The sequence below is a fragment of the Aquifex sp. genome (assembly GCF_056494385.1).
This window is the reverse complement of record NZ_JBSLZM010000024.1, coordinates 1-48,654: the sequence shown is the minus strand read 5'-3', so window position 1 is coordinate 48,654 and position 48,654 is coordinate 1. Positions and strand designations below refer to the sequence as shown.

Here is a 48,654-nt window from a genome sequence, read left to right as displayed (position 1 = left end):
GCGAGTGCGATTCAGGTAGGAACTGCAAACTTTTACGACCCCCTTGCACCCCTTAAGGTTATTGAAGGAATTAAGAATTTTATGAAAGAGGAAAACGTTCAAAACTTTAAGGAACTTATCGGAGTAGTACACCATTTAAGCATCAATAACTCCTCTAAACCTTTCCGGTTTTAACCCCTTTCCAAGAGACGTGTACGGCTGTTGAAACTGTTCGTTCCCCTGCTTAAACCTTTTGCTTGCCTGCCCCATAAACACTTTGTTTCCAATTAACTAGTGTAATGAGTATATTAAGAATTTCTTATATATGATTAACGTAAGGGTTCATTTAAAATAACTTACACTATGAAAAAAGCTGAGGAGGTTCCGGCCATTACCGTATCTTTCAGTCTTAAGTTCCCCTTTATAATGTGGTTTAAACACTATGACAAAAGTAAGTTCATAAGGGACCTCATTGCCGGTATTACCGTAGCGGCGGTTTACGTTCCCCAGTCCATGGCTTACGCAATGCTTGCCGGGATGCCCCCCATTCACGGGCTATACGTAGCTTTTATAGCGACAATCGTAGCTGCTATTTTCGGAAGTTCAAGGTATCTGAATACAGGTCCCGTTGCTATGACCTGTCTACTTTCAGCTTCAGTTTTATACGGTATAGGTCTTGAACCCCAAACTCCCGAATGGATTAAGTATATGTCCCTCCTTGCCTTAATGGTTGGTCTGATAAGACTGACGGTAGGTTTATTTAAACTGGGTTTTATAGTTGACCTCATATCAAACAGTGTCGTTATCGGATTTACCGCTGCAGGTGCTATGGTGATAGCCCTTTCTCAGTTCGGACATCTCTTCGGATACAAGATAGAACGTTCAACGCACATATTTGACGTAGTTGTTGACCTAATAAGTAAGCTAGAAATGACAAATCCCTACACGCTCGGTATAGGTATACTTGCATATTTCCTAATATGGATATCAAGGAAGATTAGCGTATACATTCCCGGTGCACTGATAGCGGTTATAGTTACCTCGCTTATTGTTTATCAGTTCAAGCTATACAACTTCGGTGTTGCCATAGTCGGTGAAGTCCCTCAAGGTCTTCCGAATCCCGAGCCACCGCCCCTTGACTTTGCAACAATGAGTAAGATGTGGGGAGGTGCTTTCGTAGTAGCCTTCTTCGGTCTAATAGAAGCTGTGGCTATAGCTAAAACCCTTGCGGTAAGGGTGGGGGACAAGTGGGACCCTAACCAAGAGCTAATAGGCCAAGGACTTGCAAACGTTGCAGTCTCTTTCTTTAAAGGTTTTCCCGCAGGTGGGTCCTTTTCCCGTTCTTCTCTAAACTACACCCTCGGGGCTGTTACACCCCTTGCGAGCGTAATATCGGGACTACTTGTTGGACTTACTTTATTCCTCCTTGCACCTGCCTTTTATTATCTTCCCAAAGCTACGCTTGCTTCAATAGTCCTCTCAGCTGTTATAAACTTAATAAGACCTCAGGACATTATCAAGCTTTACAAGATAAACAAGATTGACGGAGTAGTTGCAGGGCTCACTTTTGCCTCGGTATTCTTCATGGATTTATGGGTCGCCATAACCCTCGGTGTTCTTTTATCATTGGGTAGTTTTGTTTACAAGACTATGTATCCCCGCATAGTTACACTAACCAGGGACCCGGTTACGAGAACGTTCGTTAACGCTGAGAAAAAAGGACTACCCGAATGTCCTCAGATAATGTTTATAAGACCGAACATGTCAATATACTTTGGAAACGCCCAATACGTTTACGACTACATACTGGGGAAGGTTGAGGATACCCTCTTTAACGGGAGACCCTTAAAGTTCGTTCTCATTGATATGGAAGCGGTGAACTACGTTGATGCAACAGGGGCTCAGACGATAGTAAGGCTCGTTAAAGACCTCAGAAATAAGGATGTAGAAGTAGCTTTTGCAAATATAGGTTGTGATGTGTATCCCATTCTTGAGAATGCAGGTTTTGACAAAGTGGTTAACCATGAACTTGTGTTTAACGCAAAAGGTGAAGCAATAGGTGAGCTCTTCAAGCGCCTTGACCACGAATACTGCAGGGACCACTGTCCCTACGCCGTGTTTGATGAGTGCTTCACGGTGAAGACCCCGGAAAAAGCAGAAGAGCTAAAAAGAAAAGTTGAAGAACTAAAGCGAAATGTCGCTTGACGGCCTTTTAAAAATCTTTTTTACATCACTTATTAGGTATATAGAACCTATTACGAGGATATCCTCTTTTCTGTCTACTATTTCCTCAGGACTTAACCTTTTTGTTCTCAGCCCGATACTTTCTGCAAAAGACTCAATATTCTCGGGCTTTTCCGCCCTGTAGTAATCTATCGGAAGTATGTATATTTCATCAAAGTAATTCTTTATAATTCTAAGACTCAGTTCCCACTCCTTTCCCTTTAAGCTTGAGAATGCAAGATTTATACTCGGAAAGTGTTTTTTAACTTCCTTGATAACCTTCGCAACCGCATAAGGATTATGGGAAGCATCAACCATAAGTAGAGGATTTTCCCTTAAAACCTCCATCCTTCCTTCCCAGATTGTTTCCGAGAGGGCCTTTTTCACTTTATCTTCCTTAAGTTTCGTAAAAAGGGAACAAAGGGTTAATGCAGTGGAAGCGTTATCTATCTGCCACTTGCCCCATAGGGATAACCCGACTCTACTTATAGAAAACTTTTCGGAGAAGTAGTTTTCAAGAAATGTTCTTGAACCTGAAACATTACCGGAATACTCATAGTCAATACCTGCAACGAATAGGCCCTTAAAGCCAAGCTCCAAAGCCTTAGTGTATAGGGGATAACGAGCGGTTCCGAGAACTAAAGGCTTTCCTTCCCTATACAGCTGGAGCTTCTCAAGGGCTATCTCTTCAACGCTACCGCCCAGCCACTTGGTGTGGTCCCTTTCTACGTTCGTTATACCTATCACTTCAGCATTTACCACCTTTGTAGCGTCCCACCTGCCCCCCATTCCCACCTCAAACACTCCAACGTCTACCTTTTCGTCCTCAAAGAACTTAACCGCTATGAGAGTTGCAGCCTCAAAGTATGTAAGGTTAAACTTTTCAAAAACTTTATTAAGCTCTTTAACGTAGTATCTGAGTCGCTCTTCTTCTATTTCCTTTCCGTTAATCCTCCATCTTTCGTTTTCACTCATTAAGTGAGGGGAGACGAACCACCCCGTTTTGTAACCGTGCTCCCTAAGTATTCTTTCCGTAAAGGCACAGGTTGAGCCTTTTCCGTTTGTTCCGCCCACAAGAATTGCGGGATAGTTTTTCTGAGGATTTCCGATAAACTCACAGGCTTTCTTTATCCTCTCAAGAGTAGGTTTAACGTCAAAGTCCCTTCCACTGTATAACTCCCATAAGATAGCCATAAGAGTATTTTAAGGATACAATTAGAAACAAAGCCCTTTCGGAGGTAAGGGAATGGAATACGACTTGATAATACTCGGTGCGGGAAGCGGAGGATACGAAGCGGGACTTTACGCCTTCAGAAGAGGAATGAAGGTTGCATTCGTTGAGCTCTCACCGGAAACCGTCGGTGGAAACTGTTTAAACAGGGGTTGTATTCCTTCAAAGTATATGAGGCACGGGGCTTACCTGCTTGACAAGTTTGAGAAGATGGAGAGATACGGGATAATTCCAAAAGGTTACGACCTTGACTATAAGAAACTCAAAGAGGGAAGGGACGACGTAGTCGTAACAATAAGGGAGAACTTTAAGAAGTTTGCCCAGCAGTTAAGAATTCCTATATACTACGGAAGAGGGGTTCTTAAGGACCCCAATACGGTTTTCGTAGAAGGTGCGGAAAAAGAGCTAAAAGCTAAGTATATACTCGTTGCAACGGGTTCTTCTCCCACCTCAATAGGAAACCTCGTTCCTGACGGAAAGTATGTTGTAGATACAGACCAGATATGGGATATAGACTATATACCGAAAAAAGTCTTAATAGTAGGCGGCGGTGCGGTAGGTGTTGAGTTCGCATATATATTCAGAAAATACGGAAGTGATGTCGTTCTTGTAGAGATTAAGGACAGACTACTTCCCTCTCCCGATATTCCGGAAGACAGCGGGAGGTATCTCGCAAGGAAGCTAAGGGAACTGGGGGTTGATATAAGAACGAGAACATCCGTTGAGAGCTGGGAAAAGAAGAACGGTGGTGTGAAGGCAAAACTCACCGACGGGACAGAAGTTGAGGCGGACTTTATCCTCCTCGGTGTTGGAAGGAAACCCAACACAAAGGGAATAGGTCTTGAGGAAGTAGGTGTTGAGCTTGACGAGAGAGGATTTGTAAAGACTAACGAGTATTCACAGACAAATGTTCCGAACATCTACGCGTGTGGTGATATAACCTCTCCCCTCATGCTCGCTCACAAATCAATGTATGAAGGAAAGATAGCGGTAGCCCATATGCTCGGGGAAAGAGACTGGAAGAAGAACGACAGAATTATTCCAAAGATCATATACTCAGCCCTTGAGGTTGCATCCGTCGGACTCACGGAAGAGCAAGCGGAAGACGAAGACATAGAAGTAAGGGTGGGAGTTGCATCCTTTGTCTCAAACCCCAAGGCTATGGACGACGGGGAGAACGAGGGTTTCGTCAGGATAGTGGCGGACGACGAGACCGGAGAAATACTCGGATGCCACATAGTTGGTCCCCATGCGGGAGAGCTGATCCACCAAGTTGTTCACATGATAAAGGACGCAAAGACCGTTGAGTTTGCCTCAAAGACCATGTATTCCCACCCATCCCTTTCGGAGAATATAGGAATCGCTTCTTCCGAGATTTATTACGGACCTATATCCTGGGTAAAGAGAAGGTAAAGAACTAAATTTAAAAACGGAGGTAAAGAGATGGCAGTTCAGGATATCATAGAAGCTCTGAAGAAGGAAACCCTACAAGATGTGGGTATAGATAAGAATCTCGCTCAACTTGTTAAGGACATAAAGATGAGCGGGAACGTTCTCACAATAGTTATGGAGCCTCCCAAGGAAGGGCTTGAAGATGTTATAAGGGCCAAGGCTATAGAAGTTCTGAGTGAAATTCCCGATGTTCAGAAGGTTGATATAAAGTTTTCAAAGCCTCAAGCGACTCAAATTCCCGTAAAGCAGGCACCACCCCAAGGTCAGCCTCAGCATCCGCCCCAACCCCAGCAGCCTATGTTTACGAGAAAACAGGTTCCCGGAGTGAAGCATATAGTAGCTGTAGGAAGTGGTAAGGGAGGAGTGGGTAAATCAACGGTTGCTGCGAACCTGGCTCTGGCACTCGCAAAGCTCGGATATAAGGTCGGCCTCCTTGATGCGGATGTTTACGGACCCAGCGTTCCAACACTTTTCGGCCTAAAAGGTGAAAGGGTTACCGTTGACCAGTTCCAGAGACTTGTTCCGATAGAGAAATACGGTATAAAGGTTCTCTCCATAGGCTTTATGCTTCCCTCCGAAGACACCCCCATAATCTGGAGAGGTCCCATGCTCATGAAAGCTATAACCGAGTTTCTCTTTAGCACCAAATGGGGAAACCTTGACTACCTAATAATGGACCTACCCCCGGGAACAGGAGATGTTCAGATAACACTCGCCCAGAACGTTGAGATGACCGGAGCGGTTGTCGTAACTACTCCCCAAGATGTTGCACTTGCGGACGTGAGGAAAGCGGTTTCTATGTTCCGGGAGGTTAACATCCCCGTTCTGGGTGTTATTGAAAATATGGCTTACTTCATATGTCCGAGCGATAAGCAGAAGTATTACATATTCGGGAAAGGAAAAGTTGCTGAGTTCGCAAGCACTTATAACTTAAAGATACTCGGATCCATACCCATAGACCCCGAAGTTGCGGAAAAGTCAGATAAAGGCGAGCCCATAGTTGTATCTCACCCTGATTCCGAAGTGGCAAAGGCCTTCATAAGCATAGCGAAAGTTCTCGCACAGGTGGTTCACCAAGGGGCTTAAGTGAATCTTTATCAAGGTTTTTACTGAAGGTAGGCATATCATTAAGAGAATAGTAAGGAGGTAAAGGGATGTTTAAAACGAAAGCGGGAAAGAGGGTAGTTTATGCAGACCATATAGCTACTACGCCGGTTGCGGAAGAAGTTCTTGAGGCTATGCTACCCTACTTCAGAGAGATATTCGGGAATCCTACATCTCTTCACAGCTTTGGCCAAGATGCTAAAAAGGCTATAGAAAGGGCAAGGGAACAGGTTGCCCAGCTCATAAACGCGAACATTCCCGAGGAAATAATTTTCACCTCGGGCGGTATAGAGGCTAATAACCTTGCGATAAAGGGTATAGCAAAGGCATACCAGAGAAGGGGAAGACATATAGTAACAACCGAGATAGAGCACCACTCCATACTCCACCCTTGTAAGACCCTTGAGAGAGAAGGATGGGAAGTTACCTATCTTAAGCCCGATAAATACGGATTAATAGACCCGGAACAGGTAAGGGAAGCGGTAAGAGAGGACACGGTCTTAGTTTCCATAGGTCACTCAAACAGGGAAATAGGAACGATACAGAACATAAAGGAACTTGTAAAGGCTGCAAAGGAGAAGAACCCCAAGGTTATATTCCACACGGATGCAGCTCCGAGCCTCGGACATTATCCTGTTGATGTTAAGGATTGGGGTGTAGACGCGGCATCATTCACCGCTCACCTTATGTATGGTCCAAAAGGTGTAGGAGCTCTCTGGACCAGAAAGGGTGTTAAGGTAAAGCCCCTTATAGAGGGGGGAACGCAGGAAAGAGGAGTAAGAGCGGGAACGGAGAATGTTCCGGGTATTGTCGGTTTCGGTGCGGCTGCTGAACTCGCAATGAAAGAGCTTGACGACAGAATGAAGAGACTTTCCCATTACAGAGATAAACTGAGAAAGGGTCTTGAGGAAAAAGTTGACTACATAGAGTTTACCGGACACCCCACACAAAGACTACCTCACCACCTCTCAATAATTGTTCACTTCGTTGAAGGAGAAGCTATGCTCCTCAGACTTGACCTTATGGGTATAGAAACCGCTTCCGGTTCTGCTTGTGTATCACTCGCACTTAAGCAGTCTCACGTTCTCAGTGCTATAGGAGTTCCTAAGGAAGTTTCTAACGGTTCTGTTGTGTTCTCCTTCGGTAGAGAAAATACGGAAGAGGATGTTGACTACATACTTGAGGAGTTTCCGAAGGTAATTAACTGGTTAAGGGAAGTTTCTCCCTTCAACCCCGAAAATTGGGAAAAATACGTAAAGTCAAGGGGATAGGATAAAATAAAATAGGTGGCCGGTATACACTTCTTCGTATACCTTTTTTTCTTTCTTTCTTTACTCGTTCTGTTTTTATATACAATTTCTTCCTTCGTTAAACCTATACTCTGGGCTATAGTTTTTGGAATAGTTATATACCCCCTCCACGGTATACTCAGAAAGAAATTAAAAAACGATACACTTTCCTCATTACTTTTAACCGCCCTGGTGTTTTTCGTAGTTCTAATTCCCCTTACAATAATAGCTTTTGTTACAACTCAACAGATAATCCTTTTCTCGGTGAAGGTTATAAACTTCATCCAGAGCCACAGTATCAACGACTACGTAAACATAATAAAGGAACACCCCTACATTAAGAACAACAGGGAAACCATGGAACCCATTATTGATTACATTCAGAGTGAAGAGTTCAGAAGGGCAGTTTTAAACACTGTGAATACAATTATAACCTTCATAGGGGATAAACTCAGGAATTACGTCTACACCGCGGGCACGGGACTGTTTAACGCTTTTGTATTCCTCCTTACCCTTTTCTTCATACTAAGGGAAGGAAATAAAATTCTCCATGAAGCGCTAAAGCTCATTCCTATGAAGGAGGAAGACCTTGAGGTAATTCTAAAAACTATATATAAAACGGTTCTCGCAGTCATTTACGGAACCGTAGGAACTGCCGTAGCTCAAGCTATTATGAGTTTTATAGGTTACTCCCTTGTGGGTGTGAACTTCGCTTTAATATGGAGTATTCTTACTTTTCTTGCCGCGTTTATTCCTCCCTTTGGTGCAGCTTTTATATGGATTCCGATGGATATTTATCTTTTTGCTACGAAAGGAATAAAAGAAGGCATTACGCTCCTCATCTTCGGAACTTTATTCATCTCAACTATGGACAACATAGTAAGACCCCTCGTAATGAAACAAGGTATAAAACTTCCCTACGTAGCTCTATTCTTTGCCACAATAGGAGGGCTTATAAAGTTCGGGTTTATAGGTATATTCTTGGGCCCGATAATTCTCACTACACTTCTCGTGTCGACGAAGATATACAAAAGGCGGGTGCTGGGTGATTAGGATTCTCCCTTCCTCTTTAGTTCCTTTTCGTGTTCCTCTATCTTTAGAACTACTTTCCACATTCCGAAGGGTATAAAGATGTAAACGAGGGTAGCTATGGTTATTAGCCACTTCCAGAAGGGGTCAAATATACCGTTTGTGGTAAGAATGTACGATGTGTAAAGCATACCTGCCAAAAATGCAAACATTAATTGCTTGTAGAGGTTCTTTCCGCTCATCTTAAATACGGTATAAGAAAAAGCATAGGCTCCGGCAAAGAGTATGTAAAAGAAGCCGGCGCCGAGAACAAAAAGCACTTCAAAGGGATTCTTTATCATGCCGGTTTCACCTCCGTAGCCTCAGATCTTCTTCCTATAGTAAGCATGTCGTAGACCAGAACGAAGTAGAAGAGGAAAAATAATATTCCAAAGCCGAGTCTCCAGTACATAGGAATTCTAACCCAGGGGTGCATCTGAGTCACTATGAAGTCCTGCCAGGTGGCACCTCCTACAGCTCTTTCAAAGAATGTTTGAGCAAATCCGGCAACTAATAGGGCTCCGACCATTCCAACCATTGTAGTAATCATCCCTATATATGCTATACGCCATAGCTTGCTGTCAAGTATGGGACCATGCGGCGCCCTGATGTACTGTAGGGCTATATACATTAGAACAAGGTTAGTTGCAACGTAAGCTCCGAAGAACGCAAGGTGCCCATGGGAGGGTGCCATCTGGGTCCCGTGGGAGTAGAGGTTAATCTGGGGTAGGGTGTGCATAAATCCCCAAACCCCTGCACCGAAGAAGTTTCCGAAAGCTTGGAGAAAGATGAAAAAGAGTGCAGGTCTGTTTACCGCTTGGAGCTTATGAACGCCCGCGTCGTAAACCGCGTGAACAATCATAGCAACCAGAGGCAGAGGTTCTAACGAGGAGAAAAATCCTCCTATACCGAGCCAGTATTCGGGAGTTCCGATCCAGTAGTAGTGGTGCCCGAGTCCGAGAATTCCCGTTCCAAATACGAGGAGAACTTCAAGGTATAACCATCCCTCTATTATTTTTCTCGGTGTTCCCAAGACGTGCATTAAAGCCCATCCCATAAGGACTCCTACGAGAACTTCCCAGGTTGCCTCAACCCAGAGGTGAACAACCCACCACCAGAAAAACTGGTCCACTGTTATGTTTGGTGTGAAGAACATACCCGCTACGTATAAACCCGCAAGAGCTATGAGGTCTATAAGTAGAACACCCAAGAGCCCCGTTATCTTCCTTGCTTTTAAAACGGTTGCAAGAACGTTGTAATAGATTATGCCCATTACCGCAACTATACCGAGGTCAGCCCATCTGGGGGCTTCTATGTATTCCCTTCCCTCGTTAATAAACCACATTGTAAAGAAGTTTCCCTTTCCTATCTGAACGAGTATGTAAACAAGAACCACTATTCCTACCGCTCCCGTGAGCAGGTAAAAACCTATCCTCCCGAGCTTTGCACCGACTACGTCCCTACCGGTTTCATCGGGAAGGAGCCAATAAATTCCGCCTATGAATCCCATTATGAGCCAAACGACCATAGCGTTTATGTGAAGAATTCTCGTTATGTTGAAGGGCATTACCGTGTAAAGGAAGTCCGGGTTAATATACTGGTAGGCGGCTATAACACCAAAGAGGAGCTGAGCGCCGAAAAGGACTATAGCAACGGTCCAGTACATAAGGGCTATTTTTTTACCTTCGGGAAGACCTGAGATGTCTCCCCAAAGTCTCGTCAAAAGCTTCTCCATAGCTTACACCTCCCTTTATCAGAACTTCACAAGCTTTGACTCACCAAAGTGGTCCGGAAAACCGTTCGTGTTTATTGCGGCCATCCACTTGAGGTATGCAACAACCGCCTTCGCCTCTTCTTCGTCAAGCCCGAGATTGGGCATCCTCCTGGTCCAAGTTGCGTATTTATCGGGATGCATAAGGAACTTAACCATAGCCTCTTCCTTAGTTTTTGACTGAGTTGCGGGAATCATTATCTTTTCCCACTTGGGGTCTAACCATGCCTTTGTAAGGTCAGGAGCGTAATAAGCTCCGTTTCCGAGGAAGGTATGACAGTCCATACAGGCCCTGCTTTGAATGACTAATTTCCCTTTGACTATGAGTTCCTCAGCCTCCTGTTCCGTATACTCCTTTCCGAATAAAAGCTCCTTTTCTGGACCTATTACGGGCTTGTAGTATCCCTTTTCCGGGTCAAACTTGTAGTCAATTTTGTAGTTAATTACCGTAGGTGGTGGAACCCTGTCACTTCCCATCTTTACCTTTGATAGTGTGTCAAAGGTGAGGATTATAAGGGTTAGGAACATGATGGAAGAGCCTACTATGGCGTAGCGCTTCCAGAACTCTGGGTCAAGCCAGTTCCTTCCGCGGGTCCATACAGCTCCGAGAACTATGGTTAAGAAAAGGGTTGCAACGGTAACCTCAAGCCAACCGAACTTCATTTTTCACCCCTCCTAATTATGAAAGTAAGCGTTTATTCACAAAAAGACAAGTTTTTAATAAATAACTCATAAAACTTGATAAAAAGAGGGTTTAAACCCACTTGGGCACCCTCCCCTGATACTTTATGTCTTCCGCCTTTACCTTATCGTCGTTCAGTATATCGGGAACCCGTTCCTTACTCCTGTCTAGGTATTCTTTCGCCTTTGCCCATTCATCGCTGTAAGAGAATATGAGCTCTGCTGAAAGAACCTTAGGAAGGCTCTGAATAGCCTTCATCTTAAATACCTCTTCTTTTACGTCTTCCGCCTCTATGACCACGACTATCTTTCCCGTATCGTCGTAAAAGTAAACGTCGCACATTCCTGAGTTCTCAAGGGATTCAAGAACCTCCTTTAAATTTTCAGGCTTGCACCTTACAACTACGCTTGATATATTCATCTTTTCACCTCCAGAATTTTTAGATTTCCGTTTACACATCCGACAGCGAGCTTATCCTCGCTTATAAACTCAAGGGTGTTTATAAAGCAACCGGTGTCCAGGGAAAGCTTATAGAAATCAGAAAGCCTAACGATTCTGATCGTTCCCCTGTCGTCGGGGGTGTAGGCCGCATAATGCTCTCCGGGAGATAGGGCTACTGCAAAAACCATAAAGTCCGTTTCAAAAACTTTTTCGGGAAAGAGTATAAATTCAAGCTTTCTGTTTATGAAAGGGGTTTTCAAGTTCTTGAGTAGGGAGGGGGCATCAAGCTTTTTCCTCCATGTTTCCTTACTTCTTACCTTTTGTCCCAAGTCATAGATAACCGTTTTTTTGTCTCTTCCTCCTGAGATTACCTTATTCCTCGCAAAGTTTACTTTAAAAATCTTGTCCTTATTTCCTTCGGTGGCAACGCCTATTAACTTTCCGTTCTCCGGGTTTATAAAGAAGACTTTTCCCGATTCATCCCCCCAGGCTATCAGGTTTCTTTCTTCGTTCATATCAAAGTCCGAAAAAACGAACCTGAATACGAGATACCTGTAAAGGGTTTTCCCCTCCTTTAGGTTGTATCTCCATACCTCGTTTGATATGGTTCCGACAATAATATCATGTTCTTTGTAAAACATAGCCTTTCTGGCGTCTGTTAGCTTCAAGATAGGTCTCAAACGGTTATTTTCATACAGGTAAACGGTGCTCTTTCCGAGGTTGTCTTCACATACGGCAAGAACCTTACCGTTGTAGAAGTCCACGCTAAATACTTTGGGTTTTTGTTTCTCTCCCATAAAGTCGGTAAACTCGGGGAACTCAACTTCAGAAAGCACTTTTAAGTTATCCGAAAGTATGTATAGCTTTCCCGCTTCGGTTCCAACTGCTATTTTTCCCTTGTAAACCGCTATATCGGTTATAGCTCCTTCAAGCTTAACGCTTAGGGAAAAAACTAGAAGGGGAATAAGGAGGAGAAGTATCATTTTCCTTTACCCGTTCCTTCAAAGATTACTTCGTGAAGTCTTGATCTTTCTTTGGCTTGTGGAACCCTGTACTCGGGCTTAAACAAGTTCTTTACCACGGGTTTTACGTTTGCCTGCGGTCTGTGGCATAGGAGACAGTTCCACCGTGCTTTATCAATATCACTCAGTTTAAGAACCTTTCCTTCGGGAAGATGGTAAAAGTCTATAAAGTGGGTGGGCGGAAGGGGTGTTGCTCCTATCTGTTTAGCGACATCGGGCATATGACAGCTGAGACAAGCGTTGTTCTTGAGAGTAATGGGAAACATTCCTTCTATACTGTGGGGTATCTGAGGAGGTGCGTTCTCGTAAGCCCTCCGGAACTTCTTGGAAGCTCCGGGGGGAGATTTCGGATACTCTACCTTTGGGGGGTTTACTACTTCCTTTTCAACGGGTCCTTTCCTTATTCCGAGCTCCTTGGGAGAAATAGCCTCCTTCGCAAAGAGAACCAAGGAAGAAGCAAGAACCAGGTAAGCAAACTTTTTAAGACGCATCTTTATCACCTCCCGACTTTTTAAACCTAAGGGTGTAGAAAAGGGCTTCCTCGGGGCATACGTCTATACACCTCCCGCAATTGGTGCATTCTCCGGAAAGAACGGGCTTGTTCTCCTTTCCTATCATCCAGAGGACCTGAACCTCGGGACACACCCTTTTACACTCCATACACTCGGTGCATTTCTTAAGGTCGTATCCTACCCTTACAAGGGAAGCCGGCTTTGAAAGGAGGGAGTAAAAAGCCCCGAGGGGACAGACGTGCCCGCACCACCCGTTCTTAACGACGAAGAGATCAAAGAGAAATATTGCAAGTATAACGCTCCACCCCAGCCCCATACCGAAAATAATTCCCCTATGGGTTATTGATACCGGACTGATAAACTCAAATGCGGGAACACCGAGAATGGGAGAAAGCAAAAGTCCCAAAACGAGAAACCAGTATCTTACATTACGGGGGAAGGGAATTCTTTTTTCTTCCCTGTGAAGTCCTGTCTTTACCCTGAGCCAGTTCGCTATGTCCGTAAATATGTTAACGGGGCACACCCAACTGCAGAAGGCCCTACCGGCTATCAGTCCGTAAAATATCGCTATTATTACCGCTCCGATTATCACGTCAGTTCCTACAAGCGTTCCCGCAAGAAACATCTGGAGAACAGCGTAAGGGTCCGAAAGGGGAATTACCTCAAAGAGCTTTGATGTGCTCAGGTTTCCCTGAAGAATCTTCCATCCGAGGTAGTTTCCGCCGAGGTAAAGTCCGATTATAGTAAGCTGGGATACCCTCCTGAGGATGAGATATCTATACCTCAGGAGAAACGCCTTTTCTCTTTCCTCTTCCTTTCTTAAAAGGGCTGTGCTACTCATTCAGAAGGTCCTCCGTATTCAAGTATTCTTCGGGACTCTTTGGGTGCCAGCCTTTTAGTTCTTTTTCCCTTTCTTTTATCTTTTCCTCAACGTTTTCCTCATTTTCCATCCATCCCCTTACGTAGTGCTTTCCTATCTTTCCGAGAGCTATATCCCTCGGGAGAACGTATATGGCGGCTTTATCTGTGGGGCACGCGTGCTCACACAAACCACAACCGGTGCAGTAGTCAGGGTCAACAACGGGAACGAGCATTGCGTGTTTTCCTGTCCTCTTATTCCTTCTTAGGTCGGCGTATATCGCCTTATGCATAAGGGGACATGCCCTTATACAGGCATCGCACTGGAGTCCCCAGTAGGCTATACAGCTGTGGTAGTCTATTACCGCAACCCCCATTCTCGCCTTGCTTACGTCCACTTCTCCTTTTTCATTTTTCAGAAGTTCTGTATCAAGGGCTTTTGTTGGGCAGGCATAGGTGCAGGGAACGTCTTCGCACATATAACAGGGGACTTCTCGGGGAATAAAGTAAGGAGTTCCTAAGGGTTTTCCGTCCCCGGGTGTAGCCAGCCTGAGCGTTACGAGTTTATTTCCCCTTTTATCTCTGGGAACGTTATCCCTGTTTGCACAGGCAACAACGCAAAGCCCGCACTTTATACACTTTTTTAAAAACTCCTCCTCCTTATGGGCTCCGGGCGGTCTGAGGACCAAAGGGTCACCTTTGTTCTCGTAAACTATAGCAGACCAAACGACACCTCCTATTAAGGAAAATCCAAAGCCCTGCAGGAAGCCCACAAGGAGCTTCCTGCGTTTGGAGTCGGGTTTTTTATCTGTCATAGCTTACCTCACACGGGGTAAATCTTTACAGCACACTTCTTGTAGTCGGTCTGTTTTGATATAGGACATCTGGCGTCAAGGGTTACCTTGTTGATGTAAACCCTTTCGTCAAACCACGGGACGAATACGAGTCCCTTAGGAGGCATGTTTCTACCACGGGTTGATACCCTTGCCTTTACCCTTCCCCTTCTTGACTCAATCCATACAAGGTCTCCATCCTTCACACCGAGCTTCTTAGCATCTTCCGGGTGCATGTAGCAGAAAGCTTCCGGCATAGCCCTGTAAAGTTCGGGGACCCTCATGGTCATAGTTCCCGAGTGCCAGTGTTCAAGAACTCTTCCCGTACAAAGCCAGAAGGGGTATTTTTCGTCGGGAACTTCCGGGGGCTCCATGTAGGGCCTGAAGAATATCTTTGCCTTGTTGGTAAGGTCAACGAGTTCTCCGAACTCAACTTTCCACTCTCCGTTCTCAAGTTTTGGCAGTGTTCCTTTGGGTATCTTCTTTAACGCGGGACCGTAAAAGGCAAACTCTTTTCCTTTTCCATATTTTCTTGCGTAAGGGTCATACTTTGCGTTAAACCTCCAGGGTGTTTCTTTTCCGTCAACAACCGGCCACCTCAGCCCTCTCACCTTGTGGTAGGTGTCAAAGTCCGCAAGGTCGTGCCCGTGTCCCAGACCGAATAGCCTGTATTCTTCCCACAGAGCCTTCTGAACAAAGAATCCGTATCCCTTCCAGGGTTTTCCATCTACACCTATAACCTTTCTTCCATCCCCTGCTGCGGTCGTGTTGGGGTGCAGCTTTCCGGTTTCCGGGTTGTAAGCTACGGGTTGGGGCCACCTCAGGTCAACGTGGGGTATTGTTCTCTTGAAGGCCTCTTCGGAGAATAGAACGTCGTATAAAGTCATTTCGGGGTCATATCCCATCTTCTTCGCTTCCTCAAGGACGTTCGGGAGAACCGTTCCGTCCCTTAATTTCCATTCCTTCCAGACTTCTTTCAGTTTAAAGAACTTTGAGAACTCTATAATCTGCCACTCGTCCGGCATAGCTTCACCGGGAGGTGTAACCTGTTGTCTCCAGTGCTGGGTTCTCCTTTCGGAGTTTCCATAAGCTCCCCACTTTTCGTATATCATCGCGGAGGGAAGTATCAGGTCCGCTACCTTTGCGGATATTCCCGGATAAGCTTCCGAGACCACTATGAAGTTATCCATCTCCCTCGCTGCTTTTATCCAGTGGTTTGCGTTTGCGGTATCTTGCCACGGATTGCAGACGTGAACCCAAGCCCATTTAATCTTTCCGTCTTCCAAATCCCTCATTATCTGGACTATGTCTGAACCAACCTTTGGATTTATAGTTCCCTTGGGAATCTTCCATATCTTTTCCGCTATCTCCCTGTGTTTCGGATTAAAGACAACCATATCCGCGGGGAGCCTGTGGGAGAAGGTTCCAACTTCCCTTGCCGTTCCGCATGCGGAGGGTTGTCCCGTCAGGCTGAATGCTCCGCTTCCGGGCTTTGCGTGCTTACCCAGAAGAAGGTGTATTGCGTAAACCTGTTCGTTTACCCACGTTCCCCTTGTGTGTTGGTTAAATCCCATAGTCCAGAAGGAAACAACCTTCCTTCCCTTCTCTATGTAGAGCTCCGCAAGGGTTTTTAATTTCTTCTTGAACTCCTCAAGGGGTTCGTCTGGGTCTCCCTTTGCAACCTCCGCGACGTAGTCAAGAGTGTAGGGCTCCAAGGCTTCCTTGAACTCCTCAAAGGTTATTAACCAGTGTTTGCCCGCCTGTTTTCTGTGTTTCATCTCAAGCTTGTCGCCTTCTTTCAGGCCGTAAACACTGAGGGCTTTTGCCTCATCCTTTGAAATTACCTTTACAACTTCTTTTATCATCGTTTCCTTTTCCTTTTTGCTGTATTTAGGATGGTCGGGGTTGTCCCTCATGCCGTAGCCTATATCTATGTATCCGGTCACGAAGGCACAGTAATTGTTTACGAAGTCCCAGTCTATTGCCTCGGGATGGTTATAGACTATCTCCCTGAGTATGTAGTTCTGTATGAGTAGGTCTGTCTGGGGCTTGAAAACTATGTCTATGTCCGCTCCGTCCATAGTCATATGCCTGAAAGTTGAGAGGACAACTATCCTAACCCTTTCGGGGTCCGAGAGCTTCCTGTCAAGAACCCTTGCCCATAGGACCGGGTGCATCTCCGCCATATTTGAACCCCAAACCACAAAGGTGTCAGTAAGTTCTATGTCGTCATAACATCCTGCGGGCTCGTCTATACCGAAGGTTTGTATGAATGCCGCAACCGCGGATGCCATACAGTGCCTTGCGTTGGGGTCTATGTTGTTGGAGCGGAAACCCGCTTTCATAAGCTTTGCGGCCGCATATCCCTCCATAACCGTGTACTGCCCGGACGCGAATATTGCCACACCTTCCGGTCCGAGCTCGTTATAGGCTTCTTTAAACTTCTTCACCATAACCTCATAAGCCTTTTGCCAGCTTACCGGCCTGAACTTCCCTTTCTTGTCAAACTCCCCTTTCTCGTTTACCCTGAGAAGGGGCTTCGTTAGTCTGTCTTCACCGTACATTATCTTTGCGGTAAAGTATCCCTTTATACAGTTAAGTCCCCTGTTTACGGGGTTAAGTGGATCTCCTTTTACCGCAACTATTCTATCGTTCTTCGTAGCTACCATTATCCCGCATCCGGTTCCGCAAAAACGGCATACCGCCTTATCCCACTGCCACCCGCTCTGGGCTTCTCCCGCGGCAGCCATAACCTCTTCGGGAACGGGAATTCCGACAGCGGTTGCAGCGGTAACCGCTGCGGTGAGCTTTAAAAACTCCCTTCTGCTCACCTGAACGCTTTTATCCTGCTTCATCTTCCACCTCCACTGACCAAAATCACCTGACGTTTCTCATATAACTAAATTTTATGTTAAATTGAGTTATAAATCAATTTTTATGAAGTTTTTAAGGTGAGTACTCTACTGAACATTACGGAGAAGAAAAGATATATTTATCTTTCATGGATATAGAAATAGTCTCTTCGGGAAAACACACACTCCACGGGCTTAACTTTTATCTCTCTTACTTTGATGACGTTGCAAAGGTTCTTCCGAGGGAGGATTACTGCTTTATAGTAGGCGGATGGGTGAGGGACAGGATACTGGGGGAACCCGTAGGTTACAACATAGACGTTGACTTTTTAACAACCGCGGACCCCGTTGAGGTTGCCAAGAAACTTGCACAAAGAATAGGGGGACACTTTTTCGTATTTGAGAAAAAGGGATTTCTCATAAAGAGACCTGTAATAGCAACAGTTGTTTTACACCTACCTCCCTACAGGTATCGTTTTGACTTCTCTCCTCTGAAGGGAAAGGACCTTGAAAAAGCGCTAATTGAGGATCTTAAAGAAAGGGACTTTACCGCAAACGCCATAGCTGTTAACCTTGACGACGTCCTCAGCATAGGAGCAAAGCAAACCATAGTATTTGACCCTACGGGAGGCATAAAGGACCTCGAGCAAGGACTTTTGAGACCGGTATCCCTTGAAAATCTGAAGAAAGACCCAGTAAGGATACTGAGAGGTTTCAGGATAGCTGTTGAGAAAAACCTCCAGCTTACGGAGGACTTCTACTCATTCGTTAAGGAAAATCCATCACTCGTAATGAAGTCCGCACCCGAAAGGATAACCCACGAACTCTTTAAGATAATGAAGGAGAAAACATCTTACAAAGTTTTCAGGGAGCTTTACGAATATGGGGTTCTACAGGCTATCATTCCCCAGTTCGGAAGGCTGAAGGAGATAAAGAACCAGGGAGAACACCACATATATCCCTTGGATGAACATACCTTTAAAACCCTTGAGTTCCTTGAGAAGGTAATTGAGGAAAGGGCAAGATATCTGAGCAGTGAGCTTCTCAAAGATTTCGGAAGGAAACGCTATCTCGGAGAGTTTACGGATGTTGAGCTTCTAAAGTGGGGAGCCCTATTTCACGACATAGGGAAACCTTACACCTTTAAGATAAGGGATGGCAAGGTAACCTTTTACGAGCACGATAAGGTCGGGGCAAATATAGTAAGGGAGGTAGGGGAAAAACTAAGGTGGGGAGACGAGGTAACGGAGTTCATAGCAAAGCTCGTAAGATACCATCTAAGACCTTTTTACCTTAGGGAAGCCTTCAAGAAGGGAGAGCTAAAGAGAAGGGGTATGGCCAACTTCTGGAGGGAGTGCGAAGATATAGCACCCCATTTATTCCTTCTTTCAATAGCGGACGCTTACGCCAGCGGGGACAAGGAAGAAGACGTAAAGGCTCTCCTTGAGACCATATCCGAGCTTGAGAGCTTTAAGAGAAACGAATACGATAAAAACGCCTTAAAGCCCCTGCTTGACGGAAACGAGATAATGAACATACTGGGCATAAAGCCCGGTAAAATCGTAGGAGAGCTCAAAAAAGCCTTAATAGACGCCCAGATAGAGGGAGAGGTAAGAACGAAGGAGGAAGCTGTTAACTTTGTTAAAAGAAAATACAAGGAACTCAAGAATTTATAATTTTCATACATGGCTAAATTCATCTTTGTAACGGGCGGTGTCCTGTCCTCCTTGGGAAAGGGTATAACCTCTGCTTCAATTGCCACGATTCTTGAAGAAATGGGATACAAGATAACCCTCCAGAAGCTTGACCCCTACCTAAATGTTGATGCAGGAACGATGAGTCCCTACCAGCACGGTGAGGTTTACGTGACAGAGGACGGGGCGGAAACAGACCTTGACCTCGGACATTACGAGAGGTTCACGAATGCGGTAATGACAAGGAATAACAACGTAACTGCGGGAAGGATATACTACAACGTTATAAATAAGGAAAGAAGGGGAGACTACCTCGGTGCAACCGTTCAAGTGATACCTCACATAACCGAAGAGATAAAAGAGTCCATAAGGAAGGTTGAAAAAGACAACGATATAGTCCTGGTGGAAATAGGGGGAACGGTAGGGGACATAGAGGGACTTCCTTTCCTTGAGGCGGTTCGTCAGCTTTCCCTGGAGCTCGGTAGCGGAAATTACGTATTTATTCATCTCACTTACGTTCCTTACATAAAGGCTGTAGGTGAGTTAAAAACAAAACCCACCCAGCACTCGGTAAAGGAGTTAAGAGCCATAGGTATACAGCCCGATATAATAATCTGCCGTTCTGACAGAGAGATTCCTAAAGGTATAAAGTCAAAGATAGCGTTGTTTACAAACGTAAAAGAGGATGCGGTTATATCCGCACCGGACCTTGAGTCCCCTTACGAAGTTCCCTTAAAACTCAAAGAACAGGGAATAGACAGGATCATAACCGAGAAACTCGGTTTAAAACGTAAGGAAGTTAACCTCGGAAGGTGGAAGAAAGTCGTAAACATACTCAAGCATCCCAACGACGAGGTGAACATAGCCCTTGTGGGTAAATACGTAGAGCTCAGGGACTCATACAAAAGCGTGATAGAGGCTCTTCTGCACGGGGGTATAGCGAACAAGGTTAAGGTTAATGTAATCTTGAAAAACTCTGAAGTTCTTGATGTCAAAGAACTTGAGAGGGACATACACGGGATTATAGTTCCGGGAGGTTTCGGGGAAAGGGGAATAAAAGGGAAGATAGAAGCACTAAAGTTCGGAAGGGAGAACAATATACCTACCTTCGGTATATGTCTCGGAATGCAACTGATGGCTATAGAGTTTGCACGAAACGTCCTCGGACTTGAAGGAGCAAACTCAACGGAGTTTGACCCAAACACACCCCACCCCGTAATAGACATAATGGAGGAACAGAAGAATATAGATAAGCTCGGCGGAACGATGAGACTGGGAGCTTATCCTTGTAAGATAAAAGAAGGAACCCTCGCACACAGAATTTACAAGAAGGGGATCGTATACGAAAGACACAGGCACAGGTATGAGTTTAACAATAAATACAGAAAGCCCTTTGAGGAGAAAGGAGTTATTTTTTCCGGTCTTTCTCCCGATGGAAGACTTGTTGAGATAATGGAGCTTGAAAACCACAGGTGGTATCTGGGATGCCAGTTTCACCCCGAGTTCAAGAGCAAGCCCTTTGACCCCCACCCGCTTTTCATATCCTTCATAGGTGAAGCTCTGAATTACAAAAAAACCGTAAGTTAACATAGTTCAGGTTTTTAAGGTATTTTTTTATTAATGTTGGAACAAGTTAAGAAAGATATATTCTTTGTATCTCGGCTTTTCGTTTCCCTTTACCTCTCCCTCTTTCTAATAATTTCTTATAAGAATATAGATTACCTCTCAGCCTTTCTCCTCGGGGCTTACTTCCTCACAAACGTTTACATATATATATTCACGAGACCGAGGTTCCTAAAACTCACCTCCCTTATTTCTGATGTAGTTTTAGTTCCCGCCTTCATATTCCTTTCGGGAAGTTTCTTGACTCTTTACGTTTTAAATATACTCATATCCCTATATTCCTGGAGAAAGCCTCCTGTAGCCTTCCTAATTACCCTATCGGCTTTCGGACTTTCCTTTTACTACTTTTTTTCTTCACCCCTTATTCTTACCGCACACCTTCTTTTGTTTCTCGGAGTTTTCTTCAGTTCCTATAACTTTGAGTATGCAACCGTGATAGAAAAAGAAAGAAGGAGGATACTGAAACTCAGGAAAGATTACAAAACTCTCTTAAACGAGTATTCGCGGTTTGAAAGGGAAAGAAGGATGTTTAACAACCTCAGAAAGGTGTTTAAGCTCCTCAGGGAAAGCAGGGAACCGAGAGACTACTTAACGGGTTTAAAGAAAGAGTTTAGCCTGAGGGGTATAAAGGTTATCCCCACAAGTGATATATCAAACGAGGTTGAAAAGGATTTTGATAGAGGAACGCTAAGCGTTAACGTAAAGCTTGAAAAGGGATACGCAAAAGTCATATACGAGTTTCCCTTTCCCTTTATGCTCAGGGACGAGGTGTTAACTTACACCTTGGTTGAAGCTGCAAAGATGCTCAGCGTGTTGGTTGAAGGGTTTGAAGAAAATAAAGAGGGCAAGGAAGCTGTTTTTACAGCTTGATTAGTTGTTTTTTTCTTTCTGTTTTTTCCACTTAAGGTAGCTCTCTATAAACTCGTCTATCTCACCGTCCATTACCGCATCAACGTTTCCGGTCTCGTATCCCGTTCTCAGGTCCTTAACGAGCTTGTAGGGATGGAAAACGTAGGATCTTATCTGGTGACCCCAACCTATATCCGTCTTTTCTCCCTCATACTGCTTCTTCTTCTCCTCAAGCTTTTGGAGTTCAAGCTGGTATAGTTTTGCTTTTAAAAGTTCAAGCGCCTTCTTCTTGTTCTGGTATTGGGACCTTTCCTGTTGACAGCTTACCGTTATACCCGTGGGTATATGGGTTATCCTTACCGCTGTATCGGTCTTGTTAACGTATTGACCGCCCGCACCCGAAGCTCTGAAAGTTTCTATCTTTAGGTCCTCAGGTTTTATCTCTATGTTTATCTCTTCATCTATCTGGGGCATAACCGAAACCGCAGCGAACGAAGTATGCCTTCTTGCGTTTGCGTCAAAAGGTGAAATCCTCACGAGTCTATGAACTCCCTGTTCACCCTTCAGGTATCCGTAAGCGTAAGGACCCTTTACGAGCATCGTAACACTCTTTATTCCCGCAACGTCATCGGGTGTTATATCCACTATCTCAACCTCAAAACCTTTTCTTTCCGCCCACCTCTTATACATTCTGAAGAGCATATCCGCCCAGTCACAGGCCTCTGTTCCTCCTGCTCCCGCCTGTATCGTGAGGTATGCGTTTTTATGGTCAACCTCCCCAGAGAGGTATGTCTTGAGCTCAAGTTCCTTTAAGTCTTTCTCTATAGCGTTTACTTCTTCGTCTATCATGGCCCAGGTTTCCGTATCCTCCTCGGGTGTAATTTCCCCGAGCTCTTCAACGTCTTTTATTGAGTGTTCAAGCTTCTCTAACTTCTCAAGGGTTTCCTCTACCCACTTTCTCCTCTGCACAGTCTCCTTTGCCTTTTCTTGGTCATTCCAGAAGCCGGGAGCGGACATTCTCTCATCAAGTTTCTTCAGTTCCTCTTTAAGCTTCTCAGGTTTTAATACCTTTTTTACGTCCTCAAAGCGTTCTCTAAGTTCCGAAATCCTACCCTTAAGTTCCAGCATAACTAATTTTAAATTTGTATCAATTAGGAATAATTTTCAATTAATCTACCACTTTATATCCCCACTCCTCTACAGCACTTTTCAAAGTTTCGTATGATACCTCCTTTTCAAGCTTTACACTTGCCTTTTTCTCCTCAAGGGATACCTCAACTTCGGAAACACCATCAACATTTTGGAGAGCTTTCCTTACGGTGTTTACGCAGTGCATACATGTCATACCTTCTATCTTTAGTTCAACCTCTTTCATATGAATTAATTTAAGCAGATTTCTCCACAGCTAAACTGACGTTTTTAAAACCGAGACCGTTCAAAAGGTCAAGAACCTTCACGAGACTTTCTACCTTTGCGGACCTGTCAGCCCTTATCTCAACGGGCATTGAATTTTTCAAACCGCTCAGTTTTTCCTTAAGCTCTTCATACGATACCCTTTGAGAGTTGAAGTAGATAAGACCCTCAGAGGTTATCGTTATAACAACTCCTTTTTCTTGAACTGCTTTCCCGCTTTCGGCTTTCGGAACCTCAACGGGAATATCACCCCTAACTATGAACGTAGCGGTTGTCAAAACGATAGTAAGGAGGACGAGCATAATATCAACCAAGGGTATTACGTTTATTCCACTGAACTCTTTTTCTTCCATAAGTAAGTTAATTTAAACCCTCTCCACTATACTTCTCACTATTTCCTTCTCAAGGGGCGAGCTAATTTTCGGAATTATCGTTTCTATTACAACTTTCTTAGCATCTCCGAATTTCTTTAGTCTTCTTGCACACCTTATTGTGTCCCTGATGGAGAATACAAACTCAACGGGTTCCTCAGATTGCTGAGTTTGGTATGCCCTGTAGGCTTTCCTTATCTCGTTGGCAATTTTAAGGAGCTCAAAGAGAAGCCTTATATCCCTTTCCCTTTCAGGTGTTCTTAGTTTCTCTCCCAGTTCCGTCTTTACGTCATTAACGACGTAATACCAGAGGTATGTAAACTCCTCCTTGTTCAAGGGTGAGAGAGTATCAACGTAATCCCTGAGAATTAAAGCTTCATCGGGGTAATAAAAACCTTTTTCGTCTTCAAAGGGAGGATAATCAACGTACATTATGTCCGCTCTTGACTTTATATCCTGGGGAAGTTCGGAAACTCCCAGGTAGTTCTGAGGATTCATCCCTCCCACGAGTATTACGTCGGGTCTTGCTTTTACAACTTCCCCGTATGAAAGGACTAAATACCTTCTGTAGTCGAAAAGAGGGTTGAATATCTTTACAAGCGAGGGAGGCAGAGTGTTTATCTCATCAAGGTATATAACCGCTCCCGGGGTTTTGAGAGCCTTTACAAGGTCAGAGTAAACCCTTTTTGTTCCCCTTTTTGGGTCAAACTCGTAGACAAAAGTTATGTCCTCTTTTTCCATCTTTGAGTTACAAGGGATTATAAACAGAGGTCTATTCGTTAATGCGGAAAAGACCTCAACCAGGAAGTTTTTACCTACTCCCGCATCCCCCTCAAGTATGAGTATTCCCTCCTGATAGGTGAGCTGTTCTTTGACAAGAGCGGTAAACCTCTCAAGGTTTTGGACAAACCACGGAGTCTCCTCAAAGGAAACGAAATCAGGAACACGGTAAGGCTCAGTTGAACAAAGACCGTTTAGATGCTTTAGATACCTTCCTACCCATTCGGGAAAGTGCCTTACGCTGTCTTGTTCAACAACGTTGTTATACCTTTTTGGCTCTACCAATAAACCGTCTTCCCTCTCAAAGGCTATTCTTGCGTAAACCTTTCCATCTTGAACAAACTTATCCTCAACCTTTAGGTGCCATTTATACCTTACGGGCTGTGGTTTAAACTTCTCTACCTCTTCCCTTCCGAAGATGACCTTATCCTCAAGTAGTTTTATGGAAAAAGTCTTTAATCTGTCTTCAATTACCCTTTCCTGAAGGGTTTTTAGAAGCTCTTCGTTTGCATAGTTTGAGAACTCCCTCGGGAGGGTTGAGATAAATTTCCTTGTTTCCTTTACCTCCGGGAGGCTTTCCATATCGGTGAAGTTTGTTATTTTCGCTTTTGTTATCGCTTCCCTTACCTTTCCGAGGTGCTCCCTTAGTTTCTCTTCAAAGAACTTTTCCGCATCCTCTTTAAGCTCTTGGAGTTTTTCCTTCCAGTCTTCGCTTACTTCTTCGAGTTTTTCCTTCAGTTTTGTGTAATCCTTACCCGTAAAATTCCCTTTCCTGAGTTTTTCCTTAAGGGTGTTTATAAACACCTCAAGCTTTCTCTTTGACAGCTCTTCCCTTGCCTTCAGAATTAAACTTCTTACCTCTTTCAACGGAACGTTTATGCTCTCAAGTTCCTCTAGGGGCTTTACTTTTCCGAGTTCTTCTTCCGTTTTAGCTTCACTTATGTATTTTTTAAACTCTTTATATATGTTTTGAGCGTTTTTTATTATCTGCTTTTGCCTTTCCTTCGGATACACAAAATCTATAAGGTTTGTTTCAAACTTTTCAAGGTAGTAATACCTCTTTCCTTCAGCATCCTCATACCTTGAGGTGTATACGCTTCCGTCCGGTGCAACCTTAACGATACTGTATCCGTATCCCTCTACGAAATCAATAAAAGTGTTCTCCTTAAGGTTATAAATTCCGAGCCTGTTTTCTTCCTCGTCCGCGGTAAAGAGGTAACCGCCGTCGGGAGAAACGTCTATCCTTCCTGCCCTGTGAACTAGGTCTATTTCCCCTTCAATCCTATCAAGTGTGGCGTCGTAAATGGCTATCTTCTGTTTCTCGTTGTCAGCTATGTAAACCTTATCCTCGTAAAGGGCTACCGCTCTGTTTCCCGCATAGGGAATTTTCCTCAGGAGGTTTCCCCCTATGGAGAAAACGCTGCTCCCCTGTGTTCCGCTAAGGAACAGTTTCCCGTTAGGAAGTATCTTTATACTTCTAAGGTCTCCTATTTCCGCATCCCTGTATATAAATGTGCTCTTAAAATCAACGGTTGTCTGGGTGAGGTCTCCCGTGAGGTCTATTACGTAAACCTTCTCCCCTACTACACCGAAGGCTAATGTTCCCTTCCTTATATCAAGCCCACCGGTAGGTCTTAATCCCTCTTGGGATATTCTTACACTCTTCCAGGTTTTTGGATCCTTGGGGTTCTCAAGGTAGTATATAACAAGGTAAGGGGGAGCTACAATCCCGAGATATTTTCCCCTAAAAACGATATCGGTTACCGATTGAGCGGGTGGTTTTGAGGGGAGTCTGTGTAAGTTTCCCGTCCAGTCGTAGAGCTGGAAAACTCCGTGTCTTCTTCCAACCAGAACCCAATAAGCATCTTCGGATACGTCAAGGGTCTCTATCCAGTACTCTTCTATCTTTGCATCGGGATCTCTCTTTACGGGAACATGCCTGAGATGTATCTCACCTACGGTAAGCTCTACAGAGCTTTCCTTTTCCTCTTCTTTCTTCTTTAAAATCTTGTCAAGAATACCCATTAGATAATGATATTAAAGGCAAAAAGGGAAGTTATCCGTTGATTAAGGTCATAAAGAGGTTATGGACCTCCCCTCTTTAATCATCTTTGCTATCTCTTCGTAGTTATCGTTAAGGTGTCTGTCTATCTTTTCAACCACTAGCTCAACGTTCTCGGGTATGGATATCCAGAGCTTTCCTCTCTTTTCGGGGGCAAAAAGCTTAACACATTTCTTTAGAAACTTGTAATAATGCTTAGGAAGTCTGTAAACCGCGTGATGAATTATATCGGGTGTCTGCCAGGGGCAGACTTTATAGCCTTGATTTACCTTTTCAAGGAGTCCCTTCGTCCCGTGAAGAGCTCTGTTCAAAGCCATTAAGAAGGTAGGAACACCTTTCAGGAAAGCATCGGTAAGCTCCTTATTTTCGTGAACAGTTGCGTCATACATTATAACCCTCTTTTCCTCAAGGAGGGCTTTTATGAGGTCAACGGGAACCGCAAACTCGGGAAAGTAAAGAGGTGTTCCTGCGGCGGTGTAAGATGAAGGAAAGTAAACTATGTAGTCGTAATCGGGATAAACAATAAGTCCGTTCGTCATATTCGCAACGTGAAGAACCTCCTTCTCCTTCATCAGAATTAAATTTTATTCCTCAAAGAGCTTATGTATTCTTCAAGTATGATGACAGCCGAGATGACGTCCTTTAGCTCCTTCTTTTTCTTGTAAGATAATCCCTCAAGCCTTGAGAGGGCTTCCTTTGTGGTCCACCTCTCGTCCCACAGAACTACCTCAACGTTAGGAATCTCTTTTTTTAGCCTTTCTACGAACTTCTTAACGAGTTTTGCCCTTTGGCCTTCCTTCCCCCTTAAGGTTAATGGATAACCCACTACTACTTTCTTTATATCTCCCTTATTAACGAGCTCTTTTATTCTTTCTATAGCTCTTTCGGTTTTTACCGCTTCCTTCGGGGAAACTATACCGAGCGCCTCGTCCCCTACAGCTATACCTACACGCTTGGTTCCGTAATCAACCCCGAGTACCTTCACCCCGTTCTAAAGCCGAGTATCTTGTATAGGGGACAGAACCCTATAGCGGAAGTTACTATAAACACTATCCCTATTATCCCTAAAATCCAGTAAAGCCCTCCGTTGGTAATTGCAAGGTAAAGGAAAACAATAGCAAGAATAATCCTTATGACCCTATCCCAGAGAGCCATATTCTTTTCCATAACTTCCCACCTCCTTATAATAATTTTCTCATATAAAATTCCTCCTTTAATCTCCGATTAAATATCTTGTATGCTGAAGGAAAAACTTAAAGCGTTAAAGGAGAGGCTTAAAAACCCCTTTGACTACGAGAACCTTGAGAAAGACTTTGAAGAGCTTGAGAACTTAGTAAAAAATGCCAAACCGGAAGAGGTAAAGGAAGTTATTGAGGATTACGAAGAGGTAAAGAGGCTCTTGAAAAGGAACCTAGAGGTGTTTATGAAGTTATACGGGGTGGGGTGATGTTTGGAGGTGCTTTTAGCATAATAGCTCAAGCACTTGACGTTTACAGAAAAGCCATAGAGGTGAGGAATAGAAACGTAGCCAACGCTCAAGATGAAAATTACGCGAGGGAAAATCCCTTAATCCAGAGTGACCTTTACGCAGGGATAACCCTTGAGGAAGTGAGAAGAGTCCAAAACTTCAACTTTATAAACCTGAGGAACGAGAAACTATCACTGGTTAGTTCCCTTGAAGAGAGGAATGAGGTTCTTTCTCAAATTGAATCTCTCTTTCAAGCCGGGAACGGTATTGAGGATTACGTAAACGAATTCTTCAAGGCTTACGAGGATTTTCTTAAAGAGCCGACGAACGAAGGTGCAAAGTCAGTCCTACTATCATCTGCAAAGACTCTCGTGAATGCAATAAAAAGCAGGTATAAACAGATTACAAACCTTTCCCAAAGCCTTGACGGTGTTCTAAAAAAGTATGTAAACAGAGTTAACGAGCTTCTTAAAAAGCTCTACAAAGTAAACAGGGAGATAACCCTGGCTTACGCCCAGAGCGGAGGAAAGGATTACAAGACACTTTTAAACAGGAGGGACGCATACCTTAAGGAGCTCTCCCGATACCTTTACGTAAGAGCCCAAGAGGACGAGATGGGAAGGGTAAAGGTTATTACCGATAAGGGATTTGTCCTCGTTGACTTTAACGCGTATCACACCCTCGAGGTTGAAAACGGAAGGGTAAAGTACAGGGACGGAAGCGATATGACAGAATTTTTAAGTAGCGGAAAGATAAAGGGATTAATAGACTCAAAGGAAGATATAAACACAACAGTAAATAATCTAAAAAGCCTTGTAAACACGCTTTCTGGACTCAGTATTCCTCTGAGCAATGGAACGGAAAAAAGTGTTTTCTCTGTAAACGCATTAGATATAGATACCTTAAGCGTTAACATAACGAGGAACGACCTTGATAACGTTGATTTTGCAAGGAGTGCAGATTATGCAGAAAACGGTATGGGAGTCTGGGAAAATGCAAAGGCGGATGTGATAGCCCTTACCGACTACATAGGGAATGAGAAAAAACGTCTTGAGAGTGAATACGATACCGAGAAAGCCCTCTACGACTCCCTTGAAAATAAAATCTTGGAAAGGCAAGGAGTTTCCGTTGATGAAGAGTTTATGGAGATAATAAAGCTCCAAAGAACTTACGAGGCCGTGGCAAAGATACTCCCGAGGATAGATGAACTTATGCAAACTACGATAAATATGATATGAGGTGAGAGTTATGAGGGTTCCCGACATTATTTTTTACCTTTTCTTCCAGAAGGAGAGTGAGAAAGCGAGAAGGAATGTTGAGGAAAAATACAGGGAAATAATAACGGGAAAGAGGGTTGAAAAACCTTCTGACGACCCGGTCTCCTTTGTGAAAATCCAGGAGCTGAAAAAGGAGATAAGTTCCCTTTCTCAGTTCAGCAGGAATAGATTATTTTCGGATACCGTTCTCACCTATGCGGACACACTCCTGTCGGGTGTTGAAGACCGACTAAAATCCCTTTACGCTTCCCTCCTGAGGGCTTCCAACCAGATACTTAGCACCGACGAACTTAAAGCTATAGGAAAAGAGTTTGAGGAAGCCCTGAAGGTGCTCTTAAACGTCGCAAACGAAAAGATAGGAGAAAACTACGTTTTCTCGGGAGTTTCACTAACCACGAAGCCGTTTGACGAAAATACCCTGGATTACATAGGAGGTAGTCAGGATTTTGAGGTTCTTGTAGATGAAAGTTATAGGATAAAAACATTTCTGAGGGGGGATTACGTTTTCGGTGTAACTACATCGGACCCGAACGTTAACAACGTTTTCAAAGTTATAAAAAGCATAGCTGACAAGCTAACAAGCGGGAACAGTCCCGACCAAACGGACATAGATAACCTTAAGAAATCCTACGACCAGATAGTAAAGGTGAGGAGTGAGATAGGGAGTGTCTTAAGGGAGCTCAGGAACGTTCAGGAATACCAGGAAGAGAGAAAGGATACCCTTGATAAGATTAGGTCCGATAACGAGGATGCGGACCTTGCAAAATCCATAAGCGATTACGAAAGATTTAGGCTAACCTACGATGCTATTATGAAGCTCTTTGCAAACCACCAGCTCAGTATACTTGAGTATATCTAAACGAGCATTCTCTCAACAAAGTTGACGTCGTGTTTACCCTCTATGAACTCCTTCTGGGTTAAAACTCTCTTGTGAAACTCAATATTCGTTTTTAAGTTTTGTCCTTCAACCCTGAACTCCTCAAGAGCTCTTTTACCCCTCGCTATAGCTTCCTCTCTTGTTCCTCCCCAAACAATTAATTTAGCTATAAGGGAATCGTAGTAGGGCGGTATTGCATACCCCTGGTATATATGCGTATCAACTCTCACACCCGGCCCGCCGGGAATTCTTAAGGTCTCAATAAGTCCGGGAGAAGGCATAAAGGTATCGGGATCCTCCGCATTTATCCTGAACTCTATCGCAAAACCGTTTATCGCTACTTCGGAAAGCTTTATCTCCTCACCCATGGCGGCTATAATCTGAAGCTTAACTATATCGTATCCCGTAACCATCTCCGTAACTGGGTGTTCTACCTGTATCCTTCCGTTCATCTCCATAAAGTAAAAGTTTCCGTCCTCGTCCATTAAAAACTCAACCGTCCCGGCAGAGGTATATCCCAGAGCCTTGCAGAACTCCGCAACTTTTTCTGATATCTCCTTTCTCTTTTCTTCACTTACCGATACACTGGGAGCTTCCTCTATAAGTTTTTGGTGTCTCCTTTGAATTGAACATTCCCTTTCTCCTAAAACGTAAACGTTTCCCCATTCATCAGCTATTACCTGAAACTCTATATGTTTTGGCTTCATAACGTATTTCTCAAGGTATAGCCTTCCGTCTCCGAAGGCTGTTTCAGCCTCCTTTTTTGCAACGGGGAACTTTTCTCTTAGCTCCTTCTCGTCTCTTATTATCCTTATTCCCCTTCCTCCTCCACCGGCGGCAGCTTTTATAACCACGGGATAACCTATCTTTGAAGCGAGCTTTAAGGCATCTGTAAACTCAAGGGGCTCCTCACTTCCCGGAACCAGAGGAAGACCTACCTCCTTCGCAACCTTCTTCGCAAGAACCTTATCTCCTATTTTTGCCAGAACTTCCGAAGAAGGACCTATGAATTTAGCCCCGCTCCTTTCAACTATTTCTGCAAACTTCGGATTTTCGGATAAAAAGCCGTATCCCGGATAAACCGCATCAGCTTTACTCACCTCAAGGGCAGCCATTATTTTGGGAATATCAAGATAACTTTCTGAGGGATTCGGGGGACCTATACATATAGCTTCGTCCGCAAGCTCAACATGGAGGCTGTTTTTATCAGCTTCCGAGTAAACCGCCACGGTTTTTAATCCCAGTTCCTTACAGGCCCTTATAGCCCTTACCGCTATCTCTCCTCTGTTTGCTATTAATACTTTTTTGAACATTAGAATAAATTTTAAATCTCGGATAGGAGTTTATCCGCAAGCATCGCGAGTTCTTTCAGATACTCCGCTGACCTGAGAAACTCCCTCTTTTCATAACCGCTCAGATTAACGAGCTCATAGTCCTCAACTCCTTTCCTTCCCAAAACCACCGGAACACCTATGCATACACCTTCCGATTCGTAGTGCCTTGCTGCTTCCCCCTCAAGGTAAACGGAGCATGGAAGCACACGCTTCCTGTCGTTAAGGATAGCTTCAACCATTATCACCACCGAGGCTGCGGGAGCGTAATAGGCGGAGCTTCCCATAAGGGAAACTATCTGAGCTCCTCCCTTTTGAGTCTTTTCAATAAGTTCGTCTATTTCCTTTGCCTTAAAAACCTCCTCTATGGGCTTGTCTCCTATGAAGCTGTGGGACATGACGGGAACCATTAGGTCTCCGTGAGTTCCCATAACCAGTGTTCTGATATCCGCGTTTGATACGTTCAGTCTTTCCTTTACGAAGCTTTTAAACCTTGCGGAGTCGAGAACTCCCGCCATGCCTATCACCCTTCGCGGTTCAAAACCCGTGAGCTTTATGGTTGCGTAAGTGAGTGTATCGACCGGATTGGAAACGACTATAACTATGGCGTTTTTTGCGTAATTCTTAACAGCATCGGTAAATCTTTTGAGAATTTTAAGATTCTCAAGAAGTAAGTCCTCCCTGCTCATCCCTTCCCTTCTGGGTATACCGGCGGTTATAACGACAACGTCCGAATCCCCGAGTTCCCCAAAACCTTCTTTGTCATAGGATACACCCTTCACGTTTATGTCCAAGTCCATGAGGACAGCCATCTGCTTAAGGTCAAGAGCTTTAGCCTTTGCGGGTTCAAGTCCCTCCTTATACCTTGCAAAAAGGTAAATATCCGCTATTCCCAGTATTGTAAGAAGGTAAGCGACGTTCTCGCCTACCCTTCCCGCACCTATTATGCTTACCTTGGGTTTTTTCATAAGAGATATCTTACTCTTTCTTTAAGAACTCAAGCATATCCCTAACCCATTCGTAAAGCTCTTTCGTTATTTGCTCATAACTTTTCGCATCGGGATATACGGGTTTCCCGAACATAACCTTTATTTTTTTCGGTTTAGGGAACTTTTGGTATATGGACCAGGCCTCGTATGCCCCGTATATAGCCACGGGAACTATTGGGACTTGAAGCTCCCTTGAGAGTATAGCAACACCCTTTCTAAACTCCATAAGCTCCCCCGTCCTCGTTCTTGCACCTTCGGGAAAGATAACAACCACCTTTCCGTTCTTTAATGCGTAAGCGGTTTTCTGGAGGGACTCCTTCAGACCTTTGTTTAGATTAACCGTTATGACGTGTGCAAGCCTGCCGAAAAGTGAGGTTATGGGATTGCTAAAGTAAGCTTCTTCACCGAGGAAGTAGGTCTTTTCCGCTACATACTCAGGTAATACGGAAGCTATAAGAAAGGCATCAAGGTAGCTCTGGTGGTTCGGAGCTATTATGAACGGAGGTTTTGGGAGATTTTCAAGACCTCTTACGTCAACCCTGTGGTATAGCTTAAAGTAGAGTTTAAGAATTAGTCTACCAAGGTTAAATATAAAAGGGTAGTGAGAGAGATTGTAAGACTTAACCTCTTCAAATATATCTTTCCAAGAGATTTCCCTGTGTTCCACTTTTGCCCTCTTCTCTCCAACGAAGTTTATAAGCTCCTTTACAAGCATATTCTTTGCGAGTTCCTCTTCAGTTACACTTACTCCGAAATTCTTTTCTATGAAGCCAAGAAGCTCAACCTTCGCGAGTGAATCAAGCCCTAGGTCTACCTCAAGGTGGTCCGAGGGAAAAACTTCTTTACCGGCCAGCTTTTCAAGAAACTCCTTTATTATCCTCCCTTCCTCAGTGCTGAATACCGTGAGGTCTTCTTCCTTCCTTACGTATTCCTCCGCCTTCTCGTATATACCGGGGAGTAAGAAACGCCTGAGTTTTCCGAGTCTCGTTTTTGGTAGTTCCGTGTTAACGATCTTGAAGCCCGCTACCCTCTTCCACTCGGGAAGGGTTCTGTTTACTTTATCCAAAACCTCCCACTTTATCGTCTCGTAAATGTTAACAGCTCCTCTTTTCTTTAATTTCTCAAAGTCCGGATATATTAGCGCGTAAAGCCTTCCGTTCTTCTCAAAAACCCCGACTTCCTTAACGAGGTCCGATACCTTTAAAATTTTTTCTTCAATCTCTTCGGGAAATACGTTTTTTCCGCTTCTGAGAACTATAATTTCCTTTTTTCTTCCCGTTATATAAATGTATCCTTCCTCGTCTATATATCCGAGGTCTCCCGTATACAGCCATCCGTCTATAATTACGTTTGCTGTTTCTTCGGGTCTGTTCCAGTATCCCTTCATTACGTTATCGCCCTTTACTACTATTTCACCATCGGGTGTAGTATTCACCCTAACCCCTTCTATGGGAACACCCACTGAACCGAGCTTTATCCTGCCGGGCGGATTGAAGGATACTATCGGTGAGGTTTCGGTAAGTCCGTATCCTTCTATCACGGTAAAACCAAGTGTTGTTAAATCCTTTGCGACATCCAGGGGAAGCTTAGACCCACCGCTCACCATATACTTTATCCTTCCCCCGAAGGCATCGTGAACCTTTTTGAAAACCCTCTTTCTTAAACTCTCTAAATTAACCCTTGCCATAAGCTTAAACAGAAGCTTAGCGATAAGGTTTTTCTCTATCTCCTCCGTTATTCTTCTGTGAAAGAGCTGGTAAAGCCTCGGAACACCGACGAGTATTGTTATCTTATACTTCCTGAGTTTTTCCGCAATATCCTCTGGGGTGAGCTTATCAAGAAATACAACAGTAGCACCTATATAAAGGGGAAGGAGTAGGGTTGTCATTAAGGGATACATGTGATGAAAGGGAAGTATTGCGAGGGTTGAATCTTCCTCATTTGCTATTCCTACGGAAACAACTCCTTTTATGTTTGAAAGAATGTTTTTGTAGGTGAGCATAACACCCTTCGGGTTTCCCGTGGTTCCCGAGGTGTAAGGAAGGAGTGCAACGTCCTCCTCTGAGCGTCTTACTTCGCCTTTCCAAGGGGCGGGAAGGAGTAAGTTATCAACGTTTATGAGTTCTATACCCATATCTTTTGAAGCCTCTTTCACCTTTTTTTCCGTTTCCTTTGAACAAAATACGAGGGAGGGTTTTGAGTCGCTGAGTATATACCTTATCTCATCGGGAGTTGACATAAAGTCTATCGGGACGAGTATACCTCCCCTTTTCCACGTTCCGAAGAGGGTGTAAACCCACTCGGGTCTATTTTCCATTACTACCGCAACCCTGTCGTCAGGAATAATGTCTATGAGGTTCGCAAAGGAGAGAACATTTTCTATAAGTTCCCTGTAGCTTATCTCTTTTTCCCTGTAAATAAGTGCGGTTTTATCTTTCTCCTTCAGAAACTCCATTTTCCTTTTTAAAGTAAATCACAATCTCAACCCTGTTGTTTCTTTCCATTAGTATGTTCTGTCTCCATCTGTATAGAGGTCTTGTATCTCCGTATGCTACAGCTGTTAACTTGTTATGGGGAAATCCTCTTTCTTCAAGGTATCTCAGGACTTCCGTAGCCCTCCTTCCCGAAAGTTCCCACTTGTCTTTAACGAGGGGATTTTTCACCTCAACGGTTGGACTTACGTGTCCTTCAATCCTTACAGAGCTAACCCTATCCTGAATTTCTATCAAGGAAGGAGCTACCCTCTCAATGGTCTGTATGGCTTTTCTCGTTAACTTATAGTCTCCGTCTTTAAAGAATATCTTGTCAAATATACGGAGCTTGAGATACTCTTCCGAAACGACTATCTGGTAAGCCCACGGGGGCAAAACTTTACTTATTCTCTTCTTTATCTTTACCGCATAATCCTTCGGATGGATTATAGGTTGAACTATCGAAGTTTTCTTCGGATAAAACTCGGGGTTTTTCCTAAAGTAAGAAAGGAACTTTTCAAGAGCGGGAATCTCAAGGGTGCTCATCGCATAAAGGAGTATGAAGAACGTAAGTAGAAGGGACATTAAGTCCGAGAAGGAGGTAAGCCAGGCCGGCGGTTTCGGACATTCCTCCTTTTTCTTGAAGGCCATCTTTTCACCTCACGGAGTGAGCTTTATACAGAACTCAACTCTTCTGTTCTTTCTCCTTCCTTCGGGTGTTCTATTATCCGCTATGGGTTTAGTATCAGCATACCCCACTGCGGAGAGCTTGTCAGGGGGATATCCGCATACCTGAGTAAAGACCCTAACCACGCTTATAGCCCTGCTTATTGAGAGCTCCCAGTTGCTCGGATAACGGGGCGTTAATATAGGTCTGTTGTCCGTGTGTCCTTCTATATCGATAGGAAGGGAAAAGGGAAGAAGTCTTTCGCAGAAAGATAGTATTAGAGCTCTGGCTTCCGGGTAAAGCCTGGCACTTCCGGGTGGGAAAAATCTGTCGGTGTTTATCCTCACCCTCAGACACTCACCCGTAACGGCGTAATCACTCCATATTCCCCTACTTGAAAGCTCCCTTTTAAACTCCTGAAGAACTTTTTTTAACTCCTTGTATTTTATCTTTCTGAAGTAAAAATTTTCCATAGGTATGTTTATCCTTCTTCCTTCGGGCAAGTTTCCCTGTTCAAAAACTACGGATTGAGCTCCGAATGCAGCAACTATTCCCTTAAGAACCTGATAAAACTTCTCAAGTGAGATTATGCTCATGGAGTAAAGGAGAATAAAAAAGGTGAGAAGTAAGGACATTAGGTCTCCGAAGGAGGTAAGCCAGGCCGGCGGTTTCGGGCACTCCTCCTTTTTCTTGAAGGCCATAACTTACACCTCTTCGGGAAGCTCAACACCGAGCATAATCGCTACTTCCTGTTTTATTACGTTCGGATTTTCCCCCTTCTGTATTTTTTCAATCGCTTCTACGTATATGCTCTTTACGAGGAGTTCTATATCTTTTGCCTTCTTCAGCTTGTTCGCAATTGGTATGGCAAAGGCGTTTGCAAGTATAGCCCCGTAAAGGGTTGTTATAAGTGCAACCGCCATACCCGGACCAAGAGCGGAGGGGTCGTTCAGGTTTCTCAACATCTGAATAAGACCTATGAGTGTTCCTATCATACCAAAGGCGGGGAAAAGGTCCGCAAGTTTTTCCCAGACGGCGACTTCTGTAGAAAGCTGTTCGTCAAGCTGGGCAAGGGCGGTTTCAGCGGTTGCCTTTATATCGTTTATGTCTATACCATCAACCAGCATTCTTATCATATCTCCCAGTAGGGGGTCCTTCTGGTAGTAAAGCTCTATATCTCCCTCAAGGGAAAGTATTCCCTCCTTTCTCACCTTCGTTGCTATCTCACCTATAGTTTCTATAACCTCGTTCAGGTCGGGAGGCTTCCACAGGAATGCCTTCTTTATCGCCAGAACGCCCCTTATAAAGTCCTTGAGCGGAAAGGCTCCCATAGCGGAAGCCATACCACCGCCGATGACAATAAATATAGAGGGAATGTTTATAAACGCGGTTACACTTCCCCCTATGAGTATTGATATAAATATTAACAGGAACGCGGCTATTATACCGATAATCGTTCCAACATCCATTTCTTTTATAGTTTATCGGTTGATAAACGCTTTTTTGAAGTTAGTTTCTTTAATTTACCTCTTTCTCACCAGGAAAATACCGTCTCTAACGGTGAGTAGAACCTTATCAACCCTCGGGTCTTCCTTTATCATCTCGTTCATACGTGCTATCGCCCTACTTCTGTTATCCTTCGGAGCGAGAACTTGACCCTCCCAAAGTGCGTTATCAATAGCTATAATTCCACCTTTTCTTAGAAGTTCAAGACACTTCTCGTAATAGTAGGGGTATGAGGACTTATCCGCATCTATGAAAATAAAGTCAAAGCTTTCCTTTTCAAATTTTTCAATAACTTTCCTGGCATCCCCTACAACGACTCTTATCTTCTTGCCCCAATGAGCACGCTCTATAAAACTTTTGGCCATCTTAGCATACTCGGGATTTATCTCTACTGTTATTAATTCCCCATCCTCGGGAAGTCCCATAGCCATCATTAACGCGGAAAATCCCGTAAACGTTCCTATCTCCAGAACCTTTTTAGCACCCGAGATTTCAACAAGCATTTTCAAGAGGTTTCCCTCAACCCTTCCCGTAAGCATTTGAGGAAGCTCTGTGTTCTTGTACGTAAACTCTATTAACTCCTCAAGGAGAGGATGAAGCTCGGAAGAGTGTTCCTCAACGTAAGCTTCTATATCATCAGGACATATGTACCCCATTATCTACAATATAATTCAACAACTTTCTTTATTATCTTCGTCGTTGAGATATCATAAGTAAACGGTATCGTTAAAACCCTTCCTCCGTAGCTCTCTACGAACTCCCTTCCAACAATCTTTTCAAGGGGCCAGTCTCCACCCTTTACGAGAACGTCCGGTCTTATAGCCTTTATAAGTCTTTCGGGTGTGTCTTCCTCAAAGATTACAACGTAATCAACAGGCTTTAGGGAAGAAAGAACCTTTGCCCTGTATTCCTGGCTGTTTATAGGCCTCTTTTCTCCCTTTATGCGTTTAATTGAGTTATCCGAGTTCAGTCCCACAACGAGAATATCCCCTAACCTCTTCGCCTTATCAAGGTAATCAACGTGTCCGGCGTGAATTATATCAAAACACCCGTTCGTGAAAACAACTCTCTTACCCTTTTTCCTTTCCCTTTCAAGAATTCCCAAAAGTTCCTCGAGACTTATAAGCATCAGTTGAGGTCAAATATCACCGTTTTTATCTCCGTGTAGTCTTCTATGGCAAACTTAGGACCTTCTCTTCCTATACCCGAATACTTCATACCCCCATATGGCATATGGTCAGCCCTGAAGGTGGGTCCTTCGTTTATGAGAACACCTCCCGCTTCTACCTCCTTTATACATTTCCAGGCAATCTTTACGTCCCTTGTGAACACCCCTACTTGGAGCCCGTAGTCGGAAGTGTTAACCCACCTTATAGCTTCGTCTATTTCCTTGTAAGGGTTTACTACAACAACAGGGGCAAATGCTTCCTCCTTAAAGAGTTTTGTATCTTCAGGGACTAAGGAAACTATGGTAGGTGAAAATACTGTTTCGTCTTCCGCACACCTGAGTCCTCCCGCCTCAATTTTTGCTCCTTTTTGAACAGCCTCGGATATCCATTCCTGTATTCTCTCAAGTTCAGATGGTGCTATCATGGGGCCCAGGTCGGTGCTTTCGTCCATGGGGTCCCCTACCTTTAGCTTACTTACCCTTTCCTTTAGCTTTTTCATAAACTCTTCGTATAGGTCCTCGTGAACGAATACCCTCTGAACCGAGATACAAACTTGGCCGGCTATAGCGTATCCACCCTGGACGGTCTTCTCCACAGCCTTATCTATGTCTCCGTCCTTATGGAGTATGATTGCAGAGTTTGAACCGAGCTCAAGAACAAGTTTCTTTATACCGACCTGACGGGCTATTATGTCTCCTACTTTCCTGCTTCCGGTAAAGGAAACTACCCTCACATCCGGGTGTGTTGTCATAGCCTTACCCACATCCCCGAACCCGGGAATTATTGAGAGAGCCTTGGGAGGAAGACCTGCTTCAAGAAGTATCTCTCCGAGCATGAGGGGTGTAAGCGGTGTCCTTTCTGAGGGCTTTAGAATTACCGCGTTTCCCGCTGCAAGAGCCGGTCCGACCTTATGCATTGAGAGGTTAAGGGGAAAGTTAAAGGGCGTTATTGCGGAAACTATACCTACCGGAACCCTTATGTAAAAGCCCACCTTTCCTTTACCGTTAGGATGGGCGTCCATGGGAAATGTTTCTCCGTTTATTCTCTTTGCTTCCTCGGCCGAAAATATAAGGGTTTGTATAGCCCTCTGAACTTCTGTTCTCGCTTCCCTTATAGTTTTTCCAACCTCAAAAACGAGTGTTTTTGCAAACTCCTCCGCCCTCTCCTTTAGGAGCTCTGCAGCCTTCATTAAAATCTCGTATCTCTCATAAGCTGTAAGGGAGGATATTTCCTTAAAACCTTCCTTAGCCCTTTCAATTGCCTTTTCAACATCCTTTTCATCACCTTTAGGAACACTTCCTATAACCTTTCTGGTGTAGGGATACACGACCTCTATCTTTTCCTCTTTGTCCACCCACTCACCGCCTATGAGCATTTTCTTCTCTATCATCTTTCCCACCTCAAAGTATGTATCTGCTTATCTCTTCGTCCTTTACGAGTTCTCCCAGTTTAGCCCTTACGAATTTAGCGTCTATTATTATAGTTTGACCCTGCATATCGGGAGCGTTAAAGGATATATCTTCAAGGAGTTTTTCCATAACCGTGTGCAGCCTTCTCGCACCTATGTTTTCCGTCTTCGTATTTATTTCCTCGGCTATTCTCGCTATCTCCTCTATCGCATCTTCCGTAAACTCAAGGTGAACGTCTTCCGTCTTCAGAAGCTCTATATACTGCTTCGTTAAAGCGTTTTCGGGCTCCACGAGAATTCTCTTAAAATCATCTTTCGTCAAGGGTTTTAATTCAACCCTTATAGGAAATCTTCCCTGAAGTTCAGGAATGAGGTCTGAGGGCTTTGCCATATGGAAGGCACCCGCACCTATAAAGAGTATGTGGTCCGTCCTGACCGGTCCGTATTTCGTATTAACGGTAGTTCCCTCAAGTATGGGAAGGAGGTCCCTCTGGACACCTTCCCGAGAGACACCCGGACCATGTCCAGGAGTCTTTACAGCTATCTTGTCTATCTCGTCTATGAAGATAATTCCGAAGTTTTCAGCTCTATATATAGCCTCTCTCGCTACTTCCTCCATATCTATGAGCTTTTCCGCTTCTTCTTGCTCAAGTATCTGGAGAGCTTCCTTCACCTTAACCCTTCTTCTCCTTCTTGAGGGAATAAGGCCGGAGAGCATTTCTTTTATCTGGTTTTCAAGTTCTTCAAGGCCCGGTGGACCCGCTATCCCCACCATGGGAACAACTTTTTCTTTTACCTCTATCTCTATCGTTCTGTCGTCAAGTTCTCCCCTTCTGAGCTTTTCCCTCAACTCCTCCCTCTTTGCTGTATCTTGAGACTCCCTTATTCCGAAACTCGTAAACTGCCTCGGTATGAGGTAATCAAGAACCCTTTCTTCCGCCAACCTCCTCGCCTTCTCCCTCACCTCCTCCATTTTTTCTTTTTTAACCATCTGAAAGGAAACCTCTACAAGCTCCCTCACCATACTCTCTACGTCCCTTCCGACGTATCCTATCTCGGTATACTTTGTAGCCTCAACCTTTATGAAGGGTGCGTTTATAAGATTTGCGAGTCTGCGTGCTATCTCGGTCTTCCCGACACCCGTCGGACCTATCATTAGTATGTTTTTCGGTATTACCTCATTCCTCAACTTCTCAGGAAGCTTTTGTCTCCTCCAGCGGTTCCTAAGGGCTATGGCAACCGCCTTTTTTGCTTCCTCCTGTCCTACAACGTATTTATTCAGTTCTTCAACGATTTTTTTCGGTGTTAGCTCCTCAAGAAGCTCAGAAAGGGATTTCGTCGTCATCTTTTCCCTCTTTCGTGGGTTCCATAAAAGTTTCTTTAACTATCCTATCAAGGAATGCGTCAAGGTCTTCGGGAAACTTCTCAAACTCGTATTTTTCGGGATAAACCCTCTCAACAACTTCGGGAGGAGGATTCCCGAAACCTATAGCAGGGACTATTCTCTTTGCTCCCCTTCTTACCGCTTCCCCGATAGCGATTCTGTAAGCTTCTCTAAGGGCGGTCTCAATATCTTTAAACCTGTCTATCTCCTCGCCGAGCTCGTAAAGGGTTATATCGTATGCGTCCTTTTGAAACCTATCCCAATCCTTGACTTTTCTTATGTAATACTTTCCCTTTTCCCCTGTTACTTCTACAGACTCAAGGGAGTCAAGCCTGAAGGTGAGGATGTAGTAATCAACTAGCTCCCTATCCGCGTAAACGTCAATGAAAAAGAAAAACTCCATATTAAGAATTTATAATATCCTCTTATAAGGTAAAAAGCAAAGTATACTAAGTTAAAAGTTTATCCTATGAGTGGGGCTTATATAGAAAAGCTTGTTGTTGAAGGCTTCAAATCCTACGGAACTAAGAGGAAGGAGATACCTATAGGGGAAGGATTTGTAGCGATTGTGGGTCCTAACGGGGCGGGAAAGAGCAATATAGGTGATGCAATATCCTTCGCCTTAGGATTAAGCACCGCAAAAACACTTAGGGCTAAAAACCTTTCTTACCTCATATTCTCAAAAAACGGAAAAAGGGGGGATTTTGCGGAGGTTGAGGTTCACTTCAGGAACCTGGGAGCTTTTCCCGTAGAAGAGGAATATATCATTGTCTCAAGGAGGGTAAACAAGGACGGAAGAAGTGTGTTTAAGATAAACGGAAATCCTGTAAGGGAGAGAGACCTAAAGGACTTTCTCGCAAAGGCAGGTATATACGAGAACGCCTACAACGTAGTTTATCAGGGAGACATAGTAAAGTTCTTAAAGCTTACACCCATTGAGAGGAGAAAGATAGTTGAAGAAGTTGCGGGCATAGGGGAATACGAAAGGAAGAAGGAAAAGGCATTAAACGAACTTGCGGAAGTTGAGATAAAAATAAAAGAACTGGACATAATCCTTGAGGAGATAGAAACCTATTTGTTAAAGCTTAAAGAAGAGAGGGAAAAACTTCTAAAGTTTAGGGAGCTCAACAAAAAGAAAAGGGAGTATGAAGCAAAGATATTGTTAAAGGAAAGGGAAAAACTTCTGTTAGAGAGGGAAAAACTAACAAACGAGCTCGGAAGTTTGAGAAAAGAGCTTGAAAAAGTATTAAATGAAATAAATGTAAATAAAAATAAACTTAATGTTGAAGAGAAAAAACTTAAGGATTTAAACGATAAAATACTTCCCTATAAGGAAAATATAGGAAAACTCCTCTCGGATATAGAACATATAACGAGAACGATAAGGGAAAAGCAAAGGGAAAAAGAAGAAATTGAGGGGAAATTAAGGGAACTGGAAAAGCTACTTTCAGATTTAAACAAAGACTTAGAAAAACAAGAAAGGGAACTGAAAGAGCTAAGAAGTTCTTACGAAAAACTCCTTAAAGAGTATGAACACCTCAAAAAAGTTGAAGAAGAAAAACTGAAAGAACTTGAGAATGAAGAGGAAAACCTGAAGATAACGATAAATGAGGTTAAGAAACTTGAAGAAGAAAAGGAGATAATTTCGGGTAAACTCGGAGAATTAAAAGAAAAAAGAGAAAAGCTTCTCTCAACCCTTAGGGATTACAACTATAAAATAGAGAAAACCCAAGAGGATATGAAAAGAATCAAAGAAGAATTTAAAGAAAAAGTTAAAGAAGCAAAAGAGAAAGAAGAAGAACTTTTGAGATTAAAAGAGATAAAAAATAGGGAAGAGAAGGAACTAAAGCGTTTAAATGAGGAATTGAGAATTTACGAGAAACGGCTTAAAGAAGTAAGAACAAAGATTGAAGAAGTCATTAAAGAAAGAGGAATTATTGAAGGAGAAATAAGTGAGTATTTAAATCCCTCGGATGTGTTTAAAGATATTAAAGGAGTCCACGGAAGCGTTTCGGAGCTAATAAATGTAAAGAATCCCGAACACATTACCGCAATAGAAGTTGCCGCGGGGGGAAGGCTGAGGTATATCGTCGTTGAAAACGAGGATGTTGCAAAGGCGTGTATAGAGCTTTCAAAGAAGTTAAACCTCGGAAGGTTCAGCTTCATACCTCTAAACAGAGTAAATGCCGAAAAGAGAACACTAAGGTATCCGAGAATTAAGGGAGCGGTTGACTTTGCGGTTAATCTCGTAGAGTATGACCCAATATACGAAAAGGTTATATGGTTCGTTTTCGGTGACACGCTTATAGTTGAGGACTTTGAAAGTGCAAAGGCAATAGGAATAGGAAGCTACAGAATGGTAACCCTTGAGGGTGAGCTTTTTGAAAAGAGTGGTGTAATAACGGGAGGGAGTTACAAAGTTAAAGGGGAGCTCGGGAAGAAGTTAAAGGAGGAAAGATTAAGGGAACTTAAGGAACTGGAAGAGAAGCTAAAAAAAGAGGAAGAAATAATCCAGAAGAAAATAAGGGATATACGTTTCCTATCCTCGGAGAAGTTCGCAATACTAAAAGTAAGTGAAAAGAAAATAGAGGAACTCAAAAAGATTTCATCAGAAATTCTTGAGGAAAAATACAGGAAAAAAGTAAAAAAAACTGAAGATTATTTAAAATTTATCTACGAAAAAGCAAAAGAGTTAAAAGAAAATATAAACAAAATTGAAAAAGAAATAAAATACTACGAGGAAAAGCTTAAAAACCTTAAACTTAAAGAGGAGGACGTAAAGATATATTACACGAGGAGCGGAATTGAGGAAAAGAGAAGGGAATACAGCAAAGTAAGGAAAAAACTTTTAGAAAAGGAAATAAGACTAAGGGAAATAGAGAAAGAGCTTAATAGAAAGGAGAACGAGATTGAATACTTGAGGAGAGAATTAGAATCAAAGAAAAATGAATTTCTTTATATGAACGATAAAATCAGTAAGATAACGGAGGAATTAAGAAAACTATCCGAAGATAAAGAGAAAAAGGAAAGGGAAATAAAGGAGAAAGACAGGGAATTTTACGAACTTACCGAGGAAAAGGAAAAGGTGGAAAGGGAAATAAAGGAAGTAAAAAGTCTCTTGGGAAGTCTCAGCGTGAGAAAGGAGGAAATAGAGACTAAGGTTCACGAAATGGATAAAAAACTTTACGGACTGGAAGAGGAAATTAACCGTATAAATAAATCCTTAGAAGCGTTTAAAGACTTACGATTAGAACGCGTGGAGGATAGTGTAAACAAGCTTAAGGAAGAACTGAGAAAAATTAACAGGGATATAGAGCTCCTCGGAAACGTAAACTTCGGTGCAGAAGATGACTACAACGAGGAACTAAAGAGGTATAACGACTACAGGGAAAAGAGGGATAAACTAAGGGAGGAGAGCAAGGTAATAAAGGAAATGATAGAAGAGCTTGAAAAGAAAAAGAAAAAAGTTTTTATGGAAGCGTTCAGGAGTATAAACAAACACCTAAAGGAGATTTTTTCCTTTCTCTCCCCGGGTGGAAAGGCAAGCATGAAGCTTGAAAACGAAGAAGACCCATTCAGCGGAGGTATACAGCTTACGGTGAAACCACGCGGAAAAGACGTTCAATACCTTGAAGCCATGTCGGGAGGTGAGAAAACACTCGCTGCACTATCTTTAATATTTGCAATTCAGGAATACAGACCATCTCCCTTTTACTACTTTGACGAAGTTGATGCTCACCTTGATGAAGCAAACGCGAGAAAGATAGGAGAGCTCATAAAGGAAAAGTCAAGGAAAGCACAGTTTATAGTTGTAACCTTGAGGGAAGTTGTTGCATCCTTTGCTGACAGAATAATAGGAGTTAGTTCAAGGGGAGGTGTTTCAGAAATCTTCTTCCTTGAAAAGGAAAAAATAAGGGTTTAACCGCCCGCAATGGCGGGCACAATGGAAAGTGTATCCCCGTCTTTTAGTTCAGTATTAAGACCTTTAAGAAAGCGAACATCTTCGTCATTAACGTAAAGGTTTACAAACTTCCTTAGTTCCCCGTTTTCATCTATCAGCCTCTCTTTAAAACCCGGAAACTGCTCTTCCAGTTTCTCTATCGCTTCCCTAACACTTTTTGCCTCTACTTCAACCTCTCCTTGTCCGTTAGTGAGCCTTCTAAGAGGTGTAGGCACTCTAACTATAATACCCATCTTCTACCTCCATACAAAATTTTAAACGTATTTTTCAAAACTTAGGAAGAATAAAAATAATACTATATTCTAAAGTATTTATATAAGTGAAAATCAAGCACAAATAAGGAAAAACTATGAAAAATAAAGGAAAAAGTCCTTTAAATAAGCCTTAGGAGGTGAAAGGGGATGAAAAAAAGCCTTTTAGCTATCGGTTCAATCCTGGCTATTTCTCCCTTTGTTTTAGCTACAAACGGAGATAACCTCATAGGAATTGGGCCTGCTTCAAGGGGAATGGGGGGAATAGGAACGGGAATGCCCGTAGGACCAATAGACTCCATATTCAGAAATCCTGCGTGGATGCCCTATTACAACACGAAGAAGTTCTTCCTAAGCTTCGGTGGAATACTCTTTATGCCTAATGTTAAGGTGAGTTCAAAAATGATTATGGATGCAGATGATAACGACCCTAATAGTGGACCAATGACTTTCGGAACACAAGGGAGAGTAAAAAGCGATGCAGATACCTTTATAGTTCCAGAAGTAGGAATAGTTCACAAGATTAACGAAAGACTCGCGGTAGGTATAGGGGCTTTCGGTGTATCCGGTATGGGTGTAGATTTCCGGGATAAACAACTTATGAATGTAAGCCCTGACCCGAATAATCCTTACTATACAAACGCTTTATCAAAGATGCACACAACATTCCAGTTTATGAGAATTACCCCCGCAATAGCCTATAAGGTTAACGAAATGATATCCATAGGTGGTGCTCTTCACATAGCATGGGGTTCACTGGACGTAGGAGCGGAACTTTGTCAATTCACTGATGAGGACGGAGATAAGCTCCCTGCTCCTAAGGGATGTTGGAACGCAAGCGGAGGACAATCTCAGGACTTCGGAGTAGGATTTAGCGTAGGTGTGGCTTTAAATCTCGGTGACTTTATTTTCGGCGGTCTTTACTATCAGTCTCCCGTATCTATGAAATATAGGAACGTTTTTGATAGTAATGGTGACGGAAAATTTGAAGATATGAAGCTCCAACAACCCCAGGAAGTGGCGGTAGGTGTAGGTGTGAAACCGCTTGAAAACCTAAAGGTCGGTCTTGACATAAGGTGGATTAACTGGTCCGATGCGGATGGATACGGAGATTTTGATTGGGAGGACCAATTGGTTTTCGGAATAGGTGGAGAGTTCAAACCTGTAAAGAACATCGCACTAAGAGCAGGTTGGAATTACGGAAAATCTCCAATAAGGAGTAAGGATAACCTAAATGGAATGCAAAGAAACAACCAGATTCCCAATTTTGATGCAAGGTTTTCGGACTATGAACTTTACTGGTTTAACTTGGTCGGATTCCCCGCTATAGCGGAGCACCACTTAACACTCGGTCTTAATTGGAAAGTAACGAATAACTTTGATGTGGATCTATCCTACGTTTATGCTTTTTCAAACACGGAAACTGCAAAAATGGCAGGAGGTGGGGCGGAGGTTTCCGCAAAGATGGTTCAACACTCCATAGGTATAGGGCTCAACTGGTCTTTCTGAGCCCTTTCTTCTTTTCTAAAATCTTTTCCAGAGCTTCTTTTAAAAGTTTTAAATCTTCATCCGTATAGTTAAGGGAAGCAGTAAGTCTCAGTCTTGCCATACCCTTCGGAACCGTCGGATACCTTATAGCTTGAAGAAAAATTCCTTCCTTTAAGAGTTCGTCCCTCATTTTTAACGCTTTTTCTTCTTTATAAACGAAAATAGGAATTATAGGTGTTCCGTAATACTTAAAGTCAAGTCCCGTTTCCTTTAAAATTTTTAGTATCTTCTTCTCCTTTTTCCTCAAATTATTTATTATTAATGGATCCTCTTCCACAATTTCCACCGCTTTTTTTACTCCTGCACACACAGATGGAGGAAGAGAGGTAGAAAATATAAGGCTTCTTGCTTTATTAATTATGTATTCAACCAGCTTTTCGGAACCGCAGATAAAAGCTCCGTATCCACCGAGAGCTTTTGAGAGTGTTCCCATAACTATTATGTAATCCTTGAAAGAAATTCCGAAGTAATCAAGGCCTCCCCTTCCTATGGTTGCCGTCGCATGAGCCTCATCTATATATAACATGCAATCGTATTTCTCACATATCTCGGTGAGTTTTTTTAGATTTGCTATATCTCCATCCATGCTAAAAACTGTATCCGTTACTATTAAAGCTCTTTTGTATCTTTTCCGATTTTTACTCAGAAATTCTTCAAGTTCTTCATAATTTAGGTGTTTAAATACATATTTATCCGCTTTGGATAGACGAACACCGTCTATAATCGAAGCGTGGTTTAGTTCATCACTGAGAACTATGTCTCCCTCTCCAGCCAAAGCCGATATAACACCTACGTTTGCTAAAAATCCGCTTCCGAATAGAACACACCTCGGGACATTCTTAAAATCTGCTAACTTTTCTTCAAGCTCTCTGTGATACTTTGTATAACCCGAAACGAGTTGAGAAGCCCCCGAACCCAACCCGGCTTCTTTTAAAACTCTTATACTCTCTTCTATCACCTCGGGATGCCTTCTAAGGCCGAGGTAATCGTTTGAACAAAAATCCCTTAATCCCTCTAAAACCGTCCTTTCCCTGTAAAGGTTCTCCCTTTTTAACTTTTCAAGCTCCTCTTTAATCCATTTCATCTTAAGCCTATAATGCTCCTTAGGTCCGAGCAGGTTATATGGGGTTCCGTTCCCTTTATAAAAACCATATCAACCCCCTCACAGGTCTCATCAGCAAGGACTAAATCCTTCGGATTAATCTTAACGACTATATCTTCAGGGGGTAGCTTAAAGTCTTCGTCGGGATATAGCTCCGTAGCGAAGCGCATAAAGTTTATCCATATAGGTAATGCGACTCTTGCACCGCTCATGTGTTCACCCAGAGACTTTTTAACATCGTATCCGACCCAAACACCCGTAACGATGTAAGGAGAAAATCCTATAAACCAGGCATCCTGATAATCGTCCGTTGTTCCAGTTTTTCCCACTACAACTTTTTTAAGAACTCTTGCCCTCCTTCCCGTTCCCTCAAGAATAACAGCTCTCAGCATATCAACGAGAACCCTTGTCTCGGGAGCCGGAAGGACTTCCTTACACTGAGGTTTGTTCTCTTCAAGAATATTTCCGTTTTTATCTTCTATTCTCTTTATAAGGAATGGTTTGCACCTCACACCTAAGTTTGCGAAAACCTGGTATGCTGATGTGAGCTCAAGGGGAGTAACTTCAACGGTTCCCAGTGCTAAGGAGTAGTAAGGTTTTAGGTTGTTTAGTCCTACCTTTCTCCCGACATCAAGAACAATCTTAAACCCAATTTTGTCAAGTAAGTTCACCGCAGCGGTGTTTACGCTATGTGCAAGGGCAAACCTGAGCGTAACGCTTTTATACTCCTCGTTGTTGTAATTCTTCGGTATCCAGTCTTCTCCTTTTGAAGGGTCGTAATAGGGCTTCGGACTTGCGTCAATAGTAGATATTTGGGTCATGCCCTTGAGAAGAGCACCAAGATATATTATCGGCTTTATCGCCGAACCGGGTTGCCTCAGGGCTTTTGTAGCTCTGTTAAACTGGGAGTATAAATAACTTCTACCACCCACAAGAGCCTTTATTTCCCCCGTCTTTACGTCTATACTGACAAGACTCCCCTCAAGGTCGGGTATTATCTCAACCTGTTTCCCTCCCAGATAACGGACAAAGATGTATTTATGCCCTTTTATCGGAAGATTTTTAATTTCTCCGTAAAACTTCCTTCCGTGAATTTCTACCTCCATCCTGTTTCCGTCGTAAGAAAGTATTTTCGC

At 43.4% G+C, this 48,654-nt stretch carries 44 protein-coding genes; 13 read left to right on the top strand and 31 right to left on the bottom strand.

Features of this window, described 5'->3' with window-relative positions:
- The first annotated feature begins 342 nt into the window (after nucleotides 1–342).
- Nucleotides 343–2,184, top strand: coding sequence for a SulP family inorganic anion transporter (locus ACWB1W_RS01925; protein ID WP_479369711.1), 1,842 nt, complete (start codon nucleotides 343–345; stop codon nucleotides 2,182–2,184).
- Here ACWB1W_RS01925 and ACWB1W_RS01920 read toward each other — a convergent pair.
- A complete protein-coding gene (locus ACWB1W_RS01920; RefSeq protein WP_479369710.1) occupies nucleotides 2,164–3,396 on the bottom strand; it encodes a folylpolyglutamate synthase/dihydrofolate synthase family protein in 1,233 nt (410 codons plus the stop codon). The genes ACWB1W_RS01925 and ACWB1W_RS01920 overlap by 21 nt on opposite strands.
- Nucleotides 3,397–3,448: 52 nt before the next feature.
- Between ACWB1W_RS01920 and lpdA the strand changes: the two genes are divergently transcribed.
- From lpdA to ACWB1W_RS01900, 4 genes are all read left to right on the top strand, one after another.
- Nucleotides 3,449–4,846: a dihydrolipoyl dehydrogenase gene (lpdA, locus tag ACWB1W_RS01915; RefSeq protein WP_479369709.1), complete on the top strand. Its 1,398-nt coding sequence runs from the start codon at nucleotides 3,449–3,451 to the stop codon at nucleotides 4,844–4,846.
- Between the two features lie 30 nt (nucleotides 4,847–4,876).
- Nucleotides 4,877–5,971, top strand: coding sequence for an Mrp/NBP35 family ATP-binding protein (locus ACWB1W_RS01910; protein ID WP_479369708.1), 1,095 nt, complete (start codon nucleotides 4,877–4,879; stop codon nucleotides 5,969–5,971).
- Nucleotides 5,972–6,039: 68 nt separating this feature from the next.
- Nucleotides 6,040–7,260 (top strand): cysteine desulfurase family protein, encoded by a 1,221-nt coding sequence (locus ACWB1W_RS01905; RefSeq protein ID WP_479369707.1) that lies wholly within the window; start codon nucleotides 6,040–6,042, stop codon nucleotides 7,258–7,260.
- Nucleotides 7,261–7,275: 15 nt separating this feature from the next.
- Nucleotides 7,276–8,331 carry an AI-2E family transporter gene (locus ACWB1W_RS01900; protein WP_479369706.1) on the top strand — a complete coding sequence of 352 codons (1,056 nt, stop codon included), beginning with the start codon at nucleotides 7,276–7,278 and terminating at the stop codon, nucleotides 8,329–8,331.
- Here ACWB1W_RS01900 and ACWB1W_RS01895 read toward each other — a convergent pair.
- The 9 genes from ACWB1W_RS01895 to napA form a co-directional block, all read right to left on the bottom strand.
- On the bottom strand, nucleotides 8,328–8,648 hold the full coding sequence (locus tag ACWB1W_RS01895; protein ID WP_479369705.1) for a hypothetical protein: 321 nt from the start codon (nucleotides 8,646–8,648) through the stop codon (nucleotides 8,328–8,330). The two genes, ACWB1W_RS01900 and ACWB1W_RS01895, sit on opposite strands and share 4 nt — an antisense overlap.
- Nucleotides 8,645–10,081, bottom strand: a complete 1,437-nt coding sequence (locus tag ACWB1W_RS01890; RefSeq protein ID WP_479369704.1) for a cbb3-type cytochrome c oxidase subunit I — start codon at nucleotides 10,079–10,081, stop codon at nucleotides 8,645–8,647. The genes ACWB1W_RS01895 and ACWB1W_RS01890 overlap by 4 nt, the downstream gene beginning before the upstream one ends.
- 18 nt (nucleotides 10,082–10,099) lie before the next feature.
- A complete protein-coding gene (locus ACWB1W_RS01885) occupies nucleotides 10,100–10,780 on the bottom strand; it encodes a c-type cytochrome (RefSeq protein WP_479369703.1) in 681 nt (226 codons plus the stop codon).
- Nucleotides 10,781–10,871: 91 nt separating this feature from the next.
- On the bottom strand, nucleotides 10,872–11,219 hold the full coding sequence (locus ACWB1W_RS01880) for a chaperone NapD (RefSeq protein ID WP_479369702.1): 348 nt from the start codon (nucleotides 11,217–11,219) through the stop codon (nucleotides 10,872–10,874).
- Nucleotides 11,216–12,223 carry a hypothetical protein gene (locus ACWB1W_RS01875; RefSeq protein WP_479369701.1) on the bottom strand — a complete coding sequence of 336 codons (1,008 nt, stop codon included), beginning with the start codon at nucleotides 12,221–12,223 and terminating at the stop codon, nucleotides 11,216–11,218. Before ACWB1W_RS01875 ends, ACWB1W_RS01880 begins: the two co-directional genes overlap by 4 nt.
- Nucleotides 12,220–12,753 carry a nitrate reductase cytochrome c-type subunit gene (locus tag ACWB1W_RS01870; RefSeq protein WP_479369700.1) on the bottom strand — a complete coding sequence of 178 codons (534 nt, stop codon included), beginning with the start codon at nucleotides 12,751–12,753 and terminating at the stop codon, nucleotides 12,220–12,222. The genes ACWB1W_RS01875 and ACWB1W_RS01870 overlap by 4 nt, the downstream gene beginning before the upstream one ends.
- Complete coding sequence (napH, locus tag ACWB1W_RS01865; RefSeq protein WP_479369699.1) at nucleotides 12,743–13,615, bottom strand: quinol dehydrogenase ferredoxin subunit NapH; 873 nt, start codon at nucleotides 13,613–13,615, stop codon at nucleotides 12,743–12,745. Before napH ends, ACWB1W_RS01870 begins: the two co-directional genes overlap by 11 nt.
- The gene (gene napG / locus ACWB1W_RS01860; protein WP_479369698.1) at nucleotides 13,608–14,447 is read right to left on the bottom strand and encodes a ferredoxin-type protein NapG; all 840 of its coding nucleotides are present in this window, start codon (nucleotides 14,445–14,447) and stop codon (nucleotides 13,608–13,610) included. Before napG ends, napH begins: the two co-directional genes overlap by 8 nt.
- Before the next feature lie 8 nt (nucleotides 14,448–14,455).
- Nucleotides 14,456–17,320 carry a nitrate reductase catalytic subunit NapA gene (gene napA / locus ACWB1W_RS01855; protein WP_479369697.1) on the bottom strand — a complete coding sequence of 955 codons (2,865 nt, stop codon included), beginning with the start codon at nucleotides 17,318–17,320 and terminating at the stop codon, nucleotides 14,456–14,458.
- Between the two features lie 146 nt (nucleotides 17,321–17,466).
- On the opposite strand from napA, the gene ACWB1W_RS01850 reads away from it, so the two are divergent.
- The 3 genes from ACWB1W_RS01850 to ACWB1W_RS01840 are packed head-to-tail and all read left to right on the top strand — an operon-like array spanning nucleotide 17,467 to nucleotide 21,504.
- Entirely contained in the window at nucleotides 17,467–18,993 is a 1,527-nt protein-coding gene (locus ACWB1W_RS01850; protein ID WP_479369696.1) for an HDIG domain-containing metalloprotein, read from the top strand.
- Nucleotides 18,994–19,002: 9 nt separating this feature from the next.
- Complete coding sequence (locus ACWB1W_RS01845; RefSeq protein WP_479369695.1) at nucleotides 19,003–20,598, top strand: CTP synthase; 1,596 nt, start codon at nucleotides 19,003–19,005, stop codon at nucleotides 20,596–20,598.
- A gap of 33 nt (nucleotides 20,599–20,631) precedes the next feature.
- A complete protein-coding gene (locus ACWB1W_RS01840) occupies nucleotides 20,632–21,504 on the top strand; it encodes a hypothetical protein (protein WP_479369694.1) in 873 nt (290 codons plus the stop codon).
- On the opposite strand, the gene prfB is transcribed toward ACWB1W_RS01840, so the two are convergent.
- Genes prfB through ACWB1W_RS01805 form a run of 7 tightly spaced genes read right to left on the bottom strand, consistent with a single transcriptional unit; the run spans nucleotide 21,505 to nucleotide 27,276 of the window.
- Complete coding sequence (gene prfB, locus ACWB1W_RS01835) at nucleotides 21,505–22,611, bottom strand: peptide chain release factor 2 (protein WP_479369693.1); 1,107 nt, start codon at nucleotides 22,609–22,611, stop codon at nucleotides 21,505–21,507.
- A gap of 40 nt (nucleotides 22,612–22,651) precedes the next feature.
- On the bottom strand, nucleotides 22,652–22,858 hold the full coding sequence (locus tag ACWB1W_RS01830) for a heavy-metal-associated domain-containing protein (RefSeq protein ID WP_479369692.1): 207 nt from the start codon (nucleotides 22,856–22,858) through the stop codon (nucleotides 22,652–22,654).
- A gap of 10 nt (nucleotides 22,859–22,868) precedes the next feature.
- The gene (locus tag ACWB1W_RS01825; protein ID WP_479369691.1) at nucleotides 22,869–23,249 is read right to left on the bottom strand and encodes an ExbD/TolR family protein; all 381 of its coding nucleotides are present in this window, start codon (nucleotides 23,247–23,249) and stop codon (nucleotides 22,869–22,871) included.
- A gap of 12 nt (nucleotides 23,250–23,261) precedes the next feature.
- Nucleotides 23,262–26,072: an AAA family ATPase gene (locus ACWB1W_RS01820; RefSeq protein WP_479369690.1), complete on the bottom strand. Its 2,811-nt coding sequence runs from the start codon at nucleotides 26,070–26,072 to the stop codon at nucleotides 23,262–23,264.
- A 48-nt stretch (nucleotides 26,073–26,120) separates the two neighbouring features.
- Nucleotides 26,121–26,681, bottom strand: coding sequence for a hypothetical protein (locus tag ACWB1W_RS01815; RefSeq protein WP_479369689.1), 561 nt, complete (start codon nucleotides 26,679–26,681; stop codon nucleotides 26,121–26,123).
- Nucleotides 26,682–26,686: 5 nt separating this feature from the next.
- Nucleotides 26,687–27,094 (bottom strand): Holliday junction resolvase RuvX, encoded by a 408-nt coding sequence (ruvX, locus tag ACWB1W_RS01810; RefSeq protein ID WP_479369688.1) that lies wholly within the window; start codon nucleotides 27,092–27,094, stop codon nucleotides 26,687–26,689.
- Nucleotides 27,091–27,276, bottom strand: a complete 186-nt coding sequence (locus ACWB1W_RS01805; protein WP_479369687.1) for a YgaP family membrane protein — start codon at nucleotides 27,274–27,276, stop codon at nucleotides 27,091–27,093. The genes ruvX and ACWB1W_RS01805 overlap by 4 nt, the downstream gene beginning before the upstream one ends.
- Before the next feature lie 70 nt (nucleotides 27,277–27,346).
- Here ACWB1W_RS01805 and ACWB1W_RS01800 point away from each other — a divergent pair, with 70 nt between their 5' ends.
- Genes ACWB1W_RS01800 through flgL form a run of 3 tightly spaced genes read left to right on the top strand, consistent with a single transcriptional unit; the run spans nucleotide 27,347 to nucleotide 29,713 of the window.
- Nucleotides 27,347–27,556, top strand: coding sequence for a hypothetical protein (locus tag ACWB1W_RS01800; RefSeq protein WP_479369686.1), 210 nt, complete (start codon nucleotides 27,347–27,349; stop codon nucleotides 27,554–27,556).
- The gene (flgK, locus tag ACWB1W_RS01795; RefSeq protein ID WP_479369685.1) at nucleotides 27,556–28,815 is read left to right on the top strand and encodes a flagellar hook-associated protein FlgK; all 1,260 of its coding nucleotides are present in this window, start codon (nucleotides 27,556–27,558) and stop codon (nucleotides 28,813–28,815) included. Before ACWB1W_RS01800 ends, flgK begins: the two co-directional genes overlap by 1 nt.
- Nucleotides 28,816–28,825: 10 nt before the next feature.
- Nucleotides 28,826–29,713 carry a flagellar hook-associated protein FlgL gene (gene flgL, locus ACWB1W_RS01790; protein WP_479369684.1) on the top strand — a complete coding sequence of 296 codons (888 nt, stop codon included), beginning with the start codon at nucleotides 28,826–28,828 and terminating at the stop codon, nucleotides 29,711–29,713.
- Here the strand turns inward: flgL and accC are convergent.
- The 11 genes from accC to ACWB1W_RS01735 are packed head-to-tail and all read right to left on the bottom strand — an operon-like array spanning nucleotide 29,710 to nucleotide 41,059.
- A complete protein-coding gene (gene accC / locus ACWB1W_RS01785; RefSeq protein ID WP_479369683.1) occupies nucleotides 29,710–31,044 on the bottom strand; it encodes an acetyl-CoA carboxylase biotin carboxylase subunit in 1,335 nt (444 codons plus the stop codon). The genes flgL and accC overlap by 4 nt on opposite strands.
- 11 nt (nucleotides 31,045–31,055) lie before the next feature.
- On the bottom strand, nucleotides 31,056–32,030 hold the full coding sequence (locus ACWB1W_RS01780) for a malate dehydrogenase (RefSeq protein WP_479369682.1): 975 nt from the start codon (nucleotides 32,028–32,030) through the stop codon (nucleotides 31,056–31,058).
- A gap of 10 nt (nucleotides 32,031–32,040) precedes the next feature.
- Nucleotides 32,041–34,506, bottom strand: coding sequence for an AMP-binding protein (locus ACWB1W_RS01775; RefSeq protein WP_479369681.1), 2,466 nt, complete (start codon nucleotides 34,504–34,506; stop codon nucleotides 32,041–32,043).
- Nucleotides 34,481–35,173: an OmpA/MotB family protein gene (locus ACWB1W_RS01770; RefSeq protein WP_479369680.1), complete on the bottom strand. Its 693-nt coding sequence runs from the start codon at nucleotides 35,171–35,173 to the stop codon at nucleotides 34,481–34,483. Before ACWB1W_RS01770 ends, ACWB1W_RS01775 begins: the two co-directional genes overlap by 26 nt.
- A 9-nt stretch (nucleotides 35,174–35,182) precedes the next feature.
- Nucleotides 35,183–35,890 carry an OmpA/MotB family protein gene (locus ACWB1W_RS01765; protein ID WP_479369679.1) on the bottom strand — a complete coding sequence of 236 codons (708 nt, stop codon included), beginning with the start codon at nucleotides 35,888–35,890 and terminating at the stop codon, nucleotides 35,183–35,185.
- A 3-nt stretch (nucleotides 35,891–35,893) separates the two neighbouring features.
- Nucleotides 35,894–36,658, bottom strand: coding sequence for a motility protein A (locus ACWB1W_RS01760; protein WP_479369678.1), 765 nt, complete (start codon nucleotides 36,656–36,658; stop codon nucleotides 35,894–35,896).
- 54 nt (nucleotides 36,659–36,712) lie between these two features.
- Nucleotides 36,713–37,351 (bottom strand): class I SAM-dependent methyltransferase, encoded by a 639-nt coding sequence (locus tag ACWB1W_RS01755; protein ID WP_479369677.1) that lies wholly within the window; start codon nucleotides 37,349–37,351, stop codon nucleotides 36,713–36,715.
- Nucleotides 37,351–37,824 carry a D-glycero-beta-D-manno-heptose 1-phosphate adenylyltransferase gene (gene rfaE2, locus ACWB1W_RS01750; protein ID WP_479369676.1) on the bottom strand — a complete coding sequence of 158 codons (474 nt, stop codon included), beginning with the start codon at nucleotides 37,822–37,824 and terminating at the stop codon, nucleotides 37,351–37,353. The genes ACWB1W_RS01755 and rfaE2 overlap by 1 nt, the downstream gene beginning before the upstream one ends.
- Complete coding sequence (locus ACWB1W_RS01745) at nucleotides 37,824–39,254, bottom strand: aldehyde dehydrogenase family protein (RefSeq protein ID WP_479369675.1); 1,431 nt, start codon at nucleotides 39,252–39,254, stop codon at nucleotides 37,824–37,826. The genes rfaE2 and ACWB1W_RS01745 overlap by 1 nt, the downstream gene beginning before the upstream one ends.
- Nucleotides 39,255–39,264: 10 nt before the next feature.
- Nucleotides 39,265–40,617 (bottom strand): ATP-dependent protease ATPase subunit HslU, encoded by a 1,353-nt coding sequence (hslU, locus tag ACWB1W_RS01740; protein WP_479369674.1) that lies wholly within the window; start codon nucleotides 40,615–40,617, stop codon nucleotides 39,265–39,267.
- Complete coding sequence (locus ACWB1W_RS01735; protein ID WP_479369673.1) at nucleotides 40,595–41,059, bottom strand: hypothetical protein; 465 nt, start codon at nucleotides 41,057–41,059, stop codon at nucleotides 40,595–40,597. The genes hslU and ACWB1W_RS01735 overlap by 23 nt, the downstream gene beginning before the upstream one ends.
- A gap of 66 nt (nucleotides 41,060–41,125) precedes the next feature.
- Between ACWB1W_RS01735 and smc the strand changes: the two genes are divergently transcribed.
- Nucleotides 41,126–44,578: a chromosome segregation protein SMC gene (gene smc / locus ACWB1W_RS01730; RefSeq protein ID WP_479369672.1), complete on the top strand. Its 3,453-nt coding sequence runs from the start codon at nucleotides 41,126–41,128 to the stop codon at nucleotides 44,576–44,578.
- Here smc and ACWB1W_RS01725 read toward each other — a convergent pair.
- The gene (locus tag ACWB1W_RS01725) at nucleotides 44,575–44,850 is read right to left on the bottom strand and encodes a ubiquitin-like small modifier protein 1 (RefSeq protein WP_479369671.1); all 276 of its coding nucleotides are present in this window, start codon (nucleotides 44,848–44,850) and stop codon (nucleotides 44,575–44,577) included. The genes smc and ACWB1W_RS01725 overlap by 4 nt on opposite strands.
- Before the next feature lie 168 nt (nucleotides 44,851–45,018).
- On the opposite strand from ACWB1W_RS01725, the gene ACWB1W_RS01720 reads away from it, so the two are divergent.
- The gene (locus tag ACWB1W_RS01720) at nucleotides 45,019–46,377 is read left to right on the top strand and encodes an OmpP1/FadL family transporter (RefSeq protein ID WP_479369670.1); all 1,359 of its coding nucleotides are present in this window, start codon (nucleotides 45,019–45,021) and stop codon (nucleotides 46,375–46,377) included.
- Here ACWB1W_RS01720 and bioF read toward each other — a convergent pair.
- Both bioF and ACWB1W_RS01710 read right to left on the bottom strand, forming a co-directional pair.
- Nucleotides 46,361–47,500: an 8-amino-7-oxononanoate synthase gene (bioF, locus tag ACWB1W_RS01715; protein ID WP_479369669.1), complete on the bottom strand. Its 1,140-nt coding sequence runs from the start codon at nucleotides 47,498–47,500 to the stop codon at nucleotides 46,361–46,363. The two genes, ACWB1W_RS01720 and bioF, sit on opposite strands and share 17 nt — an antisense overlap.
- Nucleotides 47,497–48,654 (bottom strand): penicillin-binding transpeptidase domain-containing protein (locus ACWB1W_RS01710; RefSeq protein ID WP_479369668.1); only part of this gene is annotated, 1,158 nt, incomplete at its 5' end. The genes ACWB1W_RS01710 and bioF, both read right to left, overlap by 4 nt.

Coding starts and splice junctions, on each gene's coding strand:
- ACWB1W_RS01840 (WP_479369694.1), top strand. CDS start 20,632: ATGTTGGAACAAGTTAAGAAAGATATATTCTTTGTATCTCGGCTTTTC.
- ACWB1W_RS01910 (WP_479369708.1), top strand. CDS start 4,877: ATGGCAGTTCAGGATATCATAGAAGCTCTGAAGAAGGAAACCCTACAA.
- hslU (WP_479369674.1), bottom strand. CDS start 40,617: ATGACGACGAAATCCCTTTCTGAGCTTCTTGAGGAGCTAACACCGAAA.
- ACWB1W_RS01830 (WP_479369692.1), bottom strand. CDS start 22,858: ATGAAAGAGGTTGAACTAAAGATAGAAGGTATGACATGTATGCACTGC.
- ACWB1W_RS01925 (WP_479369711.1), top strand. CDS start 343: ATGAAAAAAGCTGAGGAGGTTCCGGCCATTACCGTATCTTTCAGTCTT.
- ACWB1W_RS01770 (WP_479369680.1), bottom strand. CDS start 35,173: ATGGCCTTCAAGAAAAAGGAGGAATGTCCGAAACCGCCGGCCTGGCTT.
- ACWB1W_RS01845 (WP_479369695.1), top strand. CDS start 19,003: ATGGCTAAATTCATCTTTGTAACGGGCGGTGTCCTGTCCTCCTTGGGA.
- ACWB1W_RS01885 (WP_479369703.1), bottom strand. CDS start 10,780: ATGAAGTTCGGTTGGCTTGAGGTTACCGTTGCAACCCTTTTCTTAACC.
- ACWB1W_RS01920 (WP_479369710.1), bottom strand. CDS start 3,396: ATGGCTATCTTATGGGAGTTATACAGTGGAAGGGACTTTGACGTTAAA.
- ACWB1W_RS01765 (WP_479369679.1), bottom strand. CDS start 35,890: ATGGCCTTCAAGAAAAAGGAGGAGTGCCCGAAACCGCCGGCCTGGCTT.
- napG (WP_479369698.1), bottom strand. CDS start 14,447: ATGACAGATAAAAAACCCGACTCCAAACGCAGGAAGCTCCTTGTGGGC.
- napH (WP_479369699.1), bottom strand. CDS start 13,615: ATGAGTAGCACAGCCCTTTTAAGAAAGGAAGAGGAAAGAGAAAAGGCG.
- flgK (WP_479369685.1), top strand. CDS start 27,556: ATGTTTGGAGGTGCTTTTAGCATAATAGCTCAAGCACTTGACGTTTAC.
- smc (WP_479369672.1), top strand. CDS start 41,126: ATGAGTGGGGCTTATATAGAAAAGCTTGTTGTTGAAGGCTTCAAATCC.
- ACWB1W_RS01875 (WP_479369701.1), bottom strand. CDS start 12,223: ATGATACTTCTCCTCCTTATTCCCCTTCTAGTTTTTTCCCTAAGCGTT.
- ACWB1W_RS01800 (WP_479369686.1), top strand. CDS start 27,347: ATGCTGAAGGAAAAACTTAAAGCGTTAAAGGAGAGGCTTAAAAACCCC.
- ACWB1W_RS01760 (WP_479369678.1), bottom strand. CDS start 36,658: ATGGATGTTGGAACGATTATCGGTATAATAGCCGCGTTCCTGTTAATA.
- ACWB1W_RS01725 (WP_479369671.1), bottom strand. CDS start 44,850: ATGGGTATTATAGTTAGAGTGCCTACACCTCTTAGAAGGCTCACTAAC.
- rfaE2 (WP_479369676.1), bottom strand. CDS start 37,824: ATGCTTATAAGTCTCGAGGAACTTTTGGGAATTCTTGAAAGGGAAAGG.
- ACWB1W_RS01775 (WP_479369681.1), bottom strand. CDS start 34,506: ATGGAGTTTCTGAAGGAGAAAGATAAAACCGCACTTATTTACAGGGAA.
- ACWB1W_RS01745 (WP_479369675.1), bottom strand. CDS start 39,254: ATGATAGAGAAGAAAATGCTCATAGGCGGTGAGTGGGTGGACAAAGAG.
- ACWB1W_RS01870 (WP_479369700.1), bottom strand. CDS start 12,753: ATGCGTCTTAAAAAGTTTGCTTACCTGGTTCTTGCTTCTTCCTTGGTT.
- accC (WP_479369683.1), bottom strand. CDS start 31,044: ATGTTCAAAAAAGTATTAATAGCAAACAGAGGAGAGATAGCGGTAAGG.
- napA (WP_479369697.1), bottom strand. CDS start 17,320: ATGAAGCAGGATAAAAGCGTTCAGGTGAGCAGAAGGGAGTTTTTAAAG.
- flgL (WP_479369684.1), top strand. CDS start 28,826: ATGAGGGTTCCCGACATTATTTTTTACCTTTTCTTCCAGAAGGAGAGT.
- ACWB1W_RS01820 (WP_479369690.1), bottom strand. CDS start 26,072: ATGGGTATTCTTGACAAGATTTTAAAGAAGAAAGAAGAGGAAAAGGAA.
- ACWB1W_RS01815 (WP_479369689.1), bottom strand. CDS start 26,681: ATGAAGGAGAAGGAGGTTCTTCACGTTGCGAATATGACGAACGGACTT.
- ACWB1W_RS01850 (WP_479369696.1), top strand. CDS start 17,467: ATGGATATAGAAATAGTCTCTTCGGGAAAACACACACTCCACGGGCTT.
- bioF (WP_479369669.1), bottom strand. CDS start 47,500: ATGAAATGGATTAAAGAGGAGCTTGAAAAGTTAAAAAGGGAGAACCTT.
- prfB (WP_479369693.1), bottom strand. CDS start 22,611: ATGCTGGAACTTAAGGGTAGGATTTCGGAACTTAGAGAACGCTTTGAG.
- ACWB1W_RS01720 (WP_479369670.1), top strand. CDS start 45,019: ATGAAAAAAAGCCTTTTAGCTATCGGTTCAATCCTGGCTATTTCTCCC.
- ACWB1W_RS01780 (WP_479369682.1), bottom strand. CDS start 32,030: ATGAAAAAACCCAAGGTAAGCATAATAGGTGCGGGAAGGGTAGGCGAG.
- ACWB1W_RS01880 (WP_479369702.1), bottom strand. CDS start 11,219: ATGAATATATCAAGCGTAGTTGTAAGGTGCAAGCCTGAAAATTTAAAG.
- ACWB1W_RS01905 (WP_479369707.1), top strand. CDS start 6,040: ATGTTTAAAACGAAAGCGGGAAAGAGGGTAGTTTATGCAGACCATATA.
- lpdA (WP_479369709.1), top strand. CDS start 3,449: ATGGAATACGACTTGATAATACTCGGTGCGGGAAGCGGAGGATACGAA.
- ACWB1W_RS01735 (WP_479369673.1), bottom strand. CDS start 41,059: ATGGAGTTTTTCTTTTTCATTGACGTTTACGCGGATAGGGAGCTAGTT.
- ACWB1W_RS01890 (WP_479369704.1), bottom strand. CDS start 10,081: ATGGAGAAGCTTTTGACGAGACTTTGGGGAGACATCTCAGGTCTTCCC.
- ACWB1W_RS01755 (WP_479369677.1), bottom strand. CDS start 37,351: ATGGGGTACATATGTCCTGATGATATAGAAGCTTACGTTGAGGAACAC.
- ACWB1W_RS01895 (WP_479369705.1), bottom strand. CDS start 8,648: ATGATAAAGAATCCCTTTGAAGTGCTTTTTGTTCTCGGCGCCGGCTTC.
- ACWB1W_RS01825 (WP_479369691.1), bottom strand. CDS start 23,249: ATGGAAGAAAAAGAGTTCAGTGGAATAAACGTAATACCCTTGGTTGAT.
- ACWB1W_RS01805 (WP_479369687.1), bottom strand. CDS start 27,276: ATGGAAAAGAATATGGCTCTCTGGGATAGGGTCATAAGGATTATTCTT.